Raw genomic sequence first — 57,024 nt, 5'->3', positions numbered from 1 at the left:
CCGATTTCGCCACCTGCCAGTGATGCGCGCCAAGTGCCGCCACTTGCGGAGAGTGCGTGACCACAAGCACCTGCCCACCTTCGGCCAGCGCTTTGAGACGACGCCCAACGGCATCAGCAGTAGCGCCACCAACGCCCCGGTCGATTTCGTCAAAAATCAGGGTCATACCGCTGATGTCATTGGTCAGGCACACTTTGAGTGCCAAAAGAAAGCGACTCAACTCGCCACCGGATGCAATCTTGGCCAACGAGCCGGAGGGCGCCCCCGGGTTTGTAGCGACCACAAACTCCACGGCGTCGCGACCGTCCGGCCCGGCTTCACCAGGGGATACACTGGTGGTGAACACCGCGCGTTCCATCTTCAGAGGGGCCAGTTCGCCCATCACAGCTTTGTCGAGTTTCTTTGCGGACTTGCTCCGTGCGGCGCTCAGCGTTTCTGCAGCCGCATCATACGCCGCTTCAGCCTCTTTCAATTCTGCGGCAAGGGCAGCGATGTCGCCTTCGCCGGCATCCAGCGCAGTCAATCGTGTGCGCAGCTCTTCAGCGTAGGTGCCCAGATCATCCGGCAACACGTTATATTTTCGGGCCAAACCACGGATGGCAAACAAACGCTCTTCAAGCTCTTCCAACTCATGCGGGTTGAAGTCCAAAGCCTCAAGGCTACGTTCCACGCCGTCGATAGCATCGGCCAGCTCATTCAGGGCACGCTCCAATGCGGCCACAGGCGCTTCCAGAGTGTCGCCTGTTTCCGCGGCGGCATCCCCCAGCCAACGCATTGCGTCGCTCATCGCACTTTCAGCACCGTCATTGCCAAGGGCCGCGTGAGCGCGCCCCACGTCCGCACGCACTTTTTCAGCGTTCTGCATCATCCGGCGGCGGGTATCGAGGTCAGCCTCTTCGCCCGGCTGCGGATCCAACTTGTCCAGCTCGGCCACCGCATGGCGCAGGAAGTCTTCCTCGGCTTTGGCTTCTTCCAAGGCAACTTGTGCCACGTTGAGCGCCTTACGTGCAGCAGACATCTGCGACCAGGTTTTACGGGTTTTGGCGCGAAGTTTCTCTGTTCCGGCAAACAAATCAAGCACGTCGCGGTGGCCTTTGGGGTCTAACAGACCGCGATCGTCATGCTGGCCGTGCAACTCCAGAAGAGTTTCAGAAAGCCGCCGCAGCACTTCACCGGAGACACGGCGGTCATTCACCCAGGCGGTCTTGCGCCCGTCACTGCGATTGATACGCCGTAGGATAAGCTCATCGCCGCCAGGTAACCCCGCGTCGTCCAGAATAGCATGGGCGGGGTGGCCCTCCGGCAGATCAAACTCCGCCAGCACTTCCCCCTGATCGGCCCCGGCGCGCACCAGCTCCGCACGGCCTCGCCAGCCAAGCACAAACCCAAGGCTGTCCAGCAAAATGGATTTCCCGGCACCGGTTTCGCCGGTCAGTACATTCAACCCCGGCTGAAACGCGAGGTCCAGTCGGTCAATGATCAACATGTCACGAATTTCAAGCGAGCGCAGCATTTAGCCTCACACAACAGGGCATGCCCCGCCCCCTGTTACAGCCATTTACCTTGCAGCGTCTGGCGATAAACCTGATTGAGCCAACTGCTGCCGTCAGCTTTGGCTTCCAGCCCGTTTTCGCGCAGCAGTTTGTAGCTGTCCTGATACCATTCGGTGGATTGGAAGTTGTGCCCGAGAATGGCCGCCGCAGTTTGGGCTTCACCATAAAGACCCAGCGACAGATAGGCTTCCACAAGACGGTGCAGCGCTTCTGGCGCATGTGTCGTGGTTTGGAAGTCTTCGACAACCACACGGAACCGCTTGATCGCTGCACTGTAGTGATCCCGACGCAGGTAGTAGCGTCCAATTTCCATCTCTTTAGACGCCAGATGGTCGAAGGCCAGATCAAATTTCAGAATCGCAGACCGCGTATATTCGCTTTCTGGATAGATCTCGATCACTTTGCGCAGCTCTTGCAAGGCTTGGAAGGTCAAGCCTTGGTCGCGGCCCACCTCGTCGATCTGGTCATAATAGGTCAGCGCCAGCAAATACTGAGCGTAAGCCGCATCTTCGTCTGCCGGATAAAAATCGATATAGCGCTGCGCTGCGGCCCGCGCCTCCGGGTAAGCCCCATCGGAATGATAGGCAAAGGCCTGCATCACCATCGAGCGCTTGGCCAACTCGCTGTACGGATAGAGCCTCTCAATTTCAGAGAAGAAAAACGCCGCGTCGGTGCCCCGGTCACGCGCCATCTCAAACTCACCGCGTTCAAAGATTTGCTCCGGCGTGAACTGCTCCATGTCAATCAAGCCACGGCGTGCATCACTGGCGCTGTTGTCACTACAGGCCACTGCAAAGGCCAAAGCCAGAACCGAACCGAGTAGGCGGGTGCGCGTTCCGATGCCTGACATAGTGCTTACCTTCTGCTCCCTGTGGGGATTACCCCCCTCTTTCACATGCTGTTAGCATAGAAATTTGCGAGGCAAAACGCCTTTGGACGGAATTGTTACGATCCGACCTTATGCGACGGCTGGGAATTCACCCATGTGCACACCAGCGCCCGGAAGGCGCGCAGCTTGCGCAGCGTCACATTCCACCAAGCGCCAATTGTCCGGGTGCGAGAACAGCTCACGCAACAGGGCATTTGTCAACGAGTGCCCGGCACGGTGGCCCTGATAATGCGCCAGCAAAGGCGCGCCGGCGAGATAGAGATCCCCCATCGCGTCCAGCATTTTGTGCCGCACGGGTTCATCCGCGTGGCGAAGCCCACCTTTGGCCTGCACGTCTGCGCCGTTAAACACCACGGCGTTCTCCGCCGGATCACCGCCCAAGGCCAAACCGTTGGCCTGCATGGCATCAACATCCGCCTGACGGCAGAAGGTGCGGCTATTGCACAGCTCACGAATGAAACTGCCATTTGCGAGGTTCAGTTCTTTGGTCTGTTGACCGATTGCCTCGTCGACAAAGTCGATATGGAAATCAATCCGCATTTCGTCAGCCGGCACAAGTGAGGCTGTCGCGTCTCCGCGCGTTACGGATACGGGCTTCAGAATTTCTATTGCCCAAACAGGCGCGCCCTGGCGCACGATGCCAGTTTTCAGAAAGCCGAGCACAAAATCCGCAGAGCTGCCATCCAGAATAGGCACTTCCGGCGCATCAATCTCGATCAAAGCATTGTGGATGCCACAGCCAGCCAAAGCGGCCATCAAATGTTCGATTGTCGAAACCGAGACGCCAGCCTCGTTTTTGATGCGGGTGCAAAGCGCGGTTTGCTCAACCACATCCCAGCGCGCCGGGATCATCGCGTCGCCAAGCAAGACGTCTGTGCGTTTGAACCAGATGCCATAATCTGTGGAGGCTGGTCGGACAGTCAGGTGCACAGTTGCGCCCGAATGTAGGCCGGTGCCCTGAAAATGAACTGGTGTCTTTAGCGTTGCTTGCACTGGTTTCCCCAAAGTGACGCGGCACACCCCATTGGCCGCAATAGTGAGGTAGGCGCTTTGTGCTGTCTTCTCAAATAAAGCTTTGTAACGGTATGAAACATCACTGTAACAAATCGGCAAAACACCGCGCACAATAACGCATTTCATTGTTTTTAAAACGAAAAAGGCCGCCCGATTGGGCGGCCTCTTCACGGTATTTCACAAATAAATTAGTTTGCTTGACGGCGCAGGAAGGCAGGGATTTCAATCCGCTCCTGATCTTCGTCCATCTGAGGCGCTGGTTCATTGGTTTGAACTGCAGGCTGCTGACGCACAGGCTGTGCGGTTTGCGCCGCGCCCTGCTCGGCGCCATGACCGGTCATTTTGTTGATCAGCGAGTTGATGCCAAACCGTGGACGCTCTTCTGCCCGAGGCTCTGGTGTAGGCGCAGGCACCGCCGGGCGGGCCGGCGCGGCAGGCGCTTTTTCAACTGCGGCTTGCAGGCGCTGCATGAGCTGCGGCGTTGGCGTGCCAGGCGCTGGACGCTGTGGCGCAACAAATCCTTGCGGTTCTTCCTCAAACATCTCTGGTTGCACAGCCTGAGCCGGAGTTGGCTGGTAAGCTGGCGCTGGCACGTCTGCGCCGGCAGATGTCGCATCAAAAGTTGGCGCAGCTGGTGCAGCAGCAACCGCAGGCGCTTCCTCTTCGAAGATGTCTTCCATCTGTTCCTGCGCTGCAGCCTGCTGAGTGTCCATTTGCTGGAACAGCGATGGTTCAGCAGCGGGCGCAACTTCAACCGCAGCCGCCGGAGCAACTTCTTCCACAGCAGGAACCTGCTGCGCGGTTTCAATGGTTGGTGTCGCAGTCAGTGGCTCACGCATGGAGCGACGCGGCAAAGGCATTGCAGAGTTGGTCTCGGCCGCATCAATACCGGTTGCCACAACGGACACACGCATGCCGCCGTCGAGGTTCTCATCCATGGTGGAACCCACGATGATGTTGGCATCGGCGTCGACTTCTTCGCGGATACGGTTGGCCGCTTCGTCCAGTTCGAACAGGGTCAGGTCGTGACCGCCGGTGATGTTGATCAGCACACCTTTTGCACCGCGCAAGGAGATCTCGTCCAACAGTGGGTTGGCGATGGCTTTCTCGGCAGCCTGAATGGCGCGATCTTCACCCTCGGCCTCACCGGTGCCCATCATCGCTTTACCCATCTCGTCCATGACAGCGCGCACGTCGGCAAAGTCGAGGTTGATCAGGCCTGGACGAACCATCAGGTCTGTCACACCTTTAACGCCCTGATACAGAACGTCGTCTGCCATGGAGAAGGCTTCGGTAAAGGTGGTCTTTTCATTCGCCAAACGGAACAGGTTCTGGTTCGGAATGATGATCAGCGTGTCGACCATCTTCTGCAGCTGTTCCACGCCCTCTTCGGCCTGGCGCATACGCTTGGCGCCTTCGAACTGGAACGGCTTGGTCACAACACCCACGGTCAGAACACCCAGCTCACGCGCTGCCTGCGCAATGATTGGGGCTGCACCTGTGCCGGTGCCTCCGCCCATACCTGCAGTGATGAAGCACATGTGTGCGCCTGCGAGGTGGTCGACAATCTGTTCGATGCTTTCTTCGGCAGCGGCAGCACCTACGGTTGCGCGCGCCCCAGCGCCCAGACCTTCGGTGACCTTCACGCCCAATTGCACGCGGCTGTCAGATTTGCTCTGCTGAAGCGCTTGTGCGTCGGTGTTCGCAACCACGAACTCCACGCCTTCAAGCTCTTTATCGATCATGTTGTTGACCGCGTTGCCGCCTGCTCCGCCAACACCAAATACGGTGATGCGGGGCTTCAGATCACCCTCGTCGGGCATCGTCAGATTCAATGTCATAGAACTGTCCGCCTGTTGTTTACCCGCCACAGCGGGCCATTTTCTGCCTACTCAGCTCCATTATTAAACAGGCTTTCCAGAATCGTCATCCCAAAAAGCGCATTTCGCCACAAAATATGGGGGAAAAATGTAAAAACTAGCGGCATCTTGCCGAAACCGCCAGATTTTGCGGGGCAAGACAAGTGTCACACAACACTAAACACCCACCCAAGACGCCACAAGGCGTCGCAGGAGATGACTATGTTTATGTTTGGAGACCACTGCTCGGCGCTCCGGACCCGCGTTTTGATCGCGGTTATCCAGAACTTAACCAAGGCTTAATCAGAGGTCACCCCCAAAAACGCGTCCGCGTCCCCTTTCTCACCAATTCTCTTTGAACCAGCGCATCGCTTTGCCAAACGGCCGTGTGTTGTAACGATCCACCGGCAGTTCGAAGTCCCACCATTCGTCCTGCGGATGTGTTGCAAACAAGCACATGCCAACGGTTGCCGCAAAGCCTGGACCTGTGGCCGCTTGCGGCAATCCATGTACCCGCATCGGGCGACCAAGGCGCACCTGCTGCCCCAAAATCTTAGAGGCCAAGCCGTCTAGCCCCGGAATTTGGCTGCCGCCACCAGTCAGCACAATCTGCTGACTTGGCAGATGCTCAAAGCCAGCTGCATCCAAGCGCGCGCGCACTTCTTCGAGGATTTCTTCCACACGGGGACGCATGATACCAATCAGCTCCGCACGACTTACGGTGCGGCGATCATGCTCCCAATCGCCGGTGTCTCCGGACAACTCAATCATGTCGCGATCGTCCATGCCGGTGGCGACAACGCCGCCATAGAACGTCTTAATCCGCTCGGCTGTGGAGGTCGGCACCTGAAGCCCCATGGAAATGTCGCCGGTGACATGGTCCCCCCCCATACGCACGGTGTCGGCAAAGATCATGTGTTTCTTCATGAAGATCGACAGACTGGTCGCCCCGCCGCCCATATCGATACAGGCCGCACCCAGTTCTTGCTCGTCTTCCACCAAGGCGGACAGACCAGACACATACGCCGAGGAGGCAATGCCCGCGAGTTCCAGATCACAGCGGCGAATACAATGCACAAGGTTTTGCACCGCCGCCTTATCAACAGTCAGCATGTGCATGTCGGTGGTCAATGTCTGCCCCACCTGCCCACGCGGATCACCAAGGCCGGACCGATGGTCCAGCGCAAAGTTCACCGGCTGCGCATGCAGCACTTCACGCTCTGCGCCATAATCCGGCACGTCACAAGCGGCCAGCACACGGGCCACATCTTGATCGTCAACCGTGTGACCTTCCAGATCAATCTGACCATCCAAACCATAGGAGCGCGGCTCAGCACCAGAGAAACAGGCAATCACGTGATCCACACGGATCTTCGCCATCTTCTGCGCCGCCTGCACAACGGTGCGAATGGCGCGCTCGGTTTCCTGCATGGTGTCGATTTCGCCAAATTTCACACCACGGGACATGATGGTGTTGGCGCCAATCACACGATAGCCGGATTGCCCCGCCATCGACCCGATACCTTCAACGCTTGCCAGCCGGTCGGTGCCGTCAAACCGCAACACCAGACAGGCAATCTTGGACGTCCCCACATCCAGCACCGCAATCACACCACGCTGCATCGCCGTTTTGCGCATCGCGCGCATGGCACGCTGGCTCTGATAAAGCTCTGTCATTGTCCCACTGTCCCTGTCGTCGTTTGGCTGGCTTGCCACCAGGCGTCTACGGCCTGCTCTGTTAGTTGTACTGTGGGCCGATGCGCCAAACGCATATCGACCACTTTTATATCTCGTTCCAAAAGCTCTTCGGCGTTGTTGAGCGCGACCACACGGTCCAGCGCCTCAACGGCTCCCTGCTCCGGCAGTTTGATCCGCTGCCCACGGTCCAGCACCAGATCCCAGCGTCGCTCACCCACGCGGACAAGCCCGATCACACGCGCTCCCAACGGCGCAGCGGCGGAGAAAAGACGCAACGCTTCCGGCACATGTAGCTCAGCGCCCTCGCCCGCAATCAAGGGCATCTGCGCATGGGCCGCGCGCGAAATCGCCGGGCCAGTGACATTGCCTTCCGGATCGACCAGCGTCAGCCCCTCATGGGTGCGCCACACCACAACCGGTGTGCGTTCCGCCACATTGAGCTCCAGAATACCCCCGGGGCGTACGCGCACAGCGACGCGGGCAATGGCCGGCAACTCTTCGACCCGCGCCCGAATGGCGGGCAAATCCAGGTCAAAGGAACTGGTGGGGAAACTCAACGATAGAATATCGCGAATGTCTTCCGAGGTGCCTTGCGATGCGCCATCCACGGTCATTGCGGACACCATGAATTCTGGCCGCGTTTCAATTTCGCGGCGCAAATCCGCCACTGCCAGATTCAAGTTCTCACGCCGGTCCGCATCAGACAGCCAGACCGTTGTCGCACCGGCCACAACAACAAACGGCACCACCACCCGCAAAAACAAACGGAACAGCGGCGTCAGCATCAACCGCTCAAAACGGTAGGCCCACCGTGAAGGCGCGTTATCGCGGCGACCCGCCGTCAGCGATCGCATGAGGCGTCCTCCACCATCCAGACGCAAAAATCAGAAAACGACAGACCAATATGTGCAGCCTGTTCAGGACTGAGCGAGGTTGGCGTCATGCCCGGCTGGGTGTTCACCTCTAAAATGATCAACCCGTCCAACCCGCGGCTTTCGTCCCAGCGGAAATCGGTGCGCGACACACCACGACAGCCAAGCACGTCATGCGCCCGCACAGCATAGTCCAGACAAGCGTCGGTAATCTCTTGCGGAATATTCGCAGGCATCTCATGGCGGGACCCACCTTCGGCGTATTTCGCCTCATAATCATACCAGCCGTCAGTGATGATATCGGTAACCCCCAAGGCACGGTCGCCCATCACGGTTGTGGTCATCTCGCGCCCCGGCGCAAAGGTCTCAACCATCACCTCATCCGGCATGGTGTAGGCCAGTTGCGGCGGTGTGTTTGCACCCTCGTTGACAATATAAATGCCAACCGAGCTGCCTTCATTGTTGGGCTTCACCACATAGGGTGGTGCCATCACATGGCGCTTGGACACCTCAGCTTTATCGGCAATCACGCTTTCGACCACAGGCAAGCCAGCCCGCTTGAACACATCCTTTGAGCGTTGCTTGTCCATCGCCAAAGCAGACGCCAGCACGCCGGAATGGGTGTAGGGAATGCGCAGCCATTCGAGCAGACCTTGCACACAGCCATCTTCGCCCCAACGACCATGCAGCGCGTTGAACACAACATCCGGTTTGATCTCTTGCAAACGCGCAACCAGATCGGGGCCTGCATCGACCTCAACCACGTCCAATCCTGCGTCCCGAAGGGCAGTGGCGCATTCACGCCCTGACGACAGTGACACCTCTCGTTCTGCGGAGGGGCCGCCCATCAATACTGCCACCTTGGGGGTTGCCTGCTCTGACAGTCCCACTGTGCCTCAATGTCCCGGACCCTTTTTGGTCCTGTTCTTATGCGAGCCCTTTTTGGACTCATTTATCACAGCCACGTTGGACTGCTCTTTTTGTCATCAGGCACGGAATGCCTGCTCGGGGTGGGCACATCGCCCTGCGCTCAAGTTGGGTCTTTGACCCTAAAGTCGGGCTTTGCGCCCTTGTTTTATTAGTCTTCTCAGTTCTTGGTTAATGACCGCTTAATGGGTTCAAACTGAGGCATCAATCCGCCGCCGGTTCGCCGACACGCATGATTTCCCACTGTAGGTCTATTCCGCTGTTTTGGAAAACCCTTTTTCGGACTTCCTCGCCAAGATTTTCCAAATCTGCGGCAGTTGCGTCACCGGTATTGATCATGAAGTTGGAGTGCATCTCGCTCATCTGCGCGCCGCCAACACGGGCTCCGCGCATACCGGCGTCATCAATCACCTTCCAGGCCTTCAAATCGTGCACATCGTCCGCCTTACCCGTCGAGGAGAAACCCGCCGGATTGCGGAAGGTGCTACCTGCACTGCGATCTTTGGTTGGCTGCGTGGCGTCACGTTTGGCAAGTTGATCTTCCATGCGCTGCGCCAGCTCTTCTTCCTCCCCGGAAGGACCTTCCAAAACAGCTTCCACAATGACCCAACCTTCGGGCAAATCCGTCTGGCGGTATTGGAAGTTCAAGTCGTCAGCTGTCAGGGTCACAACCTCCCCTGCCCGCGTCACCGCGGTGGCTTCAACAAACACATCCGCCGTGTAGCTGCCATAGCAGCCCGCATTCATACGCACCGCGCCGCCGATGGCGCCGGGAATGGTCCGCAAAAACGTCAAATCCACACCGGCTTGTGCGGCTTTGCGCGCCACATGGGCATCCAACGCCGCCACACCGGCGCGCACGCGATTGCCGTCTATTTCGATGTGATTGAACCCACGCCCCATGCGGATCACCACGGCCCTCAAGCCGCCATCGCGCACGATAAGGTTGGACCCTACCCCCATAGGAAACACAGTCACAGTTTCAGGAAGAGCTTTTAGGAACTGGGCCAGATCTTCCACATCCGCCGGCTGAAACAGGTAGTCCGCGGGACCGCCCACACGCAGCCACGTCAGGTCCGAGAGCTCTTTGCCTTCGGTCAGCTTTCCACGTGGGGTGGGCAATGTCGTCATGGTGTTTCCTTGAAGTCAAAATGCCTGTTGCGCACCGATACCGAAGCGCATGACACACAGCAAGAGCCTCTGCTTGGTTACTTACGCCCGCGCAACGCCTTGCCCATCACAAACAGAGCCCAGCCAAGGGCCAAACTGCCCGAAGTGCCAAAAAACAACCACGGACGGTAGCCTTGCAGAATGGTCAACTCATCGCGGTCCGCGCCGGTCGCAAAGATATTCAAAGACACTTCCAGCGTCAGAAGCGCCACCACCAGACAGACAATCAACAGGCTGGCCCGCATCATCAGGTCACGGCGCAGCTTGTAGCCTGTGATCAGGCCGTAAAGCGGCAGGATCAAGGTCGCAAACCAAATGAGCGCATTCAGCGCGAGGGTAAAATCAAGGATCACTTGGAGTCTCCAAACCACTCACACGTTTGATCCAGCGCCACAGGTAAACAACCGGCCAGCGCATGATCCACGCGCCCATGCACAACAACACCAGCGCCAGCCAAATACTGTTCTGCACCGTCACGCCAATCAGGATCGGAATGCCAATCGCAATCATCACATAGGCAAATTTCCAATGATGATCCTTGGACGGAAACATCGCCCGTAGGTTGGCCACGATAAGCCAGATGAATGCCGCCGTGATGGAAATGGTCATGCATCACCCTCCGGCTCATGGCGCTCTACAGGCAGGCCAAGCGCCTTGCGGCCAAAATGCAAAAGAGGACGCCGGAACATCGATACAAAGCCAAACAGAGCAGCAAATCCCAGCAAGGCGCCATGTTCATAAAAGATCACACCAATCAGCACCGGCGCGGCGATCAACAGAGCCACCCCCGGCACATATTGCTTGCGCATAGGCAAGGCTGCCACCGTTGCTGCGGCTAGCACCCAAAGGCAGGCAAGGATCAAAGTAAGGCTCACGTCACATATCCCGTCTAGGTCAGTTGCGCGCAGCCTACCGCGCGCAACACATTTGACAAGGACTTACCCCAGATGACCTGGCAACGCATTGGCCCAGGCGCTGATCGAACCGGCCCCAAGGCACACCACAATATCCCCTGGTTTTGCGGTCTCTTTCACCAGAGCCACCAAATCCGCCTCTTCGCCAATCGCCACCGCATGGCGATGGCCATGCGCGACCAACCCATTGATCAGGTCATCGCGGCTGGCGCCTTCAATTGGTGCTTCGCCCGCCGCAAAGACATCTGCGATGCCCACAACATCCGCCTCATTGAAACAGGTGCAGAAATCTTCAAATAGCGAGTGCAAACGCGAATAGCGGTGCGGTTGATGCACGGCAATCACCCGCCCGCCAATGTCACCCAACGCCTGACGCGCGGCCTTCAACACAGCAGCAATCTCCACCGGGTGGTGACCGTAATCATCAATCACAGGCACCCCGCCCATGACCTCGCCCACTTTGGTGAAACGGCGGTTCACCCCGCCAAAGGCGGCGAGACCGGCGCGGATTTCGTCAAGCTTCATGCCCAGGTGCCGCGAGATCGCCACGGCAGACAACGCGTTCGACACATTGTGATCCCCTGGCATCGGCAACGTGCAGCCTTCAATCACCGCATCCTCAGTCTGCAACTGAATGTCAAAATGCGCCACGCCTGCCCTATAGGTCAGGTTCACCGCCCGCACATCTGCCTGTGCGTTAAAGCCAAAGGTCACAACTCGGCGGTCGGTGATCTTGCCCACCAGTGTTTGCACGTCCGGATCATCGGTGCAGCACACGGCCAAACCGTAAAACGGAATGTTGGACACAAAGTCATAAAAGCCCTGATGCAGCGCCTCTTCGGTGCCCCAATGCTCCATATGCTCCGGGTCGATATTGGTTACAATTGCAATGGTCGCGGGCAATCGGTTAAACGTGCCGTCGCTTTCATCCGCTTCCACAACCATCCATTCGCCTTCGCCAACACGGGCGTTGGAGCCATAGGCATGGATGATACCGCCGTTGATCACTGTCGGGTCAAACTTGCCGTGATCAAGCAGCGCTGCCACCATCGTGGTGGTGGTGGTTTTGCCATGTGTACCGGCCACAGCAATGTTGGATTTCAGGCGCATTAGCTCCGCCAGCATCTCCGCGCGGCGTACCACCGGCAGGCCTTTCAAACGCGCTTCGTCCAACTCCGGGTTGCCCGGCTTGATGGCGGAGGAAATCACCACCACTTCGGCATTGGCGAGGTTCTCGGCCCGCTGACCTTCAAAAATGGTCGCGCCCATACCTGCCAACCGCTCGGTGATCTTGGTCGACTTCAGGTCAGAGCCCTGCACCGTATAGCCGTGGTTGAGCAGCACCTCGGCAATGCCGGACATACCAATCCCGCCAATGCCCACAAAATGGATGGCGCCCACGTCACCGGGAAGTTTGGTTGCTGCGTTCATATTATTGGTCCTTTTTGGCCAGATCTTCGACCAGCGCCACTAGGGTCTCTGTCGCGTCCGGCTTGCCTGCGGACAAAGCAGCGGTGGCCATCTGTGTGGCACCAGCCGCATTGCATAGGATGGTTGTGATGTTTTCGGTCAATGTCTCTTGGGTCAGCAAGCCTTCGGGGATCACAATTGCCCCGCCTGCCTCCGCCAACCCACGCGCATTCGCAGTTTGGTGGTCGCCCGCCGCAGCCGCAAAAGGCACCAATATGGAAGGCCGCCCGATGATGCTGATGTCCGCCACAGAGCTTGCGCCGGAGCGGGAAATCACCAGTTGCGCTTCGCTCATGCGCGACGGCACGTCTTGGAAGAAGGGCTGCACATCCGCAGAAATGCCGTGCTGTTCATAAAACGCTGTCACCCGCTCATGGTCCTCACCACGCGCCTGATGGCTCACCCGCAAGTTACGCAAAATCTCGGGTGGCAGATGTGCAATGGCGCTTGGCACCACATCGCTCAAAATCCGCGCGCCCTGAGAGCCGCCAATGACCAGCAACGACATTGGATAATCGCCCGGCGCAATGTACCCTGCCCCCGCGCGGTCCATCACCGCTTTGCGCACCGGGTTGCCCACCGGCATCCCTTCGACACCGTCGGGCAATGTTGTTGGCCATGTGCCACAGGCCACCACGTCCACCTTTTTGGCAAACACTTGATTGACGCGGCCCAAAATACCGTTCTGCTCATGGATCATGCGCGGCAGTTTCATCAACCAAGCCGCGCCCATCGCCGGAATGGTTGGATAGCCCCCAAAGCCGACAACCACATCAGGGCGGTCTTTGCGCATCTTGGACACCGCGCCCAGCACGCCGCCCAAAATCTTGAACGGCACTGACAGCTTGGCCAATGCCCCGCCACGGGCAAAGGTTGCCGAGCTCATCTCTTCAATCTCAACCGTATGTGGAAAACCACCCGTGTAGCGCGCACCGCGCGCGTCGGTGGAGAGCTTCACCCGCCAGCCTTTGCGCAGCATGACCTCGGCCAAGGCCTGCGCAGGAAACATATGGCCGCCAGTCCCACCGGCAGCAATTACTAAAAGAGGCTGTTTGCTCATCGCACCCACCTGTTAACGGGTTTGACCCCGTAAAATATCACTGATTTCGCCCTGTGGGCGGCTGCGGGTAAACGCCAAAATCATGCCAACTGCAATCCCCCCCGCAATCAGGGACGAGCCGCCGTAGCTGACAAATGGCAAAGTCATGCCTTTAGAAGGCAATAGCCGCACCGCGACCCCCATGTTGACCAGCGCTTGTACGCCGAAGATTGCCACAAGACCGGTGCCGGCCAGCCGAATGAACGGATCGCGTTCGCGCATGAGTCGGAAATAAGACCGCAAAACGATGGTGGCGTAGAGGATCATAATCGCAAACACGAGGATCAGCCCGTACTCTTCTGCAGCCACGGAAATGATGAAATCCGTATGCGCATCCGGCAGCGACCACTTCACCTGCCCTTCACCGACGCCAACGCCAAACAACCCACCTTCTCGGATCGCCTCAGTCGCGTAGCCAATTTGCGTCGTGGGATCGACAGAGCGGTCCAAAAACCCATCAATCCGGCGGGCAAAGTGCTCGGAGTTGTTATAGGCAAAATTCGCCACCGGAATGAGCGACAAGCAAATCCCACCAATCAACAACATCGGCGCGCCAGAGACAAAATACATCACGCTCCAACCAAACAGGATCAGGCAAGCCTGCCCAAAATCCGGCTGCAATGCGAGCATGACCACAATGGTCATCATCAACAGGAAAGACCAACGCCGCCCTGGCGGGCCGTTGATTTCTTCATTCGCCGCCATCAGCCAGGCGGCCACCACAACAAATCCAGGTTTGAGAAACTCCGAAGGTTGCAAGGAGGCAAAGCCCAGCGAATACCAACGCGTTGCGCCTTTGCCAAAATCGGTGCCAAACACCGGCAGCAACGCCAGCGCCACCATGGTCACGGCAAAGCCCATCACCGCCAACCGGCGCACCAGTTGCGGCGACATCATCGAGGTGACAACCATGGCCACCAAGGCTGCACCGCCGAAAATCACTTGCTTTTGCACGTAATGAAAAGGCGCAAATCCGTTTTTTGCCGCCAAGGGCGGACTGGCCGCCATGCCCAGCATCAAGCCAATCAAAAACAACATGACAATGGACGCCATGGTCCATTTGTCCAAAGTTTGCCACCACTTGGGGAGCACGGGCTCACGCGCCTGCGAAGGCAACGCGCCATACACCATCTCTGTCATCGGGAACCGCCGATCTCTGCCTCAAAACGCCCGTTTGCCGGGTCTGTGGACAAACTCTAACACCCAAACCCTTTTAAGGAAAGTAAAGAGAACCCCCAGCGGCAACTTCGCGCCCAATCGCGTGTTTCCTTTCCTCACCAGCCCCCAAGCTGCACTTAGCAAACATCGAATTGGTGATGGGCCACACCCTCGACGCCCCAATGTCAAACCATCCCCCACAAATCCAAAACCACTCAATTTATCTAGATTAGCGGTATCTTAGAAGGTTTCCGCTTTACCTAGCGCCAATGGTCCTTGTGGGCCGCAAACTTGGAGAGCCAAATGACCAACTTCCTTCGCACACTTGCTGCAGTTGCATCCCTGGTGTTGCTGCCCTTCGCCGCGCTTGCGGCTACCTCCCCGGAAACCGTCTCCGGCGCGACCACCGTTTCCCCGGAAGAAGCAGGCCAGCTGTTTGACGACGGCGTTGCCTTCATCGATGTGCGCAAACCATCCGACTTTGACGCCGGCCGTATTCCTGGCGCTGTACACTTGGACGTCAAATCTGCCCTGACCCAGGACGCTTTGGCTGAGGTTGTCGCCGCCGACGCGCCGGTTGTGTTTTACTGCAACGGCCATTCCTGCATGCGGTCCTCCAAAGCCGCTGAAATGGCGGTCCAGTGGGGTTTCTCCAAGGTCTACTATTTCCGTGACGGTTACCCTGCTTGGGAAGGCGCCGGTTTCCCGATCGAATAATCGACCGCAAATTCTATAACTATCAGGGACAGCAACCATGTCACTTTCCAACCGAATTGTTGTGGGCTTGTGTATCTTCGCGATGGCGATGACCACCGCCTTTGTTATGGGTGGCGGCGCCATACTGAAGCGGGTGGAAACGACCTTGCTGTCCCTGAACGCAGAAAATGCCAGCGTGGCGGCGCTGCAAGTGCTGCAACGCAGTGAGAAGACCCTCACCAACCATGGCCGCACTGTGTCGCGATCACGCGACAGTATGACGGCTCTGAAAGAAGGCAATTTTGCCGCCGTGCAAGAGGACCTGTCCTCAACCTTCAACCGGGCTTCCGCCTCCGGTGAGATCTCCGATCTTGTTGTTTTTGACAAAGATGCCACCGCAGTCGCCGCGTTCAGTTCGCAAAATGACAACCTGAAAAGCGCCGGCACGCCAGACATCGTGCAGCGGGTCAAAGAGAGCCGCCAACGCGCCTTTGAGATCACCCAGATTGACGACAGCCGCATTGGAGCAGTCTACGCCTTCCCGCTGTTTTCCGGCCGCAATGTGGTTGGTTACGGCCTTCTGGCGCTTGACGCGCAGTCCAGCTTGCCGGTGATTGCCGAGGCGATGCAAATGCAGGTGCTTCTGGCCGAGGTCACGCCGACGGCTGACTGGACCCTACAGGGGTATCAGGCGCCGGTACTGGCATCGACGGAAGACACCGCCGAAGAAACCGCGGCACCGGACCATACCGCTGTGACCACCACCGCGATGAATGCTCTGGCTGGCAATGATCTGACCTTTGATGTGATTGCCGCCGGTGACCAGCACTTTGTCGCCGCACGCAACCGTATTGGCGTCAATCAGGACGGTACTGCCTTTGACCTTATTCTGCTGTCCGATTTTTCCGCACAGCAAGCTGAGAAATCTGCCGTGATCTTCCAAGCCATGGGCGCCCTTTTAGGAATGATTGCCCTCTTCCTCGGCGCGATGCTGATTTGGTGTCGCCGACAGCTGCGACCGCTGCGCGAAGGCACGCAAGCCTTGGCCGCCGCCGCCCGTGGCGATGACGCGGACCCTCTGAAATACCGCAGCTCCGCCAAAGAGATCGCCGAGCTGCACGCCTCCATCGAACTACTTCTGACGCAGCGTGCCTCTGAAAAGGTTGCCGCAGAAGAAATTGCCGAGGTGGTAGAAGCCTGTGCCCGCGGGGATTTCACCGGACAGCTCAGCACCGAAGACAAAGAAGGCATCTTCAAAGAAATCTGCGTCAAAGTGAACAGTATTGGCAGCGCGGCCAACGAAGGTCTGGAAGCTGTGCGCGCAGGGCTCAGCCATATTGAAGAACAGGATCTGACCTACCGCATGCCGGACGGGTTTGAGGGTATCTTTGGCGAAATCGCCACCTCGATGAACACCGCCACCGACAGCCTGTCCGAGAAGATCAACTCGGTCTCCAAATCCGCCGCAGTGGTGGAAGGCGTGTCCTCCGAAGTGTCGCGCACCACGGACTCCGTGGCTGCAAACTCTGAACAGAACGCAGCCGCCTTGGAAGAAACCGCCGCTGCACTGGAGCAGATGTCAGCAACGGTGGGCTCCATGGCCAACTCCGCCACTGATGCCAACGCCTCCGTGGATGAGATCACCAGCCGAGCCGGACAAGGCCAAGAAATCATGCGCCTGGCCGTCGAGGCCATGTCCGAAATTGAGGCCGCCACCGATTCCATTGACGGCACTTTGGGTGTGATCGAGGACATTGCGTTCCAAACAAACCTTCTCGCACTCAACGCAGGTGTGGAAGCGGCCCGTGCCGGGGAGGCTGGTCAGGGCTTTGCCGTGGTGGCCTCCGAAGTCCGTGCCTTGGCGCAAAAATCGTCAGAATCCGCCCGACAGATTTCGGAATTGATCAAGACCACCGGTTCAACAGTTGAGCGTGGCGTGTCTCTGGTTCGTGACACGGGTGAGGCGTTTGACGAGATTGTTGTTGGCGTGAATGGCGCCACCGAAAAAATCCGCCACATTGCTGAAGCCACCAAGGACACCTCAGTGGGCATTAACGAAATCAACGTGGCCGTGGGACGTCTGGACAAGTCGACCCAGGAAAACGCGGCGGCCTTCTTTGAGGTGAACTCCTCTATGCAAGGCGCACAGGCGGAGTCCAAACTCCTGTCCAGCACAGTGGCCGACTTCAAGACAATGCCACCAAGCATGTTGGACTTTGACACCGAAGACACGCAAAGCCACGTGGCCTGATAAAGCGCTTCACAGTCAAACGCCCTCAAATCGACCGCCCCGGCTCAGTGTCTGGGGCGGTTTTTCTGTTCAATTTCCCTGCAAATTCAAATCCTTGAATAAAACCTCGACTCTCAAAGGAATAAATTGTCGCACCCATCCGTTTCTTCCTTGCAACCACCAATCAGTGGGCTGCGCCCAACAGCAGGACGCCATGGGAGGACAATATGGCTGACAACGATGAAACTAAGGACGTAAACAGCTTTTTTGCTGAAAATCCGGAGAAGGCGGACAAGGAGTTTTTTGGCCGGGTGCCAAACCCGGATCGCCGTGGCTTCCTCAAACGCACAGGCCTGGCCACAATGGCCGCCATGGTTGGCACCTCAATCCCGTTCCACCGCAACATGCCGATTGGCTTTGTACCTGCGGCGATGGCGTCTGAGGACGTTCTGGTTGGCAAAGACGGCCTGACGTTGCTCAACGACCGTCCGGTGAATGCCGAAACCCCGCCAGAGCTGCTCGACGATGCGATCACCCCAACCTCGCGCCACTTTGTGCGCAACAACGGCATTCCGCCTGTGGATGTTGATGCGGCAAGCTGGACATTGACCATCGACGGCTTTGTCGACACGCTCATGACGTTGAGCATCGCCGATCTGAAAGAAAAATTTGAAGTGGTCACCAGCGCGCTGACGCTGGAATGTGGCGGCAACGGCCGTGGCTTCTTCAATCCACCAGCCAAAGGCAACCAATGGACCTATGGCGCGGTGGCGTGTTCTGAGTGGACCGGCGTACGGCTGAAAGACGTTCTGGAAGCTGCAGGCGTTCAATCCAACGTGGTTTATACCGCCCATTACGGTGCTGACGCGCACCTGTCTGGCGATCCTGAGAAGCTGCCAATTTCGCGCGGCATGCCAATTGCCAAGGCGATGACCGACGAGATCCTGATTGCGTTTGAAATGAACGGTGCGCCACTGCACCCGCTGAACGGCGCACCATTGCGTTTGGTTGTGCCGGGCTGGCCTGCCTCCACAGCGCAGAAGTGGCTGACACGTATCGAGCTGCGCGACGTGGTGCATGATGGTCCGAAGATGACCGGCAAAGCCTATCGCGTGCCTAACCGTCCGGTTGCGCCGGGTGAAAAGGTGGCGACCGAGGACTTTGTGATCATCGAGCGTATGCCGGTGAAATCCTTGGTGACCTTCCCGGCGAATGGCGCGGATGTGGGCATGGAAACCGAAGTGCGTGGCCACGCGTGGTCTGGCGACCGCACGGTTGAAAAGCTGGAAATCTCTACTGACTTCGGCACCACCTGGCAGACTGCTGAGCTGGACGCTCCGGTGAACTCCGGTGCCTGGCAGAACTGGCGCGCCAATGTGTCGTTCCCGCAGGCGGGCTACTATGAAGTTTGGGCCCGCGCCACAGACAGCAATGGCGACATGCAGCCCTTTGCCATCGACTGGAACCCCAAAGGGTATCTCAACAACACCATGCACCGGGTTGGTCTGCGCGCCAGCTAACCCCAAAAGACGGGCGGCGCGTTGGCGCCGTCCGTTCCAAAAATTCTATCACTTCAGGAGACCGCCATGCGTATCCCCGCCATCGGGGCAACTCTGGGCCTTTGCCTCACGATTGCTCTGCCAGCCATATCCACTGCCGAAACCGTTGCCGATCTACTGCCTCAGGCAGATAGTGCCAAAGGGGAAAAGGCCTTCAAAAAATGTAAGGCCTGCCACACCGTGGATCAGGGCGGCAAGAAAAAGACCGGCCCCAATCTCTTTGGCATTGTGGGCGCGCCGGTCGCGAGTGTGGACGGATACAAATACTCCAAGGCGCTTGTCGCGCTTGGCGGCACCTGGTCTGTTGACCAGCTTGACGCCTTCCTGACCAAACCCAAAGCGCTGGTCAAAGGCACCAAGATGACCTTTGCGGGTATGAAAAAAGCCACTGATCGGGCCAACCTGATTGCTTACCTCAATCAAAACAGCGACGCGCCTCTGAGCTTTGAAGCGACACCGGCAACTGTCAACGCCAACGCGGCAGAGGAAGACGCGTATGAATATGGCATTCTCTTTGATGCACCAGGTGTCGAAGAAACCTACTATGCCTGCTCTGCCTGCCACTCCGAGATGATTGTTGCGCAGCAAGGTCTGAGCCGGGACGGCTGGCTTGAGTTGTTTGAGTGGATGGTCGAAGATCAGGGCATGGACGAGTTTGAGGAGCCAGAGCGCACCATCATTCTCGATTACCTCACGGCGCACTATGGTGAGGATCGCCCGAACTTCCCCGGCAAAAAGAACTAACGTCAAAAAATTGAGGCCCTTTGCCGATGAAACGCGGCAAAGGGCCTCCTTAATTTCGCTCAAGCAAGATCCGAAATCAGACTTTCTGACAGGGGGCTGCGGCGTCTGTTGCCTGTTTCATGGCCAAAACGGTTTTGGGTTGGGTTGGCGCATAGGTGGCCTGACGCAAGAACTCAGCAATGGCATTAAACCGACGTTGATCCATGCCCGAGGCCATCACAACAAAGCCCCGCCCATCGGTGTCCCACTGGGCAAAACGGATACCTTCCGGCACGTCCTTTGCGCTCACATCCGGCCCGGACAACAGCGTCAGACGGCAGTTGTTGCGCCCTTTGTAATGTGCAGCACTGCGGTCTCCGGACAGCACTGTCTGCTCCACCAGATACAGATTGGCCATCAGCAATTCAGGTGCCTGCGGATTGGCCTGTAAGTCAATGGTTTGAACATCGGGCACTGACGACAGTGAGTAGCTTGTGTCCAAGAAAGCCTGATGCAGCTCGACGGCCGATTTTGGCGCTTTGGATGACAAGAAAAACACGCCCGTTGCCACAATCGCGGCAGCCGCAAAAGAGGCGCAAGCCGCAAGCGGGCGCCAGTTTCGGTTTGCGGGTTGCACGGGCTCTGTCGCAGGTGGGGCAACCTCCGGGCGCATCTGTGCCAATGCACTGGACACCATCTGCACCTGCTGCAATGCCTCTTGTAACGCAGCCTCATTGGTTAGGCGCGCTTCGAAAGCCTGCACGTCAGAGACAGGCAGTTCGCCGTCCGCATAGGCGTTGACCAGGTCCCAATCACTGTCGCTTAGATCGGTCATCTTTTGGTATCCTCATCAGCCCCATCAGAGCCGGCTTCCATTGCTATGATCAGTGCGCGTCGCGCCCGGCTTACCCGACTCATCACCGTGCCATGCGGCACATCCATAATCTCAGCGGCTTCGGCATATTTCATACCCATGACATCCACCAGAAACAACACCTCCCGCATGGCGGGTGGTAAGGTCGCAAATGTCGTCCGTACAGTTATGTCTTCGGCATGATTGTGGCTTTGCGTTAGATCAATAGATAAACGGCTTTGCGTATTGGAATATTCCATGCGCACACGTTTTTTTCGTGCCTCATCCACATGCAGATTGCGAATGATCCGAAACATCCAGGGGCGCAGATCAGCCAGCGGTTTGGGGCGCTTGTCTGATCGCAATGCCCGTTCGATGGCGTCCTGGACCAGATCCTCGGAGTCATGCCGATGCTTGGATAAAGAAAGCGCATAGGCGCGCAGTTCCGGCAGCAAGACGTCAATCGTCATCACTGTGCCGCAGGCCGTTTGCAAGTAGGTGAGCTGTCGCGTCTCATGGTGCCCAACGTAATGGATCACACCTTCCACTGCCAGCTTTTGTGGATGCAAAATCCAAATAAGATGCACGCCAATTGCAATATTCTAAAAGGGTCACACCTCCCCTCGCCCCTTGACGCAAGCCGCCACATAAGGCACCCCGCGCCCATGACCTGGGACAACATAATTTTGGGCGCCGGCGCCGCTGGCATGATGTGCGCTTCGCAAACTGGCGGGCGCACGCTGGTGCTCGACCACGCCAAAGCGCCGGGTGAGAAAATCCGCATTTCCGGCGGCGGGCGCTGCAACTTCACCAATATGTACGCGGGCCCTGAAAACTTCCTGTCGGGCAATCCGCATTTCTGCAAATCCGCCCTCAGCCGCTACACCCAGTGGGACTTCCTCGACATGGTGGCGCGCCACGGCATTGCCTACCACGAGAAAACCCTGGGCCAGCTGTTCTGCGACAACAGCGCCAAAGACATCATCGCCATGTTGCGGGCTGAAATGGCACAGGCAGGTGCTGAGCTGTGGCTGGAAACCAAGGTTATCGCCGTAGGGCATGGCAGCGCTGGATTCACCGTCGCGATCGAAAAATCCGGCCGCCGCGAAACGCTGACGTGCCGGAACCTCGTGTTGGCAACCGGCGGCAAATCTATTCCCAAGATGGGCGCCACAGGTCTGGCCTATGACATCGCCCGCCAGTTTAATCTCATGGTCACCGACACCCGCGCGGGGCTGGTGCCTTTCACCTTCTCCGATGGCCGCTTCAAAGCCATTTCCGGTGTGGCCCATCCGGTGCGCGCCACCGCCAACGGCGCCGCGTTTGAAGAAGCCATGCTGTTCACCCACCGCGGCCTCTCCGGCCCCGCCATGTTACAGATCAGCTCCTATTGGCAGGAAAGTCAGCCGATCACGCTCAACTTGTTCCCGGACAACGACCCATTTGAGGAGTTGCGTTCACGGCGACAAGCGCAGGGGCGTCGCAATCTCACCACCGAACTGGCCACGCTTTTGCCCAGCCGATTGGTCGAGCATCTTGCAAGCGAGATGGACCTCTCCGGCAATCTCGCGGATCAGTCCGATGTCGCACTGCGCGCCCTGTGTGACGCTCTGAGAAACTGGGAAATGGTGCCCACCGGCACCGAAGGTTATCGCACCGCAGAGGTCACGCTGGGCGGCATCGACACCGACGGGTTATCGTCCAAAACCATGGAGGCCAAAACCGTGCCCGGTCTCTATGTGATTGGCGAAGCCGCCGATGTGACCGGTTGGCTCGGCGGCTTCAACTTCCAATGGGCCTGGTCTTCAGGATGGGCCGCCGGACAAGCAATCGCGCAGCGACCCAAAACCTAACCACCACTAGTGGTGGTTGGCTGCTTTACCAAACTCGCTGGTCAGGCGGGTCCGCAGCTTCTTCGCCGCGCCTTTCAGCGCTGCCTGAATGTCTGCCGCCTCGTGATGCGCTGACAAAGGGCCCTTGCCACGCGGGCGTGCCTCCATGGTGCACAGAATGTGATCCGGCCCATGTTTGTCCGCATTCTGGTCTTTCAGATGCACTTCCACTCGGGTGAGACGGTCGCTCATGTGTTCCAGATCGTTGGAAACGGCCAGTTCAGCCACCTCGATCACACGCTCGTCACCATGAATGAAGTTGTCGGTATTCACCTGAATTTGCATCGTCAGATCCTTTCATCGTTACACTACAGACCTATGAACGCCTGCGTGATTTACAAGGAACAAGCTCTTCATTTCCTTGCGTGAATTCAGGATAGACAGGCCAATTTCCGCCCACTTTGATGTTGATCAAACCTGCAGAAAAAGCCGTGACAGCGCTTTCCTTTAAGAAAGCGCCTGCTCGACACATTTGGCAAAATCTTCGCCACGTTTTTCAAAGCTGTTGTATTGATCAAAACTTGCTGCCGCAGGCGCCAAAAGCACAGTATCGCCCGCCTCCGCCTCTGCTGCCGCTTTGGCCACAGCCGTCGTCATATCGGTGCAAACTTCCGCCTCAATACCCTTGAGCTGCATGGCAAAGCTGGCCGCCTCACGCCCAATCACATACGCCTTCTTCACGCCGCCAGCACTCTCGACCAGTTCTCCGAGACCGCCCTCTTTCTCCAGCCCGCCACAAATCCAGCGGATGCTCTGGAAAGCCGACAGCGCTTTTTTGGCGGCATCCACATTGGTTGCCTTGCTGTCGTTCACAAAGGTCACGCCATCTTTCTCAGCGATGATCTGACTGCGATGTGGCAAGCCGCCAAAAGAGGCAAACCCGGCCTCAATCACCCGAGGCGCCAGGCCCAAGGAACGACACACCGCATAAGCCGCGCAGGCGTTCTGGTGGTTGTGGGTGCCCGGCAGTCCCTTGATAGCGCGCAGGTCAATCGACCCCGCCTGTCGGCCCTTGCGATACTCACTCAAATAACCTTTGCGGGCAAAGACATTCCACCCCGCTCTGGTCAGCTTGCGCTCCGTCGAAATCCGCATCACCCGATCATCCGCCGCCCCTTCTGACAGCTGCCCCGCCAGATATGTGCCTTCAATCTCGTCCACACCAATCACCGCCCGATCTGGACCACCTTCAGCAAACAACCGACGTTTGGCGGCAAAATAGCCCCCCATGCCCGCGTGCCGATCCAAATGATCCGGGCTCAGGTTGGTGAAAACCGCAATGTCCGGCGTCAAACTACGTGCAAGATCGGTTTGGTAGCTCGACAGCTCCAGCACCACCACATCGCCATCTTCTGCCGGATCAATATCGAGCACGCCGCGACCAATGTTGCCCGCTAGCTGCGTGCGCCGTCCCGCCTCGCTCAACACATGATGAATGAGGGCTGAGGTGGTGGACTTGCCGTTGGACCCGGTCACGGTCACCACTTTGGGCGTGACCTCAAAACTGTCCCATTGCCGCGTGGCAAAGCTGCGGAAAAACAGCCCAATGTCGTTGTCGACCGGCACGCCTGCCTCCAAGGCGGCGGCCACAACTGGATTGGGCACCGGATACAAATGCGGAATGCCCGGCGAGACAATCAGGCTTGCGATATCCTCAAACGCGCCCTGACGAGACAAATCACGGCAGACAAAGCCTTCGCCTTCCACCGTTTTCCGCGCCGTTGGATTGTCATCCCAGCACACGGCTTCTGCACCGCCCGCGCGCAAGGCCCTTGCCGTTGCCAAACCGGACCGCCCCAAGCCCAAAACCGCCACGTTGGCGCCGTGAAATCCCTGCACTGGAATCATGTGAAATCCCCCAAGTCGTCTTGCGCGCACAGTGCCTTTCCACAAGCGGCGGCACAAGTGGCAGCTTTGAGAGCCTCCGGCGGGGATATTTTGAGACTATGAATGCCGAATGGCGCAAGCCGAGAAAAAGGGCGCCCATGGCGCCCTCTGATCGCTTTATCCTGACGCTTAACGCAGCTTCAGCGTCGCAAGGCCAATCATTGCCAGGATCACCGCAATGATCCAGAACCGGATCACAATCTGCGGCTCTGACCAGCCTTTTTTCTCATAGTGGTGATGGATTGGCGCCATCAGGAACACACGTTTGCCGGTGCGTTTGAAGTAAAGCACCTGAATGATGACGCTCAACGCCTCCACAACAAACAGGCCGCCAATAATTCCCAAAACCAACTCGTGTTTGGTCGCCACGGCAATTGCGCCAATGGCGCCGCCCAAGGCCAGCGAGCCCGTGTCGCCCATAAACACCGCCGCAGGAGGCGCGTTGTACCACAGGAAGCCCAGGCCGCCACCAATCAGACCGGCGACAAAGATCAGGATTTCACCTGTTCCCGGCACGTAATGCACATCCAGATACTGCGTGAAGTCGACCCGGCCCACGGCATAGGCAATCACACCCAACGCACCCGCGGCAATCATCACTGGCATGATCGCCAGACCATCCAGACCATCAGTCAGGTTCACCGCATTGGCCGCACCCACCACAACAAACATGGCAAAGGGGATATAGGCCCAGCTGAGGTTGATAAGCACTTCTTTGAACACCGGTACCGCCAGTTGAAATTGCAGAGCTTCAGGCTGCAAATAGGTCGCCCAAACACCTGCAACACCCGCAATCAAGAACCCCAGGAGCAGGCGCACTTTGCTCGACACACCTTTGGTGTTCTGCTTGGACACTTTGGCATAATCATCCGCAAAACCAATCAGGCCATAGGCCAGTGTCACAAACAGCACCAGCCAAACAAAACCGTTGTCCCACCGAGCCCAGAGCAACGTGGAGGTCACCAGAGCACCCACAATCAACAGACCACCCATGGTAGGTGTGCCCGCTTTCACAAAATGCCCTTCAGGGCCATCGTCACGGATCGGCTGGCCTTTGCCCTGCTTGCGGCGCAACACGTCAATCAAAGGCCGCCCAAACAGGAAGCCAAAAATCAGCGCTGTCATAAACGCGCCACCGGCGCGGAAGGTGATGTAGCGAAACAGGTTAAAAAAATCACCGCCGTCTGACAGACTGGTCAGCCAATAAAACATTACGCGTCCTCGTTCTTGGATTGCGGGGCGGGATGGCCCAGTTTGCGGATGGCGTCAACCACCTTGGACAGCGCCATCGACAGACTACCTTTGATCATGACCACATCACCGGCATCCACCAGCTTGCGTACATCCGAAACAATCTCCGCAGTTGTCTCTGCCCATTGCCCTTGTTTTTCTTCGGGCAATGCCGCGTGCAAATGCTGCATCAATGGCCCCACACAATGCACCACATCAATGTCAGACATCGCCGGATGACTGGCCAACTCCGCATGCATATCAACTTCTTGCGGGCCCAGCTCTTTCATATCACCAACAAAGGCAATCCGACGCCCCTTGCCGATACGGCCCACGCCATCTGTTGGCTCCGCAGCCGCCAGCACTTCCAACGCCGCCCCAAGGCTGGTTGGGTTGGCATTATAAGCCTCGTCGATCAGCTCCAACGTGCGCTCGGTTTCCACCGGGTCCAAGTAAATGGTTTCCCGCGCGCCCCGGCCGACAAACGGCGTCCAGCGCCCCAACGCGGCCACCGACAGCGCCAAGTCAGCGCCCAATGCTTCAGCAGAGGCCAAGGCCCCCAACCCGTTCATCGCAAAATGCCGTCCCGCGCTTTGCACTTTGAACATTGCCAAATCGCCGCCGTGAATGGCACGCGCAACGGTGACGTTGCCGGTCAGCTTAACATCGCCCAGACGCCAGTCCTTGGCCGTTGCGCCAAAGTCCTGGATTTCAGCCGAGAGGTTTTCGGCATGGGTGCGCAACACGTCCGCCGTCTCGATGTCGGCGTTCACAATCGCAATGCCACCAGGCTCCAACCCGTCAAACACCGCCGCCTTTTCCTGCGCAATGCCCTCGACACTCTCAAAGGCTTCCAGATGCACCGCTGCCACCGTGGTCACCAAGGCGACATGTGGGCGGGCCATCTTCGCCAACGGTGAAATCTCGCCGGGATGGTTCATGCCAATTTCAATCACCGCAAACTCGGTGTCCTGCGGCATCCGCGCCAACGTCAGCGGCACCCCCCAATGGTTGTTATAGCTCGCCACGGAGGCATGGGTCCGCCCCTGCCCTTCCAGAATGGCGCGCAGCATTTCTTTGGTGGAGGTTTTGCCAACCGAACCAGTCACCGCCACAACCCGCGCGTCCGTGCGGGCGCGGCCGGCGTTACCCAACGCCTCCAGCCCTTCAAGCACATCGTCGACAATCAACAATGGCGCATCTGGAGACACGCCATCCGGCACGTGGCTTACCAGTGCCGCTGCAGCGCCTTTGCCCAACGCCTGCGCCACAAACTCGTGCCCGTCCCGCGCCGCCGTCAATGCCACAAACAAGTCGCCCTGCTCGATGGTGCGCGTGTCAATCGACACACCATTGCATGCCCACGCAGTTTTGGCTTTGCCGCCGGTTGCCTCAGCAGCCGCTTCAGATGTCCACAGGCTCATGCGATCCCTCCGTCCAATGCGGCCACGGCCACGCTGGCCTGTTCACAATCATCAAATGGCAACACATCCTCGCCGACAATCTGGCCGGTTTCATGGCCCTTGCCCGCGATCAACAACGTGTCACCCGGCCCCAATGCATCCACCGCCAGCAAAATGGCTTTGGCGCGGTCGTCCACCTCGGTGGCCTCTGGCGCACCCTCCATCACGGCGGCCCGGATCGTTGCCGGATCTTCGGTGCGTGGGTTGTCATCGGTGACATAGACCACATCGGCGTTTTGTGCCGCTGCTTGCCCCATCAACGGGCGTTTGGCCGCATCGCGATCTCCGCCTGCGCCGACAATCACAATCAAGCGCCCCATCACATGCGGGCGCATCGCCTGAAGCGCCGTCGCCACAGCATCCGGCGTGTGGGCGTAATCCACAAACACCGCCGCGCCGTTTTCCCGTGTCGCCGCCAGTTGCATCCGACCCCGCACGCCTTTGAGTTCATGCAGCACCTCAAACACCCGTTCAGGCTCAGCCCCGCAAGCAATCGCAAGCCCCGCCGCCAGCAACACATTTTCCGCCTGAAACCCACCGAGCAGGTTCAAACGTTGCTGATACGCCTTGCCCCGAAAGGTGAACCGAATGTCTTGACCAGTGCTGTCAAACCGCTGCGCCATCAGCGCAATGTCAGCCTCTGCCTTGCCGACGGTGATCACCCCCTGGCCACGAACACCAGCAATGATCGCCATATCCAACCCGCGCGGATCATCGACATTGATCACCGCCGTGCCATCGTCGGGCAACACGCGGCCAAACAGCCCCGCTTTGGCGTTGAAATACTCATCAAAAGTCTCGTGGTAGTCGAGGTGATCCTGCGTGAAGTTTGTGAACCCCGCCGCCTTCAATTGCACCCCATCCAAACGACACTGCGCCAACCCGTGCGAGCTCGCCTCCATCGCCGCAAAGCCAATCCCAGCCTCCTCTGCTGCGGCCAACGTGCGGTGCAACGTGATCGGCTCTGGTGTGGTGTGATTGAGCGGCGCGGTGAAATCCCCTTCGACTCCGGTCGTGCCAAGGTTCACTGCCTCAAGCCCCAGTTCTTGCCAAATCATGCGCAGAAAGGTCGCCACCGAGGTCTTGCCATTGGTGCCTGTAACAGCCGCCATAATCCCCGGTTGCTTGCCAAAATAGAGCGCCGCCGTATAGGCCAGCGCCTGACGCGGATCTTCGGCAATCACCAGCGCCGCATTGCCTGCCGCCAACTCTTGTTCAGCAATTTTGGCACCTGCCGCATCGGTCAGGATCGCCGCCGCCCCCATGCGCAGAGCAAACTGAATAAACGTGCCACCATGTACCCGCGTGCCCGGCAAGGCAGCAAAGAGAAACCCCTCTTTCACCTCACGGCTGTCCACCGCCAATCCGGTGATCGCCGGGTTCAGCCCGCCCATGGCTGTCAGACCCAATTCTGAAAGCTGTTTTGTGCCTGCTGCCATCTGTGAATGCCCTTGTTTGGCTTAGTTTGATGTCAGCGTTATATCAGCCAAAGGCGCAGGCTCAACCTCGGGACGCAGCCCCAAAAGCGGCGCCACGCGCGTGATCATTTCCGCTGCCACCGGCACCGCTGTCCAACCGGCTGTGCGGCGTGGCTGATCGCCGGAGGTCTCCACCGGCTCATCCAGGCTCAGGATCAGCACGTATTTTGGATCATGCGCCGGGAACATGGCGGCAAAGGTGGCAATCACCTTGTCCTCATAATACCCGCGCCCGCTTTCCAGCGGCTTATCCGCCGTACCCGTCTTGCCACCCACAGCGTAGCCCGGCACTTCCCCAAAGGAGGCGGTGCCTTCACTCACCACTTTGCGCAGCATCAGGCGCGATGCTTCGGCGCTGGCAAGTGTCATCACCCGCTCACCTTTTTCGACTTTCTCCTGCTTGAGAATAGTGGGCACCACTTTGGTGCCACCATTGGCAATCGCCGCATAGCCGGCCGCCAAGTGCAGCGGGCTGGCCGACATGCCATGACCATAGGAAATGGTCATGGTCGAGAGTTCAGACCAGTTTTTCGGCAACAGTGGCTGTGCACCTTTGGCCTCGACCAATTCCACTGGTGTTGGCTCAAAGAAGCCAAGCTGTTTCAGGAAATCCTGCTGCCGCGCCGCGCCAATCACCTGCGCCATACGCGCGGTGCCGATGTTTGACGACTTCACAATCACCTTGGTCAGCGTCAACTGCGCGCCGTAGTTGCGGAAATCGCGGATCTTGAACTTGCCCCACCGCAACGGCCCTGCGGTGTTGATCTTGGTTTCCGGGTTCGCCAACCCAAGCTCCATCGACTGTGCCGCCGTGAAAATCTTGAACGTCGACCCCAGTTCATAAAGCCCCTGCACCGCACGGTTAAACAACGGGCTGTCCGCCGCCTGCCCCTTCACGGGAGGATTTGGGCGGTTATTGGGGTCAAAGTCCGGCAGGCTCACCATGGAGACAATCTCGCCGGTGTGCGCATCCATCAAAACCGAGCTCGCGCCTTTGGCGTTCATCAGCTTCATGCCACCCCAAAGCACCCGCTCCGCCGCGGTTTGCACTGTCAGGTCGATGGAAAGCGTCAGCGCCTTGTCGCCATTGGCCGGATCACGCAGCGCATCATCGAAGTATTTTTCAACGCCCGCAACACCCACAAGCTCGGCGTCATGCACGTCTTCTTCACCAAAAGACGCGCCGCCAAGGATATGCGCCGCCAAGCGCCCGTTCGGATAAAGCCGCATTTCACGACGCCCAAACAACAAGCCGGGCTCACCGATGTCGTGTACCGCCTGCTTCTGCTCCGGGGAGATTTTTTTCTTCACCCAGTAGAACTTACGCCCGTCTTTGAACCGACGCTCCAGCTTCGCGGCATCCAGATCGGGGAAAATTTCCGCCAGCTTCTGCGCCGCGTAGGCCGGATCAATCATCTCATGTGGATGGGCATAGATGGAGTGTGTCTCCAGATTGGTCGCCAAAATGCGGCCCTTGCGGTCGACAATATCCGCCCGCTCCGCCTGAATACGACTACCCGCATAACTGGTGCGCGGCTCAGAGGCCTCAGACGTGCTGACAACAGCCATCCGCGCGCCAACGGTGAGAAACGCGCCCGCAAACAGCACGCCCATGATCAGCAAACGCCCCTCAGCCCGCGCCCGCCCCTTGTTGCGCATCTCTTCGTGGCGCTCACGCAGGTTTGCGCGCTCAATCTGATCCGGGTTTTCCCCGGCACTGCGCGCATGCAGGATCGACGCCAAAGGACGCAGTGGCTTACGGATCATGGCTTGGCCTCCTCAGAGGAGACTTCCACCGCATTCTCAAAGGTGATCGGCGCGTCATTAGACGGGAACGCCACCTGCTCAATGCGGCCAAACTGATCCGGGCGCAGCGGCAAAAGCTGCATGTCATTGTAGTTGATTTCTGTCAGATCGCGTAGCCGGTCCGGGCGGTTAAGGTAAGCCCACTCCGCCTTCAGCACCGCCAAACGCGCCCGCGCCTCACCAATCTCACGCTGCAAGCGCTCTGTTTCACCAATCATTGCCTGGGTACGATAGTTCTCTTGATAGGCCCAAACCGAGAGCCCAATCACCATCCCTGCGGCCAGGATGAACAACACCATCCGCATCACTTACGTCCCCCAAGTGTCGGCATGCCAATGGCTTTTTCCGCAATTTCACCAGAAGGTGCATCGGTGCGCCGCGCCACGCGCAACTTGGCCGAGCGTGCCCGCGGATTGTCTTCCAACTCATCCGGGTCCGGCCCAACAGCCTTACGGGTGATCAGCTCAAATGCCGGCTTGTCTTGTTCCGTTTCCGGCGCATAACGGTTCACATTGCCGGTCTTGCCCGCGCGGCTCTGCATAAACCGCTTCACCATGCGGTCTTCCACCGAATGAAAGGTCACAACCGCCAACAACCCGCCCGGCTTGAGCGCCCGCTCCGCCGCCATCAAGCCACGAAACAGCTCGCCATATTCGTCATTCACCGCAATCCGCAGCCCTTGGAAACTACGTGTCGCCGGATGGCTCTGACCGGGCTTGGAGCGCGGCAAACAGCTTTCTACAATCCCCGCCAATCGCAATGTTGTAGTGATCGGCTCAACCGCCCGCTCCCGCACAATGGCCTTGGCAATTCGGCGGCTCGCACGCTCCTCGCCATATTGATACAGAATATTGGCGATCTCAGCCTCTTCTGCCTCATTCACCAAATCCGCAGCGGAGGGCCCGTCCTGGCTCATGCGCATATCCAGAGGCCCGTCTTTCATAAATGAAAAGCCACGCTCTGCCAGATCCAGCTGCATGGAGCTCACCCCAAGGTCAAGCACCACCCCGTCCAAATCCTGCGCATACTCATCCATTTTGGAGAACACGCCGCCAACCAGCTCAATCTGATCGCCATAGTCGCCAACCCAAGGCGCGGCCATCTCAAACGCCAGCGGATCACGATCCACACCGTACACCTTGCCGGCCCCGGCCTCGATCAATCCACGGGTATAGCCGCCCGCCCCAAAAGTGCCATCCAGCCAACGGCCCGACACCGGCGCCACTTCACGCAACAACGGCGCAAGCAGGACTGGAATGTGAGGGCGTTTGGCGGCGGGTTCATCTGACGTCGCCATGGTTAGAAATCCTCGTCGCCATCGAGATAAATGGAGGGATCAGCGTCCGGATCAAAATCGTCGTCCGCTTCAAGGGCCTCTTCCTGGGTGGCGTCGTATGTCTCTGGGTTCCAGATCTCAAACGTGTCGCCTTTACCGCCAAAGAAGGCCATGTTCTCAAGCCCAATCTTGTCGCGCTGCTCTTTGGGCAACACCAGACGGCCGGTTTCATCCACCGACACTTCCAAAGATTGGGTGAGGTATAACTTCGAAAGCGCCAGGCGCTTTTTGCTGCCACGGGGCATTTTCATGATGCGGGCCACCACATCATCCATCGCCTCAACCGTGAAACATTCCAAGAAATCGCGTGTCTTGCCGCCGTAGACAATCACAAGGTTGGGGTTTTCGCCACTTTTCCACTCAGGGTCGCCTGCCTCAAGCACACGGCGGAACTTGGCCGGAATCGACATCCGTCCCTTGCTATCCACCTTGTTACGGCTTTCGCCGCGAAACATGAGCGCCACTGCCTATGGCCCCTTTCAACCTGTTGCTCCGACCACCCCGGGCCGGAAGGGAAAACGGCGGATTGATCTGCTGCCACTGATCAATCCGCCGCCCTCGTCCCGCTTTTGCGGGTAGTCCAGTTGCGCGTGCCACCTGGGGGGATGTTCTGCTCGCCCACGCACCGGATCTCTTTTTTTCGATGAAAGCGGGTGCCTGTATGAAACCTGACTTGGGATCGGAGGTCTTAGCGCCTCTCTTTATGTCCCGTCCTCATCGTGTAACTAGGGATGCCATGGGAATTTATGGAAATCAACAGGAATTTGTGGACAAAAATGCCTCACGCGCGACCCAAGCTCACCAAACCTCGCGATTTTGAGAGCAATTTTGTGGACGACGACACCATATTTAGGCAACCAACCCAGAAGACACCACCAAATGCAGCACACCTCTGGGCGCCAAACTTTTTCCCAAGTTTTCCCAACTTTTTTCCACATAAGGTCAAGAGCACCCCGTAACAGCCCGATCAAAAGGGCAAATCCTCGCCACTCTCAAACCGATTCGGCGCAAATCCGCTGCCATTCCCATGCGTCTCCCATGAATTCCCAGCGGGATTTCCCATATCTTTCCCACAAAATCCCAAACCGCTTCGCAACACTGTCAAACGAAGCCCTTCTAACCACTTGGCCTGCCCCGGCTCGCCTTCTAGGGTGCGGCTACCCGAGCACCGGACTTTTGGAGATAACATGGGCCTGCTTGACCCAACCGCCACGGCCAGCATGATCCGCAAGGCACAGAAACGCGGCAAACACATTCAATTTGCCGCTTTGCCGTACCGCATCCACAAAGGAAAAGCCGAGGTGCTGCTGATCACCTCCCGCGGCACCCGTCAGTGGCTGCTGCCCAAAGGCTGGCCGATGGCCGACCTGAAGCCCCACAAAACCGCCGCACAGGAAGCATGGGAAGAAGCGGGCATTCTTGGCCGCGCGCGCAAGCATTGTTTGGGCACCTACCGCTACCGCAAAACTCGCGGCCACAAACACGGCCAAACCATTCGGGTGCTGGTATATCCTCTGGAAGTGGACAAGCTCGCGCGCATCTATCCCGAGACAGGCCAACGGGACCGCAAATGGCTGCGCCCGAAAAAGGCCGCCAAACGCATCGCGCACCCCGAACTCGCCAAACTTGTGCGCAGCTTTGACCCAGCGACCATCTCCGCCAAAGGCTAACCCCCGTCGCTTGATCCCAACCGCCCCCACGCCTATGTTCGCGCCACTGAACATGGGCACCATCACAGCACAATGATCAACTACACTCTGAAATGCGCCAACGACCACCGCTTTGACAGCTGGTTTCAATCCGCCGCCGCCTTTGACAAGCTCAAGGCCGCCGGCATGGTGGCTTGCGCCGTCTGTGGCGACACCAATGTAGAGAAGGCGATGATGGCCCCACGCGTGCGCCCCGCCCGCTCGGCCGCCGCCAAACCGCAAGACCCCACACCAGTCCCGTCACCTGAAGCCGCAAGCGCGCCCAGCCCGCTAAGCCAACCCGCGTCCCCAGCCGAGCAAGCCCTCAAAGAGCTGCGCGATCATGTCGAGGCCAATTCGGATTATGTTGGCAAGGACTTCGCCAGCGAGGCCCGCGCCATGCATGACGGTGACGCCCCTGAACGCCCGATCTACGGCGAAGCCAAGGTTGAAGAGGCCAAAGCCCTGATCGAAGACGGCGTGCCCGTTGCGCCACTGCCTTTTAACATCGGCCGCAAAACCAACTGATCTCACACTAATAGGAGCCCGCCCATGCATGTCCTCATCACCGGCGCCAACCGCGGCATAGGACTGGCGCTTGATCAAACGCTGCGCGCTCAAGGCCATCACGTCACCGGCACCAGCCGCACAGGCGGCGAATGCCTGAAACTGGACGTGACCGATGCAGAGAGCCAACGCGCCATGGCACAGACGCTGGACACCCAACCCGTTGACCTGCTGGTCTGCAACGCCGGCGTGTTTCTGGACAAAGGCCAGAACCTCGCAGACGGCTATGCGCCGGATCTCTGGGCCAAAACCTTTGCCGCCAATGTCACCGGCGTGTTTTTGACCGTGCAAAACCTGCTGCCCAACCTGCAGCTGGCCCCAAACCCCAAAATCGCGATCATCTCGTCGCAAATGGGCTCCTCCACCAAAGTCGGCGGTGGCGGCTACATCTACCGCGCATCCAAGGCGGCCGCGCTGAACCTCGGCCTCAATCTGGCACAAGACCTCAAACACATCGGCATCGCCGTCGGCATCTATCACCCCGGCTGGGTGAAAACCGATATGGGCGGCGACAGCGGCGACATCACGGTGGCTGAGTCCGCCACCGGCTTGGTCGAACGATTCCACGCCCTGAACCTTGACACCACCGGCTGCTTTGAAACCTGGGACGGCCGCGCCCACCCTGTGTAACCCAACATTCACTGTCGCCAAATATCCCGGGGAGGTGGCACACATCGTGCTCCGGAGGGGCTGGCCCCTCCTCTCCCCTTGGCCTCAAGCCTTGCGCCGCCGCCACATGCGCCGCCCTGCCGCGCCAATCTGCCTTGCTTCGACGGCCCCAAGCGCGTAAACCGCCTGCGACTTACGAACTAAGGACGCGCCATGCCCGTACTTGTGATGAAATTTGGCGGCACCTCTGTCGCCAACCTGGACCGCATCCGCCGCGCCGCCAAGCGCGTTGGGGTTGAGGTGGCCAAAGGCTATGACGTGATTGTCATTGTTTCCGCCATGTCCGGTGAAACCAACAAGCTTGTTGGTTATGTGGATGAAACATCCCCCCTCTATGACGCCCGCGAATATGACGCCATTGTCAGCTCCGGTGAAAACGTCACCGCGGGCCTGATGGCGCTGACCCTGCAGGAGATGGATGTGCCCGCGCGCAGCTGGCAAGGCTGGCAGGTGCCACTAAAAACCACCTCCGCCCACAGCCAGGCCCGGATCGAAGAGATCCCAACCGACAACCTCAACGCCAAATTTGGCGAAGGCATGCGCGTGGCTGTGGTCGCCGGCTTCCAGGGCATCTCTGAGGAAGGCCGCATCACCACGCTGGGTCGCGGTGGCTCTGACACCACCGCCGTGGCTTTTGCCGCCGCCTTTGGGGCTGAGCGCTGCGACATCTACACCGATGTGGACGGCGTCTACACCACTGACCCACGCATCTGCGCCAAAGCGCGCAAGCTGGACAAAATTGCCTTTGAAGAAATGCTGGAACTGGCTTCTCTGGGCGCCAAAGTCCTGCAAACACGCTCTGTCGAGCTTGCCATGCGCTACAAAGTGAAACTGCGCGTGCTCAGCTCTTTTGAAGAACAATCCGACGAGGCCGGTACGCTGGTCTGCGATGAGGAGGAAATCATGGAATCCAATGTTGTGGCCGGTGTGGCCTACTCCCGCGACGAAGCCAAAATGACCCTGCTGTCCGTGGCGGACCGCCCCGGCATCGCCTCCATCATCTTTGGCTGCCTCAGCGATGCTGGCGTGAACGTCGACATGATTGTGCAAAACATCTCTGAGGATGGCCGCACAGACATGACCTATTCCCTGCCCACCGATCAGGTGAAACGGGCCGAGACCGCACTGGACGAGCTTAAGTCCTCCGGCGGCTTGAACTTTGCTGAGCTGGTGATCGACGAAGACGTCTCCAAGGTCTCCGTGGTGGGCATCGGCATGCGGTCGCAGTCCGGTGTGGCGGCCAAGATGTTCAAAGTGCTCTCTGACGAAGGCGTGAACATCAAAGTCATCACCACCTCGGAGATCAAAATCTCCGTGTTGATTGACCGCAAATATATGGAACTGGCGGTGCAGTCGCTGCACGACGCCTTTGAGCTGGAAAAAGCCGGCTAATCAGCCTTTGATTTTCCAACGCGCGGCCCTCCAGCCGCGCGTTTTTCTTTGCGGACCCAAAATGCCTGTTTTTGCGGCATATTGCCTCTCACCGCAGCGCCCCCGCCCCTACTACCCAAAGCACTTGCTACACCGCAGAAAACCAAGCCTTTCAAAGAAACTCCTGCGTTTTATGGCGCAAACCAATACTTTCGAATTTTCTTCACACAAAACGCTGCATCGCGGCGTATTATTGCCGCCAAGGCATCTGCATAAACCGTTTTGATTCCACGGTTGTTGTGATCTATTTGGCCCCGAGTAGCGACAAGGACCCCACCTCAGATGGTGCAAAAAACCGAGACCGAGAGCCGCAAACTTCTGGGGCGCCTGCGCGATGCCTTGGCCGAGGACAGCGCCGGGCAGGAGCGTCTGGATAAAATCACCCATCTGATTGCCACATCAATGGGCACAGAGGTGTGCTCGATCTATCTGTTTCGTGACGAAGAAACCTTGGAGCTCTGCGCCACCGAAGGCTTGAATGCGGCAGCGGTGCACCAAACGCGGATGCGGGTTGGCGAAGGCCTTGTGGGCCGCGTGGCGCGCACCTCCAAAGTGGTGAACACCGACGACGCGCCCAGCGCCAAAGGGTTTCGCTACATGCCGGAAACCGGCGAAGAGATCTATTCCAGCTTCTGTGGCGTGCCGGTTCAGCGCTTGGGCGACAACCTTGGTGTGCTTGTGGTGCAGTCCAAAGACAAACGCGGCTATTCTCCGGATGAGGTTTACGCCCTGGAAGTGGTCGCCATGGTGCTGGCTGAAATGACCGAACTCGGCGCTTTTATCGGCGAAGGCGCCGCGATGAGCGCGCTGCACCAGCAATCCGAACTCTTTCGTGGCACCTCCGGGCAGGAAGGCGCCTCCGAAGGCCATGTCTGGCTGCATGAACCCCGTGTGGTTGTGACCAATCCGGTGGCGGATGATCCCGATGTTGAGCTCACCCGCCTGAATGACGCAATCGAAGAGCTGCGCGTCGGTGTCGACAAGATGCTTGATGGCGCCAAACGCGGCGACAAAGAACAGCTCGAAGTGCTCGAAGCCTACCGCATGTTTGCCAACTCCAAGGGCTGGATGAAGCGCATGGAGCAGGACATCGCCCGCGGTCTGTCCGCTGAAGCCGCTGTGGAGAAAGAACAATCCACCGCCCGCGCCCGCATGGAGCAGGTCACCGACCAATATCTGCGCGAACGCCTGCATGATCTCGACGATCTCTCAAACCGCCTACTGCGCATTCTGACCGGCCAAGGCAGCGAGACCGGTGCAGATATGCCGTCTGACCCGATCCTGATCGCCCGCAACATCGGCCCCGGCGAGTTGCTGGAATATGGCCGAAAACTCAAAGGCATCGTGCTGGAAGAAGGCTCTGTCGGCAGCCACGCCGCCATCGTGGCCCGCGCACTGGCGATCCCACTGGTCATCCACGCCGATAAAATCACCACCGAAGCTCTAAATGGCGACCACATCATGGTTGATGGCGATCAGGGCATCGTGCACCTGCGCCCGGACGACACGGTTGTAACCGCCTTCCGCGACAAAATCGCCATGGCCGCAAAGGCGCAGGAACGCTACGCCAGCATCCGCGACAAAGAGGCCAAAAGCCGCGACGGCGCGGTGGTGCATCTGACAATGAACGCTGGCCTGATGGCGGACTTGCCGTCGCTAGAATCCTCCGGCGCGGAAGGTGTTGGCCTGTTCCGCACCGAGCTGCAATTCCTGATCCGCAACCAAATGCCCAAACGCACCGAGCTGGCGCAGCTTTATGCCCGAGTTATGGACGCAGCCGCAGGCAAACGTGTGGTGTTCCGCACGCTCGACATCGGCTCGGACAAAGTCCTGCCCTACATGGCCCCACAGGATGAGCCCAACCCGGCGCTTGGTTGGCGCGCGGTCCGTGTGGCCTTGGACAAACCCGGCGTGATGCGCATGCAGCTTCAGGCGCTGCTGAGGGCTGCCAATGGCCGCCCACTGACCATCATGTTCCCCTTCATCGCGCAATATGAAGAATACACCGCCGCCAAGGCCGAGGTCGATAAAGCCATTGAGCGTGAGACGATCCTTGGTCACCCGCTGCCGTCGGAGATCGAGGTGGGCGCCATGCTGGAAACCCCGTCCTTGGGGTTTGCCCCCAAGAAATTCTACGAAGAGGTCGATTTCCTCTCCATTGGCGGCAACGACCTGAAACAGTTCTTCTTTGCGGCTGATCGCGAAAACGAACGCGTGCGCCGCCGTTATGACACGCTCAACGTCAGCTTTTTGACCTTCCTGGAAGGCATCGTGAACCGCTGCATCGACACCGGCACGCCACTCAGTTTCTGCGGCGAAGACGCGGGCCGCCCGATTGAGGCTGTCTGTCTCGCTGCCATGGGCCTGCGCAATCTCTCGATGCGCCCGGCCTCCATTGGCCCGGTAAAAAGCCTGATCCGACGGGTCGATCTGGGAGAGCTGCGCCGTGTGATCCACGCCGCGCGAGAACGTGGCGAGCAATCCGTGCGCCCCGATGTGATGGAATATCTGCGCAGCAGCAGCTGACGGAAGTGGCCGGTCGCCCGGCTACTCTTTCCCCAAACGCTTGCGCATCCTGTCGACCAACACCTCCGGCGACACATCCGCCTCCACGGCCAGCTTGCGCAGGCCAAAATGCACATGCGCGATGTCCTGATAATAGCTGGTATAGGCGTAATTTGTCGCCGCGCCCGCCGCCGCGCCAATCACCGGCACCATCTGCGCCGCCAGCTTCTGCCCCAACACCGGCGCCAGCTTGGGCACAATCACCGTGCTGATCCATTTGGTGCCACCCATCGCCAATCCGGCCCGCTGTTCCAACATCGCCAGATCCGCGCCGCGATCTTCCTCAAACGGCCCATTCGCGGCCAACACGCGCACACAGTCAAACCGCACGCTCTCATGGCTGGGATCAAACCCATATTGCACCGCCACGCCCTGAATAGCGCGCAGCAATACAGTGATCGTAATCGGCAATTCCGCCAGCGAAGACGTCACACCGCCTACACCCCCAGCTGCGCCCAGCGCTGCTGTTATGGATGCGTTGATCCAATCCGGCTGATCTTTCACCAAACCCCGGCTGCCATCCGCCCATTTGACGGCCTGCATCAAAGCCACCTCCGTGGCCCCACCTAACCCATCCTGCACTTCATTGGGCAGAGTCTTGAGCAAGCCAGACACCGGCATGCCCAACACGCCCAGCACCTTCATGCCCAGCCCACTGGCCCCGCCATAACGCTTGGCCAGCGCATCCAATTCAGAATTTACGTCAATCTCACGGTCCGGAATGTCCGGCAAAATCTCGATTTGGGTCATGGGTAAGAGGTAAGGGCAAAGGGCGATTGTTCAACCGCCGAGCGAAGCAGTCCCACTTAAAAATGCCTTAACTATTGATTGATCAGAACGAGGCGAACAAAAGCAGCGTTGAGCCCCACTGCTGATCGCCGCACACAGTTTCGAATGTACGCTCAGCGCAAAATTGGCTGGTTCTTGACGCGACTTGGTATGATTAGTTGCGCATTCAATCAATGAGGCACTCGCGGAATTTGCTGTCGCCCTTGATCACAAGGCCAGCTCCATCGATGGCTTCTTTTAATCTGTCAGAGAGGAATATCACATCAGTCGCACGGCTATCGCGCCACAGGTCCAATTCACCAGCCACGCTAGGATCGACACAAAGCCGGTACTTGTTGTCAGTCTCAATTCGCCAGCGATGGCCGTTAGGGGTTGGCTCCACGCCGGTGGATTTTTCCGGCACCAAGCAATTTCGATTTTCCCGGAAATGTAAAAAGTACCAGCGCCCATCAACAGGCGTCGCTTGATCAGTCTCTCTAAAAGGAATGGCCTTTAGCCGAGTGGCCCCGAGGTTAAACTTTTGAAGCAAATCAAACATGGCGCCGGATAGGACAACCAAACCGTTCCTTCCCTTAAAAACATCCCGCATCTGGTCAAGAGAAACGCCTTCTTGATAGGTGGGATACATGTAATCTGGGTATTCTTCGACGCGAATATCTTGCGGTGAATTTCGTATCTCCCCAGGTAAAACGAAGCCGTACCTTTGGGCAAGATCAGCTGTTTGCTCGAGGGAAATTGCCTTCCCATCATGGCCAGGTAAATGGAAGCTCACATAAACCCCAGCCTCAGGGTCTGAAAGAAAGCATGAGTCCCAGACTTTTTCATGAGCCATTTCGGCATACCTTTTCGTTTGAAAATAATCTTTTGAGGAATGCAGCAATGCGGTCATTGGTGTGCCAATAGTGCAGGGAAGCTAAGCCCAAGTCGGTGCCCTACCCCACACTCTCCACATCCCCAACAACACCGTCCCAAGCGCCCTCTACAAGCGCCCGGCCCAGCACCCGCTCGGGATTGGTCGGCGGCGGCATCACCACGCCCACCAGCTTCTCAAAGCCAAACCGCCGATAATACGGCGCATCGCCCACCAACATCACCCGCGCCCAGCCCAAAGGCTGCGCCCGCTGCAAGCTGTCCTCGATCAGCAAACCGCCCAAGCCTTCGCCCTGATGCGTCGGGTGCACGGCCACTGGCCCCAGCAACAACGCCGTCACAGCGCCAATCCGAACGGGCCAATACCGGATCGCTCCGGCCAAGATACCGTCAGCATCCCGCGCGACAAGCGACAACCCCGCCACAGGGTCCACACCATCCCGCAAACGGTACGAAGACAGCGCCTCACGCCCCGGCGCAAAGCAGAGGTCATAAAGCGCCTCCACTTCCCACCAATCTTCACCGGTTTCCACAGCTAGCGTAATCACCTGCGCGCCTCATGCCCGTCGTTCATTTTGCGGTTTCATCGCCCCTAACATGGCGCTAGGACTGCCTGCAAACCAATATGGAGTCAGTCCGATGTTCTATCAGCCAAAAGACGGCCACGGCCTGCCGCACAACCCGTTCAAAGCCATTGTCAGCCCGCGCCCGATCGCTTGGGTCTCCACCCAGGACGCAAACGGCGTGCGCAACCTCGCGCCCTATTCGTTTTTCAACGCCCTTGCGGACAATCCCCCGCAGGTGATGTTTGCCTCCACCGGCAAGAAAGACGATCAGGCCGAGGGCAAGGACAGCCTGTCCAACATCCGCGCCACCGGCGTGTTCTGCGTGAACATCGTCGAAGAGAGCATTCGCGACGCGATGAACATCTCGTCCGGACCGCTGGGCAAAGACGAAGACGAGTTTGTGGCCGCAGGCCTGGAAGCCGCCCAATGTGACACCATCGACTGCCCGCGCCTTATCGGTGCGCCCGCCTCGCTGGAATGCCGCCTGACCCAGATTGTGCCTCTCCTGGGAGAGAACAACTTTATGGCCATCGGCGAAGTGACCGGCGTACACCTGCGCGACAATTGCATTGTGGATGGTATCTTTGACGTCACCACCTACCGCCCTCTGAGCCGTCTTGGCTACAAGGACTATGCGGTGGTCGACAACACCTTCACCCTCGCCCGCCCCGATCAGTAAACCGGGGCCTTAGGCGCGAGGGACATTTGACAAGGAGGGCTCCATGCCCCTTCCCGACCCCAAAACCGCCTTTCCGATCACCTTGCCCGATGGCAGCAAACACGCCGGCACCGTGCTGCTCTCTGCGGTGATCGATCATCCAAAATGTGACATCGGAGATTTCACTTACGCCTCCGACTTCACCCCACCAGAGGACTGGGCCAGCCACCTCGCGCCCTACCTCTTCCCCTTCAGCCAGGAGCGGCTCAGCCTTGGCAAGTTCTGCCAAATCGCCCACGGCGTGCGCTTCATCACCGCTTCCGCCAACCACGCCATGGACGGGCTGAGTTGTTACCCCTTCCCGATTTTTGGCGAGACCGTGCCAGAGGGCTACCAACCGGACAAACGCGACACTGTGGTGGGCCACGACGTCTGGCTCGGCTATGGCGCGATGGTTCTGCCCGGCGCACAGATTGGCCATGGCGCCATCATCGGCGCAGGTGCGGTGGTGCGTGGCACGGTGCCGCCCTATGGCATCGTCACCGGCAATCCCGGCACAGTGGTGAAAAAGCGCTTTGACGAAGACACCATCTCAGAGCTTTTGCACATCGCGTGGTGGGATTGGCCCAAAGAAAAGATCGAGCGCGCAATCCCGGCCATCATGGCAGGCGATGTCACGGCCCTTAAGGCAGTCTAAAACACCACCTCAGCCAGAGTGATCCACACCGGCAGGCTTATCGCCCCCAACAAAGTTGTCTGCGCCACCAGTGTCGCGGACAACTCCCGATCTGCGCCAAAGCCCGAGGCCAACACATGCGCCGCGCTCGCGGTCGGCAAGGCCGCCCAAATCACCAGCACAACCGCCACGCCGCTCTCCAGCCCCAAGACAAGCGCTAATACCGTTGCCGCCACTGGCATCACCACCAATTTGGTCGCACAGATAATACCGCTAAACGCATCCAGCCGCGCCAAAGCCCCCCAGTTCATCGTCGCCCCTACTGAGATCAAGGCAATCGGGATCGCCGCTGCGGCCAGCATCTCCAAAGGCGCCAACACAGGCGCCGGGATCGTCAAGCCTGACAGGCCCACCAGCACGCCACCCAGCGACGCAATCAAAAACGGATTGAGCGCTACCTTTTTGACGGTGCCCCACAGCCCAAAGCTGCCACCCCGGCTCAGCGCGCTCACGGCAAACACATTGGCCATCGGCACGGCCATACCAATCGCCACCGCCATCACCGCAGCGTCCGCCTTATCTGTGGTGGCAATCGCAATAAACGCCAGCGCGGTGTTGAACCGCCACGCGGTCTGCCACGCCCCGGCAAAATCCAAAAACCGCTCCGGCCCAAACCGCCGCGCGCCAAAGCCCACGACCAAACCAATCGCCAACAGCGTCCAGACCAAGGGCGCAATGCCCACCACCTGAGCAACTTCCAAAGGTCGTTGGCTAGCCGCAACAAACAACAGCGCAGGGAACAGGATTTCGAAGTTGAGTTTGTCGAGCCCCTGCCACGCATTGGCCGACAACCGCTTGCGCAGCAGCCCACCCAGCCCAACGAGCAGGAACGAGGGCAAAAGCCCGATCAGAATGGCAAGGAAGGTCATGGGATCGCTCCAGTGTGGCTCCCATCGTCTTGCAGCTCCGTTTCACAAAACACAAGACACAGCTTGGCACGGACATCGTCCGGGCCGCGCCCGACCCTCCCGTTTTGTTGGAAACAAACCTGCGGTTTGATGGGAGGGCGCTGCCCTGAAGCTACACCAAACAAAAAAGGGCCAGCCCCTCGGCCAGCCCTTTCTCAATCCAATTTGCGAGACAGCTTAGTGCCCGCCACCAAACACACCGGTCTTCACCGGATAATCCACGGCAATCTGATACTCTGGATCGTCATCACTATCGACCATCAGGTTGCCCGCCTTGCTGAGCAACTCGTGACAATCCCGGCTTAAATGGCGCAGAACAACCTGCTTGCCCGCCGCCTCATATTTGCCAGCCAGAGCCTCAATGGCCTGCAACGCCGACTGGTCCACCACCCGCGAGCGGGCGAAGTCCACAATCACATGGTCAGGATCGCTGTCCACTTCAAACAGCTCACCAAATCCTTCGGCGGAGCCAAAGAACAGCGGCCCTTCGATCTCATAGACCTTCGCGCCCGGATCACTTGCGCTTTCACGGGTGTTGGCGTGGATACGGCGCGCGTTCTGCCAGCTATAGGCCAGCGCGCTCACAATCACGCCAACCACAACCGCCACCGCGAGGTCTTCAAGCACGGTCACAACAGTCACCAGCACAATCACAAAAGCGTCCATCTTGGGCACTTTGCGCATGATCTGGAAGCTGTTCCAGGCAAAGGTGCCGATCACAACCATAAACATCACGCCCACCAATGCGGCCAGTGGAATACGTTCGATCAGAGGGCTCGCCACCACAATAAACGCAAGCAAGAACAGCGCCGCCGCGATGCCGGCAATCCGCGTGCGGCCACCGGATTTCACGTTGATCATCGACTGGCCAATCATCGCACAGCCGCCCATGCCACCAAAGAAACCGGTCACAACGTTGGCAGTCCCCTGTGCGATACACTCTTGAGATGCACCGCCACGCTTGCCGGTCATTTCGCCCACCAGGTTCAGCGTCAGCAGGCTTTCGATCAGGCCAATTGCCGCCAGGATCACCGCATATGGCAGGATGATCCACAGGGTCTCAAGGTTGAACGGTGCCAACAACGCTGGCGGATAAATCCCCTCACCAGAGCCAAACGGCACATGGAAGCTAGGGAACCCACCTTTGATAGAAGCCATGTCACCCACGGTTGGCACGTTGATGCCAAACACAATCACGATGATCGCGGTGATCCCGATGCCCGCCAGCGGCGCAGGAATGGCTTTGGTCAGCTTGGGAAGACCCCAAATGATGCCCATGGTCAGCACCACAAGCCCCAACATCATCGCCAGCTGTGGCCCAGCAAGCCACGCATCGGTGTTGGCCGGATCTTTAAACTGGGTCAGCTGCGCCAGGAAAATCACAATCGCCAGACCGTTCACAAAGCCCAGCATTACCGGATGTGGCACAAGTCGGATGAACTTGCCCCAATGCAACGCGCCTGCAATGATCTGCAAAACCCCCATCAGGATTACGGTCGCAAACAGATACTCAACGCCATGCTCGGCCACCAAGGCGACCATCACCACTGCCAACGCACCGGTTGCACCGGAGATCATGCCCGGACGGCCGCCAATCAAAGCGGTGATCAAGCCGACCAAAAAGGCGGCATAAAGCCCCACCAACGGGTGCACACCCGCCACAAAGGCAAAGGCCACCGCTTCCGGCACCAAGGCCAAAGCCACGGTCAAACCGGAGAGCACCTCGGTCTTAACCCGACCGGGTGTGAACCCCTCGTCCTGCATAATGGACAGGTTGGGGGGAGAAATATTCTTGGCCAGCATGGCCAGCGCCGCGCGTCTCATGAGTGTACCTGCGTAAATTTGGGAGTGTTCGCTTGGCGCCTCCCTAGCGGGTTTGCCCTTAACAAACAATAGTGATGGCCCGCCCGACGCCCCGTCAGAGGCATTTGCACCACGCTTGGCTGCCAGAACCGACCAAAGCTTTTCAAAATCGGCGTTTCTCCCTCACAATTTGATGACACCTCGTGATTGGACTGAACACCGCTAAGCTTAGAAAGTGCCCTAAACTGTTCCCGTTCTGGATGCCCCTATGCGCTGGTTTTTCGCCCTGTCTCTGCTTGCCACTCCCCTCGCCGCTCAGGATCAGGACGGCAATGACCGCCCGTCCAACTGGCGCGTCACTCATCACGCCATTCACGACATCTGGAACACCATCTGTGACGAACGCGACGAAGCAGGCACCTTGGCCCAACGCTGCTACATCCGTCGTGTCGACGTGTTCTCACCACAGCCCAAGTTCGCCGCCCAGTTTTTCTTTCTGACACAAACAGTAGAGGACCGGCCCGAGATCGAATTTGGCATGGAGCTGGGCACCCTCACCGCGCCCGGCAATTTTCGCGTCGAGCGCAACGGGGCCACAGTCTGGCACACAAACCGTGTCGGCTGCCTCACTGGCACCGGATGCACCTTTGATGGTGCGGCCGCCGAAACCTTGCAGACGGAAATGCTGTCAGGCGGCGAATTCCGCTTCACGTTCCGAGACCGCCATGGAGCATCCCAAGACCTGACATGGCCGCTCAAGGGCTTTGAACCTGCCTATTTTGACTACCGCGCGCAACTCGCAAAACGCGGCTTGGCTCAGCCCTGACGGTCCCTAATTTGCACCTCCGCGATACCGACACATTACAGACGCGTTACCGACCCGGCTTTTCCTTGCAATTCCCGCCCCTTGTGCGCACAACTTTGCCCAAAGTTTAGCACTGGGAGACGGGCATGACTGAGGCCACCAAAGAAACCATGATCGCCGTGATTGGCGGCTCGGGCATCTATGACATCGACGGTTTGGAAGACGCCACATGGCAGGCGGTCGAAAGCCCCTTTGGCACCCCGTCTGACGAGATCCTCACCGGACGTTTGGGTGGCGTAAAAATGGCCTTTCTGCCGCGTCATGGTCGAGGCCATGTGCACACGCCAACCTCCGTGCCCTACCGCGCCAATATCGACGCCCTAAAACGCCTTGGTGTGACCGATGTGATCTCTGTCTCCGCCACAGGCTCTTTCCGCGAAGAGATGGCGCCGGGCGATTTTGTCATTGTGGATCAATTCATTGACCGCACCTTTGCCCGCGAGAAATCCTTCTTTGGTCCCGGTTTGGTGGCCCACGTCAGCGTGGCGCACCCCACCTGCCCACGCCTCTCCAACGCCTGCTTCACCGCCGCCACCGACGCCGGTATTAAAGTCCACAAGGGCGGCACCTACCTCGCAATGGAAGGCCCGCAGTTCTCCACATTGGCCGAAAGCAAAATGTACCGCGAAAGCTGGGGCGCAGATGTGATTGGCATGACCAACATGCCCGAAGCCAAATTGGCCCGCGAAGCCGAGCTTTGTTATGCCTCCGTTGCCATGGTCACCGACTATGACAGCTGGCACCCGGAGCACGGCGAAGTCGATGTCACTGAAATCATTGCCACATTGACTGGTAACTCCGAAAAAGCCCGCAATCTTGTACGCGCTTTGCCCGCTCTCCTCGGAGCCGAACGTGCCGACTGTGAACACGGCTGCGACAAAGCCTTGGAGTTTGCCATCATGACGGCTCCGGACAAACGCGACCCGGAGATGATCGCCAAGCTTGATGCCGTCGCCGGTCGCGTATTGGCAGGGTAATTGGCGCTAGACCAAACCACATTTCACCTATTTGATGGGGCCTGCTGATTCATTTGCGGGCCCTTTTTCATGTCCTTCGATCTCTGGCTGACCTTTGTCGCCGCCTCCTCTGCCCTTCTGCTGATCCCCGGCCCCACTATTTTGTTGGTGTTGAGCTATGCGCTCACCCAAGGCCGTCAGGTCGCCGTGGCCACTGCCGCAGGGGTCGCGTTTGGCGACCTGATCGCCATGACCGCCTCTCTGTTGGGCCTGGGCGCTCTTGTGCTGGCCTCTGCCACCGCCTTTACGGTGCTCAAATGGGTTGGCGCCGCCTACCTGCTCTGGCTTGGTTTCAAAATGCTGCGCAGCGCCGGTCACGCCAGCCTGGGCGACATCAAGACATCAGCCAACTTGCCAGCCCGAGGCGTCTTTGGCCATGCCGCAACCGTGACAGCGCTCAACCCCAAAGGCATCGGCTTCTTCATCGCCTTTGTGCCGCAGTTCATTGATCCGACCTCCGCGATGCTGCCGCAATTTGCAATCCTGATCAGCACCTTTGTCACGCTCGCGGCACTCAACGCGCTGGCCTATGCTCTGCTGGCCGACCGGCTGCGCAGCCGCATTGAACGCCCGGCTGTGATGCATGGTTTGACCCGTCTGGGCGGCGTCACATTGATGGCAATGGGGCTGCTGACAGCCACGCTAAAACGTGCCGCTTAACGCGTGTTCTTCTTCATAAATTTTCGAATGAACCCACGGATTTCCCGCGCGGCGCTGGTATCGAGCTCTTTGCACAAATCCACGAAGGCATCGCGCTCTTTCTTGTCCAGCCGCAAGATCAGCTGACTGTCTTTTTTGGACTTGGACTTTGCCTTGGATTTGGCTTTGCCCTTGGTCTTTGATTTGGACGTGGCCTTGTCCGCGCCCGTATCCGGCTGTGCCTTGGTCTCTGATCCCACGTGGCGCCCACCCGTCCTGATGTCGTTGTCCTTCTGCTTGCTTACAGAGCCCTACCGTACCCCGTCCAGAACAAACTCGCCCCACCGCGACAAACTCCGCCCTTGCGCGCCGCGCTTGCATCCGCCAAACCTGCTGCGTCTGAAATTTACCACCGGAACCAGAGATGCCCAAAAGCGCCGACGTCAAAGACTACATCCGCACCATTGTCGATTTCCCGCATGAAGGCATCATGTTCCGCGATGTCACCACGCTCTTTGCGGACCCGCGTGGCTTCCGCATGGCGATTGACCAAATGCTGCATCCCTACGCCGGCACCCGCATCGACAAGGTTGTGGGGTTAGAAGCACGCGGCTTTATCCTCGGCGGCGCGATTGCCCACCAATTGAGCGTTGGCTTTGTCCCAATCCGCAAAAAGGGCAAATTGCCCGGCACCACCATCTCGCAGGACTACAAACTGGAGTATGGTGAGGCGATTGTCGAAATCCACGACGACGCGATTCAGCCGGGTGAGCAAGTCCTTGTGGTTGACGATCTGCTGGCCACCGGCGGCACCGCCGAAGCAGGCATCAAGCTGATCGAGCGCTTGGGCGGCGAAATCATCAGCTGTTCGTTTATCATCGACCTGCCTGAGCTTGGCGGCCGCAAGAAGCTTGAGGCCATGGGCATGGATGTTTCCGTGCTCTGCGAGTTCGAGGGACTGTAAAAGGGGCTTTGCCCCGTCGCCTTTGGCGACTCCCCAGGATACTTGCAGAATGAGAAGACCTAGGGCGCGAGCACCGCGCCCGGGTTCATGATCCCTTTAGGGTCCAGCGCCGTTTTGATGGCGCGCATCGCCGCCAACCGTGTCGGGTCCCCGTATTTTTCCAAATCACCCACCTTGAGCCGACCAACACCATGTTCGGCACTGAACGAGCCTCCATAGTGATGCACCAGATCGTAAATCTGCGCGCTTAGATCGTGGCGAATATCGTCATAGTCATGCCGGTCGCCGCCTTTGGGCGGAAATAGGTTATAGTGCAGGTTGCCATCTCCAAGATGCCCAAAACAGTTGATGCGCAGCGGACATTGCGCTGCAATTTTAGCGCTCATCTCGGTGATAAACTCTGGCACGGCCTCAAGCGGCAAAGAAATGTCATGGCTCGCCACCGAGCCAATCGCCTTGTTGGCCACGGGAATATGCTCACGTAGGTTCCAGAAATCGTCCCGCTGACGCGCGCTCTGTGCAATCAGCCCATCCGCCACCAAACCTTCCTCAAGCGCTTCGCCAAACAGCTCCTCCAACAGGTCCTCCGCACCCGATCCGGTGCCCACCTCGATCAGCACGGACCACTCCGGCGGTGTGTCAAACGGCAAGCGCACATCCGGCAGTGTCTCAGCGACAAAATCCATGCCGTTTTGATGCATCAACTCAAACGCCGAGACGGATTCCCCTGCGATATCCCGTGCCATGGCCAGCAAACGCAACGCTGCTGCCGGGTCGGTCACCACCACAATCGCTGTGGCCACAGACTTGGGTCGCGCAAACAGCTTCAACGTCGCCGCGGTGATCACGCCCAATGTTCCTTCGGCGCCCACCAAAAGGTTGCGCAGATCATAGCCGGTGTTGTCTTTGCGCAAACGCGTCAGCCCGTGCCAAATCTCACCGGTAGGCAGTACCGCTTCCAGCCCCAGACATAAGTCCCGCGCATTACCATAGCGCAGCACATTCACGCCGCCTGCGTTGGTTGCAAGATTGCCGCCGATCCGTGCCGTACCTTCCGCGCCAAGCGACAAGGGAAACAATCGGTCCGCCGCTTCGGCCGCCGCCTGCACATCCTGCAGGATCACGCCCGCTTCCGCGATCATCACGTTTTCCAACGGGCGCAGGTCACGCACCTTGTTCATCCGCTCCAGGGACAGGATCACCGGCTTGGCACCATCCTCGACAAGCTGACCGCCCACCAACCCGGTGCCACCGCCATAGGGCACCACGGGAACGCTGGCCGCGTGACACGCCTTTACAACGGTTGCGACCTCTTCAACCGAGCGCGGCAAGGCCACCACGCCACCATTGCCAAAGGACCGCCCACGAGGTTCTTCCAGATAGCGCGGCTCGGGGCTGCGCAACGCGCCTTCCGGCAACAGTTCGGACAGGGATTGGACAAAATCGGGGGAAGCATCATGTAAACTCATGGCCCTGATGTACGCTGCCCCTGCGGCAAGGTCTACGCGAAATCCCTTACGGGTCTTGCAGATAGCGCGGCGAGAGCACTTTGATGGTCGGCTGATCCGGCAAGTCCCGCAGACTGACGGTCAGGCTGGAACGCCCGTCGTTCTCGATCAGATATTCATCGGACATGCCGGTCAAAAACGCGCTCAATGTCCATTCCTCAAACCAATGCATCGGGATCACCACCTGCGCTTTCAACCGCTTGAGCACCCGCATCATGGTGGGCACATCCAGGCTCATGCCGCCATCCACCGCTGCCATCACCACATCCAACCGGCCTAGGGCGGCATATTGCGCGTCATTGGGCTCATGGTGCAGATGCCCCAAATGGCCGATGCACAGCCCCGCCACCTCAAAGACAAAGATTGAATTGCCCTTTTCTTCCACCCCGCCAAAACTGCGGATGTCTGTGGGCACATTGCGCACCAGCATTGATCCCAAGTCCAAGTGGTGCTCAATCCCCAGCCCATAGTCCCCCCACCCCGGCAAGACATTGGGGATCGCAGGATCGGGCGTAGCGGTCCAATGTGTGGCATGGGCGTGGTTCATCGTAACCACATCCGGCACCAGCGTGGTTGCGCCTAAAAACCCAGTGTAGTCCGTGACCACGTCAATGCCGTCATGGCTCTGGATCAGGAAAGACGCATGGCTGATATAGCTGATGCGCACAGAGTGGGTGTCCACCGGTTCGCGAAAGGATGCCTTCTGCAAGTATTCGACGCCAGGCACCTGCGCCAAAGCGATACAATGGCTTGGCCGTCGGTCCTGCGCACTCGCGGATGTCGCCCACATCAGTCCCATAAGTACTAGAAACCGCATTCTGCAGCCCTCCCTGTTTCACACAGGGTAGCAGAAATTGACGCCATTGGGGGGCACGGTTTCTTGGGCTTCTTCTTGCCACAAATATCCTGGGGAAGCCTCAGCGATGCTGAGGCTGGGGCAAAGCCCCCTAAACCTGCCCGGCCAAAGTCCGACCACGCCGGTCATGGCGCAGCGCCGCATAGAGCACATGTGTCCGCCAGCGGCCGTTAATCTGCAAATAGCTCTGTGCGACGCCTTCATACTTGAAACCGGAATTTTCAAGCACACCCCGACTTGCGACATTCTCCGGCAAACACGCCGCTTCAATCCGGCTCAAGTCCAGGCGCGTAAACGCATGATGCACCACCGCCTCGATCGCCTCGCTCATAAAGCCTTGTCGCGCAAACTGCTGCCCAACCCAATAGCCCAGCGTGCCGGCCTGAGCAGGCCCGCGCCGGATGTTGTCCAATGTGATCGCGCCAACCAACGTATTGTCGGACCGGCGAAACATAAACAGCGGCACCGCCGTGTCGTTGGAAATGGAGCGCTGCGCCCAGTACACACGGTTGGTAAAGCTTTTGCGGCTCAAATGCGTGCTGGCCCACACCGGCTCCCATGGCACCAGAAAATCCGCACTGGCAGAGCGCAGCTCCGCCCACTCGCGAAAGTCCGCATGAATGGGCGGGCGCAACGTCATGCGCTCGGTCTCGATCCGAACCTTGCGACGCGTCAGCAGCATTAAGCAGCGCGCCTCGCTTCCAAAGCGTCCAAAGTTGGCGCTGCAGACACCGGGCCATAAAGCGCCATCGCGCTGCGGGCTTGGCTCGCCATCTGCTCGGCAAAACGGCGCACGTCAGAATCACTGACACCGTCAATACGCTCAACTGTTTCTGGCAAGCTTGGGATTTTTCCCCAAATCGCCAGCATACGCGCCAAACGTTCCGCGCGGCTTGACGGGCTTTCCAGCCCCATCAGCAAGCCCGCCTTCATCTGCGTGCGGGCCCGCGCGATCTCAACAGGGTTCATGTCGTCCGCCGCGCGTTTGAGTTCATCAATGGTGATCTCTGCCAGCTCTGCAATTTGCTCGCCGGAGGTGCCCGCATAAATCGTGGTCATGCCCGTGTCAGCATAAGCCCCGGTCTGGGCAAAAATTGCATAACACAGCCCACGCTTTTCACGCACCTCCTGGAACAAACGGCTCGACATGCCGCCGCCCAAAGCGCTGGAGTAAATCTGCGCGGTATAGATATCCGGGCTGCAGTAATCCGGGCTTTCAAAACCAATGGCAAAATGCGCCTGTTCCAGCGCTTTCTCCGTGCGGTATTCGCCCCCGGCGAACCGCGCTGGCACCAGTTCAATTGCCGGTCCCCGCTCAAGATGACCAAACATCTCCTCGGCCATACGCACGATCTCGTCGTGATCCACAGCGCCAGCCGCGGACAGGATCATACGTTCCGGCCGATAGTGCTCGGTGACAAAGGCCGATAGATCTTCGCGGCCAAAGCGGCGCACATGATCGTCCTCGCCCAAAATGGTGCGGCCAATTGGCTGATCCGGATAGGCCCGCTCCTGCAACCAATCAAACACCACATCGTCCGGCGTATCCAGCGCCTGGCCGATCTCTTGCAAGATCACGCCACGCTCAACCTCGATCTCGTTGGGATCAAAAATCGGGTTCAACACAATGTCACCAACCACGTCCAGCGCCAGTGCCACGTCGTCTTTCAGCACCCGCGCGTAGTAGGCCGTGACCTCCCGGCTGGTATAGGCGTTGATGTAACCGCCCACATCCTCGATGGTTTCCGCGATCTCCAACGCGGTTCGGCGTTGCGTGCCTTTGAACGCCATGTGCTCCAGAAAATGCGCAATACCGTTCTGCGGTGCGCGCTCATGGCGGCCACCCGCACTCACCCAGATGCCAATCGAAGCGCTCTCAAGCCCCGGCATATGTTCTGTGGCGATCTGAAATCCGTTGGAGAGTGTGTGCAGTTTGACTGTCAACGCTGTGCTATCCGTTCCTTGATCAGCGCTTGCAGCGCTCCCAGTTCGTTGGGAACGCGGGTCACGCGTTCGTCTTTATCCATCATATCCGCCATATGCGGCGGCAGTGCAGGCCGTGCCCCCATCGCGGCTTCCACCGCATCCGGGAACTTGGCCGGGTGTGCCGTGGCCAAAGTGACCATAGGCACCCCGCCCAAATAGGCATCCGCGACCTTTACGCCAACCGCTGAGTGGGGGCAAAGAACTTCTCCACACGCGGTAAATTCATGGGCAATGGTGGCGTTGGTTTCATCCTCGGAGGCCCGACCACTGTCAAAATGCTCGCGCAGCGTTTCCATCGCGCCTTGCGAAATCGCAAAGGAGCCGTCCTTTAGCTCATCCATCAACTGCGCCACAGCCCCGCCATCACGGCCATAAGCATCAAACAACGCACGCTCAAAGTTGGAGCTGACCTGAATGTCCATCGACGGGCTGATCGAGGGCGTTACGCCCTCTTTGGTGTAGGCCCCGGTTTCCATGGTGCGGTGCAAAATATCGTTCTGGTTGGTGGCAATCACCAGACGCTCAATTGGCAGCCCCATCTTTTTGGCGATGTAGCCCGCAAAGATGTCGCCGAAGTTGCCGGTTGGCACGGTGAAGCTCACCTTGCGGTGCGGCGCGCCAAGGCTCACAGCGGAGGTAAAGTAATACACTACCTGCGCCAACACCCGCGCCCAGTTGATCGAGTTCACACCCGCCAGTTTCACGCCATCGCGGAAATCAAAATCGTTGAACATGTCTTTGAGTTTGGCTTGGCAATCATCAAAATCACCATCCAGCGCCAAAGCATGCACGTTGGCATCCTCAGGTGTGGTCATCTGTTTGCGCTGAATGTCAGACACGCGTCCATGCGGGAACAGGATAAACACATCCACATTGTCCAAGCCACGGAAGGCTTCAATCGCGGCAGATCCTGTATCGCCGGATGTCGCGCCTACAATTGTTACGCGCTCATTGCGCCGCGCTAGGGAGAACTGGAACAACTGACCAATCAGCTGCATCGCAAAGTCTTTGAACGCCAGCGTCGGGCCGTGGAACAGCTCCAGAAGGTAGTGATTTGGCGCCAGCTGCACCAAAGGCGCGCGCGCGTCGTGGCGGAAGTTCGCATAGGCCCGCGCGATGATGCCTTTGAACTCTTCATCGGTGAACGCATCGCCCACAAACGGGCGCATCACAATGAACGCGGCCTCTTCATACGACTTGCCCGCCAGACCTGCGATCTCCTCGGCCGACAGCGTCGGAATGCTCTCCGGCACATAAAGCCCGCCATCACGTGCCAGACCGGTCAACATGGCCTCTTCAAAGCTCAGCTCAGGGGCATTTCCACGGGTCGAAATATATTTCACGTCTCTCAGGCCTTTTTGGTTTTGCGCATCCGGCGCAGGTAATACAGGGTCATCGCCACCCAGACAATTGCCAGTCCGTACCATGTCAGGACATATTCAAGGTGATTGTTGGGCAAAGCGGCGGTATCCACGGGCAATGGTGTGGCAATCGCGCCCTTGTCACTGTCTTCACGCACAATCAACAGCACCGGTTCGGTGCCCAGCACCTCTGCCATCTGATCCACGTCACGGGCAAACCAGATATTGCCATCAACGTCATTGGCTGGCGTGTAACTATCGCGCTCATCGGGCCAATGCAGGTTGCCGACCACATCAACGGCGTGTGCCGGGCGTGCAGTGTCCTTGTCTGCGGTCTTGATCCAACCGCGATCAATCATGATCCGACGGTCACCTTCGGTCTCAAACGCGGACACCAAACGATAGACCGCGCCAGCATCGCGCGTACTGGCCAGCAGGTGGATTTCATCCTCGGTGATGGTGCCAGAAACGGCCACCGGCAAGTACTTGTCCCGCTCAACATCAATCGAGTCAGGCAGCGCCACAGGATCGCTTGCGATCCGCACATTGATCTCGGTAAGCACGCCTTCTTTCCAGGTCAGTCGCTGCAACTGCCATGTGCCCAAAGACACCAGCACCACCGTGCCCAGAATGCCAAAGAACAGAGGCAAGAACAGTCGACGCAAGGCAAGGTTCCTTCCCAAAAGAAAAAGCGCGGCAGATGCTGCCGCGCTTTGCTTTAATCGTATCCGCTCTCAAGGATCAACCTTTAGCAGGCAGGCTTATTGGCCCCAGATGTAGACCGCTGCAAACAGGAACAGCCAGACCACATCCACAAAGTGCCAGTACCAGGCAGCCGCCTCAAAACCGACGTGCTTTTCTTTGGTGAAGTGACCCGCGTTCAGACGCAGCAGGCAAACAAACAGGAAGATTGTGCCGATGATCACGTGGAAGCCGTGGAAACCGGTCGCCATGAAGAAGGACGCGCCGTAGATGTTGCCAGAGAAACCAAACGCCGCGTGGCTGTATTCATAAGCCTGGAAGCCGGTGAAGATCAGGCCCAACAGAACCGCGATGATCAGACCGTTTTTCATATCTTTGCGGTTGTCTTCATGCGCCAGTGCGTGGTGTGCCCAAGTCGCAGCACAGCCGGAACACAGCAGGATCAGCGTATTGATCAGCGGCAGGTGCCAAGGGTCAAACGTCTCGATGCCAACAGGAGGCCAAGGACCGTCCACAGCTGGGCTGTTGCCGTTTGGATCCATTGGATACATGCGGTGCTTGAAGAAGGTCCAGAACCAAGCGGCAAAGAACATCACTTCGGACATGATGAACAGAATGAAACCGTAGCGCAGACCAATTTGCACCACCGGCGTGTGATCGCCCACGTTGCTTTCCGCAATGACGTCAGCCCACCAGCCAAACATGACGTACAAAACGCCAATCAGGCCAATCAGGAACATCCAAGGACCGCTGTCGTGCATCCACACAACCGCGCCAAACAGCATGATGAAACCCGCCAAAGCGCCGAGGAACGGCCACCAAGAGGGGTTCAAAATATGATAATCGTGATCTTTTACGTGCGCCATGTTTTCCATTTCCCTCGTTGGAAGGCTTACCTTTGATTTTGCTTTTACTCGCCCACTGTCGTCAAGGACGCCAGTTCTTCGGGCAAGTCGGTTTCATAGAAGGTGTATCCCAATGTGATCACCTTGATATATTTTGCGTCCCGGTCATCCACGATTTCCGGGTCCACATAAAAACTCACCGGCATCGTCACCCGCTCGCCGGGTTGCAGCACCTGCTCTTCAAAGCAGAAACAGTCGATCTTGGTGAAAAACCCACCCGCATCATACGGCGCCACGTTGTAGCTCGCAGTGCCGGCAATCGGACGGTCGGATGGGTTGTATGCCTCGTAGAACGCCAGACCAGTCTCACCGATCCGGATCTCCATCTCGCGTTGCAGGGGTTTGAATTCCCACGCCATGTCACGCTCGATGGAGGCGTCAAACCGCACTTTGATGGTCTTATCCAGAATCACATCGCTGCCGGTCTCAGCAACGTCCGTCACACCGCCAAAGCCGGTCACACGGCAGAACCAGTCGTAAAACGGCACAGATGCCCACGCCAGCGCGCCCATCACAAGGACAACGCTGACGGTTTGCACCAGTGTTTTGTTCTTCGGGTCCATCGCCATTACTGATCCCTCTGGATGCTGGCGTTTTCCGGCTCATAGTCACCGCGGGTGACTTTCACCACGGTGAGACCAAACACAATCACAATGAAGCTCACCAAAACCAGCGCAACCCCAAGGTTGCGGCCAAAGCGGCGTTTGTGCAGTTCGTGTTGTTCGTGAAAGCTCATCTGCTTACCATCCTCCGATGCCATAGGGGGCCAACGTGGCCTCTGCCAAAATCGCACCAAAATGCAGGAACAGGTAAATCAGCGATAGGCCAAAGAACGCTTTCTCGCGTTTGTAGCCGTCCGCTTCGGAAATCTCTTCGTCACGACGCCAGATCGCAATTGCCCCAGCCACAAACAGACCGTTCAGGATCAACGCCGTGGTCAGGTAAATCGGGCCACCCACACCGGTGAACGCCATGCCAATCGCCACAACAGCAAGCAGCAGCGTATAAACTAGGATGTGGTTGCGGGTCACGCGCCGGCCATGGGTCACGTGCAACATCGGCACGCCCGCGTCTTTGTAGTCAGACTTCATGAACAGGCAAAGCGCCCAGAAATGCGGCGGGGTCCACATGAAGGTCAGCGTGAACATCAGCACGCTTTCAATCGAAATGCCGCCGGTCACAACCGCCCAGCCGAT

Annotated in this window: 57 protein-coding genes (2 of these 57 running past the window's edge); 16 read left to right on the top strand and 41 right to left on the bottom strand. The window is 58.4% G+C overall.

Annotation, left to right across the window (positions count from 1 at the left end; genetic code table 11):
* From recN to Q0955_RS19195, 14 genes are all read right to left on the bottom strand, one after another.
* Window positions 1–1,513, bottom strand: partial view of a DNA repair protein RecN gene (recN, locus tag Q0955_RS19260; protein ID WP_299427963.1) — the 5' portion only. Its footprint begins 134 nt before the window's first position; 1,513 of the gene's 1,647 nt are visible here — the first part of the coding sequence; it begins with the start codon at window positions 1,511–1,513; its stop codon lies beyond the left edge, outside the window.
* A 35-nt stretch (window positions 1,514–1,548) separates the two neighbouring features.
* Entirely contained in the window at window positions 1,549–2,403 is an 855-nt protein-coding gene (locus tag Q0955_RS19255) for an outer membrane protein assembly factor BamD (RefSeq protein ID WP_299427960.1), read from the bottom strand.
* A 108-nt stretch (window positions 2,404–2,511) separates the two neighbouring features.
* Window positions 2,512–3,435: a UDP-3-O-acyl-N-acetylglucosamine deacetylase gene (gene lpxC / locus Q0955_RS19250; protein ID WP_299427957.1), complete on the bottom strand. Its 924-nt coding sequence runs from the start codon at window positions 3,433–3,435 to the stop codon at window positions 2,512–2,514.
* 209 nt (window positions 3,436–3,644) lie between these two features.
* Window positions 3,645–5,297, bottom strand: coding sequence for a cell division protein FtsZ (gene ftsZ, locus Q0955_RS19245; protein ID WP_299427954.1), 1,653 nt, complete (start codon window positions 5,295–5,297; stop codon window positions 3,645–3,647).
* Window positions 5,298–5,657: 360 nt separating this feature from the next.
* Entirely contained in the window at window positions 5,658–6,992 is a 1,335-nt protein-coding gene (gene ftsA / locus Q0955_RS19240) for a cell division protein FtsA (RefSeq protein WP_299427951.1), read from the bottom strand.
* On the bottom strand, window positions 6,989–7,867 hold the full coding sequence (locus Q0955_RS19235) for a cell division protein FtsQ/DivIB (protein WP_299427949.1): 879 nt from the start codon (window positions 7,865–7,867) through the stop codon (window positions 6,989–6,991). The genes ftsA and Q0955_RS19235 overlap by 4 nt, the downstream gene beginning before the upstream one ends.
* Window positions 7,855–8,775, bottom strand: coding sequence for a D-alanine--D-alanine ligase (locus tag Q0955_RS19230; protein ID WP_299427946.1), 921 nt, complete (start codon window positions 8,773–8,775; stop codon window positions 7,855–7,857). Before Q0955_RS19230 ends, Q0955_RS19235 begins: the two co-directional genes overlap by 13 nt.
* Before the next feature lie 241 nt (window positions 8,776–9,016).
* Window positions 9,017–9,943 (bottom strand): UDP-N-acetylmuramate dehydrogenase, encoded by a 927-nt coding sequence (murB, locus tag Q0955_RS19225; RefSeq protein WP_299427943.1) that lies wholly within the window; start codon window positions 9,941–9,943, stop codon window positions 9,017–9,019.
* 77 nt (window positions 9,944–10,020) lie between these two features.
* Window positions 10,021–10,335: a hypothetical protein gene (locus tag Q0955_RS19220; RefSeq protein WP_299427940.1), complete on the bottom strand. Its 315-nt coding sequence runs from the start codon at window positions 10,333–10,335 to the stop codon at window positions 10,021–10,023.
* The gene (locus Q0955_RS19215; protein ID WP_299427938.1) at window positions 10,325–10,591 is read right to left on the bottom strand and encodes a DUF2484 family protein; all 267 of its coding nucleotides are present in this window, start codon (window positions 10,589–10,591) and stop codon (window positions 10,325–10,327) included. The genes Q0955_RS19220 and Q0955_RS19215 overlap by 11 nt, the downstream gene beginning before the upstream one ends.
* Window positions 10,588–10,857, bottom strand: coding sequence for a DUF2484 family protein (locus Q0955_RS19210; protein WP_299427935.1), 270 nt, complete (start codon window positions 10,855–10,857; stop codon window positions 10,588–10,590). The genes Q0955_RS19215 and Q0955_RS19210 overlap by 4 nt, the downstream gene beginning before the upstream one ends.
* A 63-nt stretch (window positions 10,858–10,920) precedes the next feature.
* Window positions 10,921–12,327 carry a UDP-N-acetylmuramate--L-alanine ligase gene (gene murC / locus Q0955_RS19205; protein ID WP_299427932.1) on the bottom strand — a complete coding sequence of 469 codons (1,407 nt, stop codon included), beginning with the start codon at window positions 12,325–12,327 and terminating at the stop codon, window positions 10,921–10,923.
* A 1-nt stretch (window position 12,328) separates the two neighbouring features.
* The gene (locus Q0955_RS19200) at window positions 12,329–13,426 is read right to left on the bottom strand and encodes a UDP-N-acetylglucosamine--N-acetylmuramyl-(pentapeptide) pyrophosphoryl-undecaprenol N-acetylglucosamine transferase (RefSeq protein ID WP_299427930.1); all 1,098 of its coding nucleotides are present in this window, start codon (window positions 13,424–13,426) and stop codon (window positions 12,329–12,331) included.
* 12 nt (window positions 13,427–13,438) lie between these two features.
* Complete coding sequence (locus Q0955_RS19195) at window positions 13,439–14,605, bottom strand: putative peptidoglycan glycosyltransferase FtsW (RefSeq protein WP_299427928.1); 1,167 nt, start codon at window positions 14,603–14,605, stop codon at window positions 13,439–13,441.
* 321 nt (window positions 14,606–14,926) lie between these two features.
* On the opposite strand from Q0955_RS19195, the gene Q0955_RS19190 reads away from it, so the two are divergent.
* The 4 genes from Q0955_RS19190 (at window position 14,927) to Q0955_RS19175 (ending at window position 19,852) form a co-directional block, all read left to right on the top strand.
* Window positions 14,927–15,340, top strand: coding sequence for a rhodanese-like domain-containing protein (locus Q0955_RS19190; RefSeq protein ID WP_299427925.1), 414 nt, complete (start codon window positions 14,927–14,929; stop codon window positions 15,338–15,340).
* Between the two features lie 37 nt (window positions 15,341–15,377).
* Window positions 15,378–17,570 carry a methyl-accepting chemotaxis protein gene (locus Q0955_RS19185; protein ID WP_299427923.1) on the top strand — a complete coding sequence of 731 codons (2,193 nt, stop codon included), beginning with the start codon at window positions 15,378–15,380 and terminating at the stop codon, window positions 17,568–17,570.
* Between the two features lie 206 nt (window positions 17,571–17,776).
* The gene (locus Q0955_RS19180; protein ID WP_299427920.1) at window positions 17,777–19,069 is read left to right on the top strand and encodes a sulfite oxidase; all 1,293 of its coding nucleotides are present in this window, start codon (window positions 17,777–17,779) and stop codon (window positions 19,067–19,069) included.
* Window positions 19,070–19,135: 66 nt separating this feature from the next.
* On the top strand, window positions 19,136–19,852 hold the full coding sequence (locus Q0955_RS19175) for a cytochrome c family protein (protein ID WP_299427918.1): 717 nt from the start codon (window positions 19,136–19,138) through the stop codon (window positions 19,850–19,852).
* A gap of 76 nt (window positions 19,853–19,928) precedes the next feature.
* Here the strand turns inward: Q0955_RS19175 and Q0955_RS19170 are convergent, their stop codons facing one another.
* Complete coding sequence (locus tag Q0955_RS19170) at window positions 19,929–20,666, bottom strand: hypothetical protein (RefSeq protein ID WP_299427915.1); 738 nt, start codon at window positions 20,664–20,666, stop codon at window positions 19,929–19,931.
* Window positions 20,663–21,271, bottom strand: coding sequence for an RNA polymerase sigma factor (locus Q0955_RS19165; protein WP_299427913.1), 609 nt, complete (start codon window positions 21,269–21,271; stop codon window positions 20,663–20,665). The genes Q0955_RS19170 and Q0955_RS19165 overlap by 4 nt, the downstream gene beginning before the upstream one ends.
* Window positions 21,272–21,349: 78 nt before the next feature.
* On the opposite strand from Q0955_RS19165, the gene Q0955_RS19160 reads away from it, so the two are divergent.
* Window positions 21,350–22,537, top strand: coding sequence for an NAD(P)/FAD-dependent oxidoreductase (locus tag Q0955_RS19160; RefSeq protein WP_299427910.1), 1,188 nt, complete (start codon window positions 21,350–21,352; stop codon window positions 22,535–22,537).
* Window positions 22,538–22,543: 6 nt separating this feature from the next.
* Here the strand turns inward: Q0955_RS19160 and Q0955_RS19155 are convergent, their stop codons facing one another.
* From Q0955_RS19155 to mraZ, 9 genes are all read right to left on the bottom strand, one after another.
* Window positions 22,544–22,861, bottom strand: a complete 318-nt coding sequence (locus Q0955_RS19155) for an HPF/RaiA family ribosome-associated protein (protein ID WP_299427908.1) — start codon at window positions 22,859–22,861, stop codon at window positions 22,544–22,546.
* Window positions 22,862–23,023: 162 nt separating this feature from the next.
* Window positions 23,024–24,424, bottom strand: coding sequence for a UDP-N-acetylmuramoyl-L-alanine--D-glutamate ligase (murD, locus tag Q0955_RS19150; RefSeq protein ID WP_299427905.1), 1,401 nt, complete (start codon window positions 24,422–24,424; stop codon window positions 23,024–23,026).
* Window positions 24,425–24,592: 168 nt separating this feature from the next.
* The gene (mraY, locus tag Q0955_RS19145) at window positions 24,593–25,675 is read right to left on the bottom strand and encodes a phospho-N-acetylmuramoyl-pentapeptide-transferase (RefSeq protein ID WP_299427902.1); all 1,083 of its coding nucleotides are present in this window, start codon (window positions 25,673–25,675) and stop codon (window positions 24,593–24,595) included.
* Entirely contained in the window at window positions 25,675–27,117 is a 1,443-nt protein-coding gene (gene murF, locus Q0955_RS19140) for a UDP-N-acetylmuramoyl-tripeptide--D-alanyl-D-alanine ligase (RefSeq protein WP_299427899.1), read from the bottom strand. The genes mraY and murF overlap by 1 nt, the downstream gene beginning before the upstream one ends.
* Window positions 27,114–28,595, bottom strand: a complete 1,482-nt coding sequence (locus Q0955_RS19135) for a UDP-N-acetylmuramoyl-L-alanyl-D-glutamate--2,6-diaminopimelate ligase (RefSeq protein ID WP_299427896.1) — start codon at window positions 28,593–28,595, stop codon at window positions 27,114–27,116. Before Q0955_RS19135 ends, murF begins: the two co-directional genes overlap by 4 nt.
* 21 nt (window positions 28,596–28,616) lie before the next feature.
* Window positions 28,617–30,401: a penicillin-binding protein 2 gene (locus tag Q0955_RS19130; RefSeq protein WP_299427893.1), complete on the bottom strand. Its 1,785-nt coding sequence runs from the start codon at window positions 30,399–30,401 to the stop codon at window positions 28,617–28,619.
* Window positions 30,398–30,745: a cell division protein FtsL gene (locus Q0955_RS19125; RefSeq protein ID WP_295177963.1), complete on the bottom strand. Its 348-nt coding sequence runs from the start codon at window positions 30,743–30,745 to the stop codon at window positions 30,398–30,400. The genes Q0955_RS19130 and Q0955_RS19125 overlap by 4 nt, the downstream gene beginning before the upstream one ends.
* Window positions 30,745–31,737 carry a 16S rRNA (cytosine(1402)-N(4))-methyltransferase RsmH gene (gene rsmH, locus Q0955_RS19120; RefSeq protein ID WP_299427889.1) on the bottom strand — a complete coding sequence of 331 codons (993 nt, stop codon included), beginning with the start codon at window positions 31,735–31,737 and terminating at the stop codon, window positions 30,745–30,747. Before rsmH ends, Q0955_RS19125 begins: the two co-directional genes overlap by 1 nt.
* A 2-nt stretch (window positions 31,738–31,739) precedes the next feature.
* Window positions 31,740–32,231 carry a division/cell wall cluster transcriptional repressor MraZ gene (mraZ, locus tag Q0955_RS19115; RefSeq protein WP_366140704.1) on the bottom strand — a complete coding sequence of 164 codons (492 nt, stop codon included), beginning with the start codon at window positions 32,229–32,231 and terminating at the stop codon, window positions 31,740–31,742.
* A gap of 732 nt (window positions 32,232–32,963) precedes the next feature.
* On the opposite strand from mraZ, the gene Q0955_RS19110 reads away from it, so the two are divergent.
* The 5 genes from Q0955_RS19110 to ptsP all read left to right on the top strand — a co-directional run bounded on the left by Q0955_RS19110 (window position 32,964) and on the right by ptsP (window position 38,657).
* Entirely contained in the window at window positions 32,964–33,446 is a 483-nt protein-coding gene (locus tag Q0955_RS19110; RefSeq protein WP_299427883.1) for an NUDIX hydrolase, read from the top strand.
* A 72-nt stretch (window positions 33,447–33,518) separates the two neighbouring features.
* Window positions 33,519–33,992, top strand: coding sequence for a DUF1178 family protein (locus Q0955_RS19105; protein ID WP_299427880.1), 474 nt, complete (start codon window positions 33,519–33,521; stop codon window positions 33,990–33,992).
* A gap of 24 nt (window positions 33,993–34,016) precedes the next feature.
* A complete protein-coding gene (locus Q0955_RS19100) occupies window positions 34,017–34,661 on the top strand; it encodes an SDR family NAD(P)-dependent oxidoreductase (RefSeq protein ID WP_299427877.1) in 645 nt (214 codons plus the stop codon).
* 192 nt (window positions 34,662–34,853) lie between these two features.
* Window positions 34,854–36,092, top strand: a complete 1,239-nt coding sequence (locus Q0955_RS19095) for an aspartate kinase (RefSeq protein WP_299427874.1) — start codon at window positions 34,854–34,856, stop codon at window positions 36,090–36,092.
* A gap of 321 nt (window positions 36,093–36,413) precedes the next feature.
* Window positions 36,414–38,657 (top strand): phosphoenolpyruvate--protein phosphotransferase, encoded by a 2,244-nt coding sequence (ptsP, locus tag Q0955_RS19090; RefSeq protein WP_299427871.1) that lies wholly within the window; start codon window positions 36,414–36,416, stop codon window positions 38,655–38,657.
* Window positions 38,658–38,678: 21 nt separating this feature from the next.
* Here ptsP and Q0955_RS19085 read toward each other — a convergent pair whose 3' ends face one another.
* The 3 genes from Q0955_RS19085 to Q0955_RS19075 all read right to left on the bottom strand — a co-directional run bounded on the left by Q0955_RS19085 (window position 38,679) and on the right by Q0955_RS19075 (window position 40,903).
* On the bottom strand, window positions 38,679–39,446 hold the full coding sequence (locus tag Q0955_RS19085; protein WP_299427868.1) for an EcsC family protein: 768 nt from the start codon (window positions 39,444–39,446) through the stop codon (window positions 38,679–38,681).
* A gap of 205 nt (window positions 39,447–39,651) precedes the next feature.
* Window positions 39,652–40,374 carry a DUF1629 domain-containing protein gene (locus Q0955_RS19080; protein ID WP_299427865.1) on the bottom strand — a complete coding sequence of 241 codons (723 nt, stop codon included), beginning with the start codon at window positions 40,372–40,374 and terminating at the stop codon, window positions 39,652–39,654.
* Between the two features lie 43 nt (window positions 40,375–40,417).
* Window positions 40,418–40,903: an N-acetyltransferase gene (locus Q0955_RS19075; protein WP_299427862.1), complete on the bottom strand. Its 486-nt coding sequence runs from the start codon at window positions 40,901–40,903 to the stop codon at window positions 40,418–40,420.
* 91 nt (window positions 40,904–40,994) lie between these two features.
* On the opposite strand from Q0955_RS19075, the gene Q0955_RS19070 reads away from it, so the two are divergent.
* Together Q0955_RS19070 and Q0955_RS19065 are read left to right on the top strand one after the other, a co-directional pair.
* Window positions 40,995–41,600 (top strand): flavin reductase family protein, encoded by a 606-nt coding sequence (locus Q0955_RS19070; RefSeq protein WP_299427859.1) that lies wholly within the window; start codon window positions 40,995–40,997, stop codon window positions 41,598–41,600.
* Window positions 41,601–41,643: 43 nt separating this feature from the next.
* Window positions 41,644–42,276, top strand: a complete 633-nt coding sequence (locus Q0955_RS19065; RefSeq protein ID WP_299427856.1) for a CatB-related O-acetyltransferase — start codon at window positions 41,644–41,646, stop codon at window positions 42,274–42,276.
* Here Q0955_RS19065 and Q0955_RS19060 read toward each other — a convergent pair.
* Together Q0955_RS19060 and Q0955_RS19055 are read right to left on the bottom strand one after the other, a co-directional pair.
* Window positions 42,273–43,184, bottom strand: coding sequence for an AEC family transporter (locus Q0955_RS19060; RefSeq protein ID WP_299427853.1), 912 nt, complete (start codon window positions 43,182–43,184; stop codon window positions 42,273–42,275). The two genes, Q0955_RS19065 and Q0955_RS19060, sit on opposite strands and share 4 nt — an antisense overlap.
* A 216-nt stretch (window positions 43,185–43,400) precedes the next feature.
* The gene (locus Q0955_RS19055; protein ID WP_299427850.1) at window positions 43,401–45,047 is read right to left on the bottom strand and encodes a SulP family inorganic anion transporter; all 1,647 of its coding nucleotides are present in this window, start codon (window positions 45,045–45,047) and stop codon (window positions 43,401–43,403) included.
* Between the two features lie 247 nt (window positions 45,048–45,294).
* On the opposite strand from Q0955_RS19055, the gene Q0955_RS19050 reads away from it, so the two are divergent.
* The 3 genes from Q0955_RS19050 to Q0955_RS19040 all read left to right on the top strand — a co-directional run bounded on the left by Q0955_RS19050 (window position 45,295) and on the right by Q0955_RS19040 (window position 47,567).
* Complete coding sequence (locus tag Q0955_RS19050; RefSeq protein WP_299427847.1) at window positions 45,295–45,852, top strand: hypothetical protein; 558 nt, start codon at window positions 45,295–45,297, stop codon at window positions 45,850–45,852.
* 125 nt (window positions 45,853–45,977) lie between these two features.
* Window positions 45,978–46,868: an S-methyl-5'-thioadenosine phosphorylase gene (locus Q0955_RS19045; protein WP_299427844.1), complete on the top strand. Its 891-nt coding sequence runs from the start codon at window positions 45,978–45,980 to the stop codon at window positions 46,866–46,868.
* Window positions 46,869–46,937: 69 nt separating this feature from the next.
* Complete coding sequence (locus Q0955_RS19040; protein WP_299427841.1) at window positions 46,938–47,567, top strand: LysE family translocator; 630 nt, start codon at window positions 46,938–46,940, stop codon at window positions 47,565–47,567.
* On the opposite strand, the gene Q0955_RS19035 is transcribed toward Q0955_RS19040, so the two are convergent.
* Window positions 47,564–47,806, bottom strand: a complete 243-nt coding sequence (locus Q0955_RS19035) for a hypothetical protein (protein WP_299427838.1) — start codon at window positions 47,804–47,806, stop codon at window positions 47,564–47,566. The genes Q0955_RS19040 and Q0955_RS19035 overlap by 4 nt on opposite strands.
* Window positions 47,807–47,970: 164 nt before the next feature.
* Between Q0955_RS19035 and Q0955_RS19030 the strand changes: the two genes are divergently transcribed.
* Window positions 47,971–48,510 carry an adenine phosphoribosyltransferase gene (locus tag Q0955_RS19030; protein WP_299427835.1) on the top strand — a complete coding sequence of 180 codons (540 nt, stop codon included), beginning with the start codon at window positions 47,971–47,973 and terminating at the stop codon, window positions 48,508–48,510.
* 59 nt (window positions 48,511–48,569) lie between these two features.
* Here the strand turns inward: Q0955_RS19030 and Q0955_RS19025 are convergent, their stop codons facing one another.
* From Q0955_RS19025 to cyoE, 10 genes are all read right to left on the bottom strand, one after another.
* Window positions 48,570–49,979, bottom strand: coding sequence for an FAD-binding oxidoreductase (locus Q0955_RS19025; RefSeq protein ID WP_299427833.1), 1,410 nt, complete (start codon window positions 49,977–49,979; stop codon window positions 48,570–48,572).
* A 46-nt stretch (window positions 49,980–50,025) separates the two neighbouring features.
* Entirely contained in the window at window positions 50,026–50,835 is an 810-nt protein-coding gene (locus Q0955_RS19020) for an MBL fold metallo-hydrolase (RefSeq protein WP_299427830.1), read from the bottom strand.
* A gap of 130 nt (window positions 50,836–50,965) precedes the next feature.
* Window positions 50,966–51,556: a GNAT family protein gene (locus Q0955_RS19015; RefSeq protein ID WP_299427827.1), complete on the bottom strand. Its 591-nt coding sequence runs from the start codon at window positions 51,554–51,556 to the stop codon at window positions 50,966–50,968.
* The gene (locus tag Q0955_RS19010) at window positions 51,556–52,818 is read right to left on the bottom strand and encodes a pitrilysin family protein (protein ID WP_299427824.1); all 1,263 of its coding nucleotides are present in this window, start codon (window positions 52,816–52,818) and stop codon (window positions 51,556–51,558) included. Before Q0955_RS19010 ends, Q0955_RS19015 begins: the two co-directional genes overlap by 1 nt.
* Window positions 52,815–54,203: a threonine synthase gene (gene thrC / locus Q0955_RS19005; RefSeq protein WP_299427821.1), complete on the bottom strand. Its 1,389-nt coding sequence runs from the start codon at window positions 54,201–54,203 to the stop codon at window positions 52,815–52,817. Before thrC ends, Q0955_RS19010 begins: the two co-directional genes overlap by 4 nt.
* A 5-nt stretch (window positions 54,204–54,208) precedes the next feature.
* On the bottom strand, window positions 54,209–54,886 hold the full coding sequence (locus Q0955_RS19000) for an SURF1 family protein (RefSeq protein WP_299427818.1): 678 nt from the start codon (window positions 54,884–54,886) through the stop codon (window positions 54,209–54,211).
* 96 nt (window positions 54,887–54,982) lie between these two features.
* Window positions 54,983–55,789 carry a cytochrome c oxidase subunit 3 gene (locus Q0955_RS18995; protein WP_299427802.1) on the bottom strand — a complete coding sequence of 269 codons (807 nt, stop codon included), beginning with the start codon at window positions 55,787–55,789 and terminating at the stop codon, window positions 54,983–54,985.
* Between the two features lie 44 nt (window positions 55,790–55,833).
* Window positions 55,834–56,397 (bottom strand): cytochrome c oxidase assembly protein, encoded by a 564-nt coding sequence (locus tag Q0955_RS18990; protein WP_299427799.1) that lies wholly within the window; start codon window positions 56,395–56,397, stop codon window positions 55,834–55,836.
* Window positions 56,397–56,564, bottom strand: coding sequence for a hypothetical protein (locus Q0955_RS18985; RefSeq protein WP_299427797.1), 168 nt, complete (start codon window positions 56,562–56,564; stop codon window positions 56,397–56,399). Before Q0955_RS18985 ends, Q0955_RS18990 begins: the two co-directional genes overlap by 1 nt.
* Window positions 56,565–56,568: 4 nt before the next feature.
* Window positions 56,569–57,024, bottom strand: partial view of a heme o synthase gene (gene cyoE, locus Q0955_RS18980; protein WP_299427794.1) — the 3' portion only. 489 nt of this gene lie beyond the right edge of the window; only the last 456 of its 945 coding nucleotides appear in the window; the start codon falls outside the window, past its right edge — the gene reads right to left on this strand; the stop codon is at window positions 56,569–56,571.

This window comes from uncultured Shimia sp., assembly GCF_947493595.1.
Classification (GTDB): domain Bacteria; phylum Pseudomonadota; class Alphaproteobacteria; order Rhodobacterales; family Rhodobacteraceae; genus Shimia.
This window is presented reverse-complemented; position numbering and strand designations above follow the sequence as displayed.

Coding starts and splice junctions, on each gene's coding strand:
- Q0955_RS19255 (WP_299427960.1), bottom strand. CDS start 2,403: ATGTCAGGCATCGGAACGCGCACCCGCCTACTCGGTTCGGTTCTGGCT.
- ftsZ (WP_299427954.1), bottom strand. CDS start 5,297: ATGACATTGAATCTGACGATGCCCGACGAGGGTGATCTGAAGCCCCGC.
- ftsA (WP_299427951.1), bottom strand. CDS start 6,992: ATGACAGAGCTTTATCAGAGCCAGCGTGCCATGCGCGCGATGCGCAAA.
- Q0955_RS19235 (WP_299427949.1), bottom strand. CDS start 7,867: ATGCGATCGCTGACGGCGGGTCGCCGCGATAACGCGCCTTCACGGTGG.
- murB (WP_299427943.1), bottom strand. CDS start 9,943: ATGACGACATTGCCCACCCCACGTGGAAAGCTGACCGAAGGCAAAGAG.
- Q0955_RS19215 (WP_299427938.1), bottom strand. CDS start 10,591: ATGACCATTTCCATCACGGCGGCATTCATCTGGCTTATCGTGGCCAAC.
- murC (WP_299427932.1), bottom strand. CDS start 12,327: ATGAACGCAGCAACCAAACTTCCCGGTGACGTGGGCGCCATCCATTTT.
- Q0955_RS19200 (WP_299427930.1), bottom strand. CDS start 13,426: ATGAGCAAACAGCCTCTTTTAGTAATTGCTGCCGGTGGGACTGGCGGC.
- Q0955_RS19195 (WP_299427928.1), bottom strand. CDS start 14,605: ATGACAGAGATGGTGTATGGCGCGTTGCCTTCGCAGGCGCGTGAGCCC.
- Q0955_RS19190 (WP_299427925.1), top strand. CDS start 14,927: ATGACCAACTTCCTTCGCACACTTGCTGCAGTTGCATCCCTGGTGTTG.
- Q0955_RS19185 (WP_299427923.1), top strand. CDS start 15,378: ATGTCACTTTCCAACCGAATTGTTGTGGGCTTGTGTATCTTCGCGATG.
- Q0955_RS19180 (WP_299427920.1), top strand. CDS start 17,777: ATGGCTGACAACGATGAAACTAAGGACGTAAACAGCTTTTTTGCTGAA.
- Q0955_RS19175 (WP_299427918.1), top strand. CDS start 19,136: ATGCGTATCCCCGCCATCGGGGCAACTCTGGGCCTTTGCCTCACGATT.
- Q0955_RS19170 (WP_299427915.1), bottom strand. CDS start 20,666: ATGACCGATCTAAGCGACAGTGATTGGGACCTGGTCAACGCCTATGCG.
- Q0955_RS19160 (WP_299427910.1), top strand. CDS start 21,350: ATGACCTGGGACAACATAATTTTGGGCGCCGGCGCCGCTGGCATGATG.
- Q0955_RS19155 (WP_299427908.1), bottom strand. CDS start 22,861: ATGCAAATTCAGGTGAATACCGACAACTTCATTCATGGTGACGAGCGT.
- murD (WP_299427905.1), bottom strand. CDS start 24,424: ATGATTCCAGTGCAGGGATTTCACGGCGCCAACGTGGCGGTTTTGGGC.
- mraY (WP_299427902.1), bottom strand. CDS start 25,675: ATGTTTTATTGGCTGACCAGTCTGTCAGACGGCGGTGATTTTTTTAAC.
- murF (WP_299427899.1), bottom strand. CDS start 27,117: ATGAGCCTGTGGACATCTGAAGCGGCTGCTGAGGCAACCGGCGGCAAA.
- Q0955_RS19135 (WP_299427896.1), bottom strand. CDS start 28,595: ATGGCAGCAGGCACAAAACAGCTTTCAGAATTGGGTCTGACAGCCATG.
- Q0955_RS19130 (WP_299427893.1), bottom strand. CDS start 30,401: ATGATCCGTAAGCCACTGCGTCCTTTGGCGTCGATCCTGCATGCGCGC.
- Q0955_RS19125 (WP_295177963.1), bottom strand. CDS start 30,745: ATGCGGATGGTGTTGTTCATCCTGGCCGCAGGGATGGTGATTGGGCTC.
- rsmH (WP_299427889.1), bottom strand. CDS start 31,737: ATGGCGACGTCAGATGAACCCGCCGCCAAACGCCCTCACATTCCAGTC.
- mraZ (WP_366140704.1), bottom strand. CDS start 32,231: ATGTTTCGCGGCGAAAGCCGTAACAAGGTGGATAGCAAGGGACGGATG.
- Q0955_RS19110 (WP_299427883.1), top strand. CDS start 32,964: ATGGGCCTGCTTGACCCAACCGCCACGGCCAGCATGATCCGCAAGGCA.
- Q0955_RS19105 (WP_299427880.1), top strand. CDS start 33,519: ATGATCAACTACACTCTGAAATGCGCCAACGACCACCGCTTTGACAGC.
- Q0955_RS19100 (WP_299427877.1), top strand. CDS start 34,017: ATGCATGTCCTCATCACCGGCGCCAACCGCGGCATAGGACTGGCGCTT.
- Q0955_RS19095 (WP_299427874.1), top strand. CDS start 34,854: ATGCCCGTACTTGTGATGAAATTTGGCGGCACCTCTGTCGCCAACCTG.
- ptsP (WP_299427871.1), top strand. CDS start 36,414: ATGGTGCAAAAAACCGAGACCGAGAGCCGCAAACTTCTGGGGCGCCTG.
- Q0955_RS19085 (WP_299427868.1), bottom strand. CDS start 39,446: ATGACCCAAATCGAGATTTTGCCGGACATTCCGGACCGTGAGATTGAC.
- Q0955_RS19080 (WP_299427865.1), bottom strand. CDS start 40,374: ATGACCGCATTGCTGCATTCCTCAAAAGATTATTTTCAAACGAAAAGG.
- Q0955_RS19070 (WP_299427859.1), top strand. CDS start 40,995: ATGTTCTATCAGCCAAAAGACGGCCACGGCCTGCCGCACAACCCGTTC.
- Q0955_RS19065 (WP_299427856.1), top strand. CDS start 41,644: ATGCCCCTTCCCGACCCCAAAACCGCCTTTCCGATCACCTTGCCCGAT.
- Q0955_RS19060 (WP_299427853.1), bottom strand. CDS start 43,184: ATGACCTTCCTTGCCATTCTGATCGGGCTTTTGCCCTCGTTCCTGCTC.
- Q0955_RS19055 (WP_299427850.1), bottom strand. CDS start 45,047: ATGAGACGCGCGGCGCTGGCCATGCTGGCCAAGAATATTTCTCCCCCC.
- Q0955_RS19050 (WP_299427847.1), top strand. CDS start 45,295: ATGCGCTGGTTTTTCGCCCTGTCTCTGCTTGCCACTCCCCTCGCCGCT.
- Q0955_RS19045 (WP_299427844.1), top strand. CDS start 45,978: ATGACTGAGGCCACCAAAGAAACCATGATCGCCGTGATTGGCGGCTCG.
- Q0955_RS19040 (WP_299427841.1), top strand. CDS start 46,938: ATGTCCTTCGATCTCTGGCTGACCTTTGTCGCCGCCTCCTCTGCCCTT.
- Q0955_RS19030 (WP_299427835.1), top strand. CDS start 47,971: ATGCCCAAAAGCGCCGACGTCAAAGACTACATCCGCACCATTGTCGAT.
- Q0955_RS19025 (WP_299427833.1), bottom strand. CDS start 49,979: ATGAGTTTACATGATGCTTCCCCCGATTTTGTCCAATCCCTGTCCGAA.
- Q0955_RS19020 (WP_299427830.1), bottom strand. CDS start 50,835: ATGCGGTTTCTAGTACTTATGGGACTGATGTGGGCGACATCCGCGAGT.
- Q0955_RS19015 (WP_299427827.1), bottom strand. CDS start 51,556: ATGCTGCTGACGCGTCGCAAGGTTCGGATCGAGACCGAGCGCATGACG.
- Q0955_RS18995 (WP_299427802.1), bottom strand. CDS start 55,789: ATGGCGCACGTAAAAGATCACGATTATCATATTTTGAACCCCTCTTGG.
- Q0955_RS18990 (WP_299427799.1), bottom strand. CDS start 56,397: ATGGCGATGGACCCGAAGAACAAAACACTGGTGCAAACCGTCAGCGTT.
- Q0955_RS18985 (WP_299427797.1), bottom strand. CDS start 56,564: ATGAGCTTTCACGAACAACACGAACTGCACAAACGCCGCTTTGGCCGC.